Origin of the sequence: Leucobacter luti (assembly GCF_050310065.1) — a bacterium.
Lineage (GTDB): Bacteria > Actinomycetota > Actinomycetes > Actinomycetales > Microbacteriaceae > Leucobacter > Leucobacter luti_B.
In genome coordinates this window covers 1813816-1871486 of record NZ_CP190007.1, presented here as the reverse complement: position 1 = coordinate 1871486, position 57671 = coordinate 1813816, and the positions used below count along the sequence as shown (strand labels likewise).

48 protein-coding genes (2 of these 48 only partly in view) are annotated in these 57671 nt (G+C 69.7%); 14 read left to right on the top strand and 34 right to left on the bottom strand.

Annotated features, from left to right (window positions below; translation table 11 throughout):
- On the bottom strand, positions 1-443 hold the 5' portion of the coding sequence (gene rpsD / locus ACOPJ3_RS08575) for a 30S ribosomal protein S4 (protein WP_427868772.1). It extends 208 nt beyond the left edge of the window; only the first 443 of its 651 coding nucleotides appear in the window; the start codon lies at positions 441-443; its stop codon lies off the left edge, out of view.
- A gap of 221 nt (positions 444-664) precedes the next feature.
- Positions 665-2014, bottom strand: coding sequence for a replication-associated recombination protein A (locus ACOPJ3_RS08570; RefSeq protein WP_427871196.1), 1350 nt, complete (start codon positions 2012-2014; stop codon positions 665-667).
- A gap of 208 nt (positions 2015-2222) precedes the next feature.
- Here ACOPJ3_RS08570 and ACOPJ3_RS08565 point away from each other — a divergent pair, with 208 nt between their 5' ends.
- Positions 2223-3458, top strand: coding sequence for a DUF349 domain-containing protein (locus tag ACOPJ3_RS08565; RefSeq protein ID WP_427868771.1), 1236 nt, complete (start codon positions 2223-2225; stop codon positions 3456-3458).
- A 162-nt stretch (positions 3459-3620) separates the two neighbouring features.
- Positions 3621-4199 (top strand): hypothetical protein, encoded by a 579-nt coding sequence (locus tag ACOPJ3_RS08560; protein WP_427868770.1) that lies wholly within the window; start codon positions 3621-3623, stop codon positions 4197-4199.
- Positions 4200-4219: 20 nt separating this feature from the next.
- Here ACOPJ3_RS08560 and ACOPJ3_RS08555 read toward each other — a convergent pair whose 3' ends face one another.
- The 7 genes from ACOPJ3_RS08555 to leuA all read right to left on the bottom strand — a co-directional run bounded on the left by ACOPJ3_RS08555 (position 4220) and on the right by leuA (position 13585).
- Complete coding sequence (locus ACOPJ3_RS08555) at positions 4220-6469, bottom strand: RelA/SpoT family protein (protein ID WP_427868769.1); 2250 nt, start codon at positions 6467-6469, stop codon at positions 4220-4222.
- A gap of 85 nt (positions 6470-6554) precedes the next feature.
- Positions 6555-7607: a protein translocase subunit SecF gene (gene secF, locus ACOPJ3_RS08550; RefSeq protein ID WP_427868768.1), complete on the bottom strand. Its 1053-nt coding sequence runs from the start codon at positions 7605-7607 to the stop codon at positions 6555-6557.
- Positions 7608-7609: 2 nt separating this feature from the next.
- Entirely contained in the window at positions 7610-9430 is a 1821-nt protein-coding gene (secD, locus tag ACOPJ3_RS08545; RefSeq protein WP_427868767.1) for a protein translocase subunit SecD, read from the bottom strand.
- A 60-nt stretch (positions 9431-9490) separates the two neighbouring features.
- Entirely contained in the window at positions 9491-9919 is a 429-nt protein-coding gene (gene yajC / locus ACOPJ3_RS08540) for a preprotein translocase subunit YajC (RefSeq protein WP_427868766.1), read from the bottom strand.
- 116 nt (positions 9920-10035) lie between these two features.
- Entirely contained in the window at positions 10036-11055 is a 1020-nt protein-coding gene (ruvB, locus tag ACOPJ3_RS08535; RefSeq protein ID WP_427868765.1) for a Holliday junction branch migration DNA helicase RuvB, read from the bottom strand.
- Positions 11052-11684, bottom strand: coding sequence for a Holliday junction branch migration protein RuvA (gene ruvA, locus ACOPJ3_RS08530; RefSeq protein ID WP_427868764.1), 633 nt, complete (start codon positions 11682-11684; stop codon positions 11052-11054). Before ruvA ends, ruvB begins: the two co-directional genes overlap by 4 nt.
- A 131-nt stretch (positions 11685-11815) precedes the next feature.
- A complete protein-coding gene (gene leuA, locus ACOPJ3_RS08525; RefSeq protein WP_427868763.1) occupies positions 11816-13585 on the bottom strand; it encodes a 2-isopropylmalate synthase in 1770 nt (589 codons plus the stop codon).
- 212 nt (positions 13586-13797) lie between these two features.
- On the opposite strand from leuA, the gene ACOPJ3_RS08520 reads away from it, so the two are divergent.
- Positions 13798-15675 carry a DUF2207 domain-containing protein gene (locus ACOPJ3_RS08520; RefSeq protein ID WP_427868762.1) on the top strand — a complete coding sequence of 626 codons (1878 nt, stop codon included), beginning with the start codon at positions 13798-13800 and terminating at the stop codon, positions 15673-15675.
- A 171-nt stretch (positions 15676-15846) separates the two neighbouring features.
- Positions 15847-17232 carry a PAS domain-containing protein gene (locus ACOPJ3_RS08515; protein ID WP_427868761.1) on the top strand — a complete coding sequence of 462 codons (1386 nt, stop codon included), beginning with the start codon at positions 15847-15849 and terminating at the stop codon, positions 17230-17232.
- On the opposite strand, the gene ACOPJ3_RS08510 is transcribed toward ACOPJ3_RS08515, so the two are convergent.
- The 13 genes from ACOPJ3_RS08510 to lepA form a co-directional block, all read right to left on the bottom strand.
- Positions 17217-17588 (bottom strand): DUF5684 domain-containing protein, encoded by a 372-nt coding sequence (locus tag ACOPJ3_RS08510; RefSeq protein ID WP_427868760.1) that lies wholly within the window; start codon positions 17586-17588, stop codon positions 17217-17219. The genes ACOPJ3_RS08515 and ACOPJ3_RS08510 overlap by 16 nt on opposite strands.
- Positions 17589-17614: 26 nt before the next feature.
- On the bottom strand, positions 17615-18523 hold the full coding sequence (era, locus tag ACOPJ3_RS08505) for a GTPase Era (protein WP_427868759.1): 909 nt from the start codon (positions 18521-18523) through the stop codon (positions 17615-17617).
- Entirely contained in the window at positions 18520-19812 is a 1293-nt protein-coding gene (locus tag ACOPJ3_RS08500) for a hemolysin family protein (protein WP_427868758.1), read from the bottom strand. Before ACOPJ3_RS08500 ends, era begins: the two co-directional genes overlap by 4 nt.
- A complete protein-coding gene (gene ybeY, locus ACOPJ3_RS08495) occupies positions 19809-20270 on the bottom strand; it encodes an rRNA maturation RNase YbeY (RefSeq protein WP_427868757.1) in 462 nt (153 codons plus the stop codon). The genes ACOPJ3_RS08500 and ybeY overlap by 4 nt, the downstream gene beginning before the upstream one ends.
- Positions 20267-21271, bottom strand: a complete 1005-nt coding sequence (locus ACOPJ3_RS08490; RefSeq protein ID WP_427871195.1) for a PhoH family protein — start codon at positions 21269-21271, stop codon at positions 20267-20269. The genes ybeY and ACOPJ3_RS08490 overlap by 4 nt, the downstream gene beginning before the upstream one ends.
- A gap of 76 nt (positions 21272-21347) precedes the next feature.
- A complete protein-coding gene (locus ACOPJ3_RS08485; protein WP_427868756.1) occupies positions 21348-21698 on the bottom strand; it encodes an HIT domain-containing protein in 351 nt (116 codons plus the stop codon).
- Between the two features lie 28 nt (positions 21699-21726).
- Complete coding sequence (locus ACOPJ3_RS08480) at positions 21727-23403, bottom strand: glycosyltransferase (protein WP_427868755.1); 1677 nt, start codon at positions 23401-23403, stop codon at positions 21727-21729.
- Between the two features lie 178 nt (positions 23404-23581).
- The gene (locus tag ACOPJ3_RS08475) at positions 23582-24352 is read right to left on the bottom strand and encodes a 16S rRNA (uracil(1498)-N(3))-methyltransferase (protein ID WP_427868754.1); all 771 of its coding nucleotides are present in this window, start codon (positions 24350-24352) and stop codon (positions 23582-23584) included.
- Between the two features lie 5 nt (positions 24353-24357).
- Complete coding sequence (gene dnaJ, locus ACOPJ3_RS08470) at positions 24358-25458, bottom strand: molecular chaperone DnaJ (RefSeq protein ID WP_427871194.1); 1101 nt, start codon at positions 25456-25458, stop codon at positions 24358-24360.
- Between the two features lie 75 nt (positions 25459-25533).
- Positions 25534-26571, bottom strand: coding sequence for a heat-inducible transcriptional repressor HrcA (hrcA, locus tag ACOPJ3_RS08465; protein WP_427868753.1), 1038 nt, complete (start codon positions 26569-26571; stop codon positions 25534-25536).
- A gap of 177 nt (positions 26572-26748) precedes the next feature.
- Complete coding sequence (gene hemW, locus ACOPJ3_RS08460) at positions 26749-27972, bottom strand: radical SAM family heme chaperone HemW (protein WP_427868752.1); 1224 nt, start codon at positions 27970-27972, stop codon at positions 26749-26751.
- Between the two features lie 24 nt (positions 27973-27996).
- Positions 27997-29136: a DUF1990 family protein gene (locus ACOPJ3_RS08455; RefSeq protein ID WP_427868751.1), complete on the bottom strand. Its 1140-nt coding sequence runs from the start codon at positions 29134-29136 to the stop codon at positions 27997-27999.
- 38 nt (positions 29137-29174) lie between these two features.
- Positions 29175-31028 carry a translation elongation factor 4 gene (lepA, locus tag ACOPJ3_RS08450; RefSeq protein WP_427868750.1) on the bottom strand — a complete coding sequence of 618 codons (1854 nt, stop codon included), beginning with the start codon at positions 31026-31028 and terminating at the stop codon, positions 29175-29177.
- A gap of 101 nt (positions 31029-31129) precedes the next feature.
- Here lepA and ACOPJ3_RS08445 point away from each other — a divergent pair, with 101 nt between their 5' ends.
- Together ACOPJ3_RS08445 and rpsT are read left to right on the top strand one after the other, a co-directional pair.
- Positions 31130-31948 carry an MOSC domain-containing protein gene (locus ACOPJ3_RS08445; RefSeq protein ID WP_427868749.1) on the top strand — a complete coding sequence of 273 codons (819 nt, stop codon included), beginning with the start codon at positions 31130-31132 and terminating at the stop codon, positions 31946-31948.
- A 675-nt stretch (positions 31949-32623) separates the two neighbouring features.
- A complete protein-coding gene (gene rpsT / locus ACOPJ3_RS08440) occupies positions 32624-32884 on the top strand; it encodes a 30S ribosomal protein S20 (protein ID WP_427868748.1) in 261 nt (86 codons plus the stop codon).
- 93 nt (positions 32885-32977) lie between these two features.
- On the opposite strand, the gene holA is transcribed toward rpsT, so the two are convergent.
- The 6 genes from holA to ACOPJ3_RS08410 form a co-directional block, all read right to left on the bottom strand.
- Entirely contained in the window at positions 32978-33991 is a 1014-nt protein-coding gene (holA, locus tag ACOPJ3_RS08435; protein WP_427868747.1) for a DNA polymerase III subunit delta, read from the bottom strand.
- Positions 33992-34048: 57 nt separating this feature from the next.
- On the bottom strand, positions 34049-34672 hold the full coding sequence (locus tag ACOPJ3_RS08430) for a thermonuclease family protein (RefSeq protein ID WP_427868746.1): 624 nt from the start codon (positions 34670-34672) through the stop codon (positions 34049-34051).
- Complete coding sequence (locus ACOPJ3_RS08425) at positions 34669-37428, bottom strand: ComEC/Rec2 family competence protein (RefSeq protein ID WP_427868745.1); 2760 nt, start codon at positions 37426-37428, stop codon at positions 34669-34671. Before ACOPJ3_RS08425 ends, ACOPJ3_RS08430 begins: the two co-directional genes overlap by 4 nt.
- A complete protein-coding gene (locus tag ACOPJ3_RS08420) occupies positions 37425-38375 on the bottom strand; it encodes a helix-hairpin-helix domain-containing protein (RefSeq protein WP_427868744.1) in 951 nt (316 codons plus the stop codon). The genes ACOPJ3_RS08425 and ACOPJ3_RS08420 overlap by 4 nt, the downstream gene beginning before the upstream one ends.
- 190 nt (positions 38376-38565) lie before the next feature.
- The gene (gene leuS / locus ACOPJ3_RS08415; protein ID WP_427871193.1) at positions 38566-41091 is read right to left on the bottom strand and encodes a leucine--tRNA ligase; all 2526 of its coding nucleotides are present in this window, start codon (positions 41089-41091) and stop codon (positions 38566-38568) included.
- A 52-nt stretch (positions 41092-41143) separates the two neighbouring features.
- The gene (locus ACOPJ3_RS08410; protein WP_427868743.1) at positions 41144-42499 is read right to left on the bottom strand and encodes an anthranilate synthase component I family protein; all 1356 of its coding nucleotides are present in this window, start codon (positions 42497-42499) and stop codon (positions 41144-41146) included.
- An 82-nt stretch (positions 42500-42581) separates the two neighbouring features.
- Here ACOPJ3_RS08410 and ACOPJ3_RS08405 point away from each other — a divergent pair, with 82 nt between their 5' ends.
- Positions 42582-43433 (top strand): aminotransferase class IV, encoded by an 852-nt coding sequence (locus tag ACOPJ3_RS08405; protein ID WP_427868742.1) that lies wholly within the window; start codon positions 42582-42584, stop codon positions 43431-43433.
- A 37-nt stretch (positions 43434-43470) separates the two neighbouring features.
- Here the strand turns inward: ACOPJ3_RS08405 and cydC are convergent, their stop codons facing one another.
- The 4 genes from cydC to ACOPJ3_RS08385 all read right to left on the bottom strand — a co-directional run bounded on the left by cydC (position 43471) and on the right by ACOPJ3_RS08385 (position 49521).
- On the bottom strand, positions 43471-45177 hold the full coding sequence (gene cydC, locus ACOPJ3_RS08400) for a thiol reductant ABC exporter subunit CydC (RefSeq protein ID WP_427868741.1): 1707 nt from the start codon (positions 45175-45177) through the stop codon (positions 43471-43473).
- Complete coding sequence (cydD, locus tag ACOPJ3_RS08395; protein ID WP_427868740.1) at positions 45174-46853, bottom strand: thiol reductant ABC exporter subunit CydD; 1680 nt, start codon at positions 46851-46853, stop codon at positions 45174-45176. The genes cydC and cydD overlap by 4 nt, the downstream gene beginning before the upstream one ends.
- Positions 46854-47037: 184 nt before the next feature.
- Positions 47038-48066 (bottom strand): cytochrome d ubiquinol oxidase subunit II, encoded by a 1029-nt coding sequence (cydB, locus tag ACOPJ3_RS08390; protein WP_427868739.1) that lies wholly within the window; start codon positions 48064-48066, stop codon positions 47038-47040.
- A 12-nt stretch (positions 48067-48078) separates the two neighbouring features.
- Positions 48079-49521: a cytochrome ubiquinol oxidase subunit I gene (locus tag ACOPJ3_RS08385; RefSeq protein WP_427868738.1), complete on the bottom strand. Its 1443-nt coding sequence runs from the start codon at positions 49519-49521 to the stop codon at positions 48079-48081.
- 453 nt (positions 49522-49974) lie between these two features.
- Here ACOPJ3_RS08385 and ACOPJ3_RS08380 point away from each other — a divergent pair, with 453 nt between their 5' ends.
- The 7 genes from ACOPJ3_RS08380 to ACOPJ3_RS08350 all read left to right on the top strand — a co-directional run bounded on the left by ACOPJ3_RS08380 (position 49975) and on the right by ACOPJ3_RS08350 (position 56607).
- Positions 49975-50619, top strand: coding sequence for a DedA family protein (locus ACOPJ3_RS08380; protein ID WP_427868737.1), 645 nt, complete (start codon positions 49975-49977; stop codon positions 50617-50619).
- Between the two features lie 141 nt (positions 50620-50760).
- Complete coding sequence (locus tag ACOPJ3_RS08375; protein WP_427868736.1) at positions 50761-51708, top strand: ABC transporter ATP-binding protein; 948 nt, start codon at positions 50761-50763, stop codon at positions 51706-51708.
- Positions 51705-52547, top strand: a complete 843-nt coding sequence (locus ACOPJ3_RS08370) for an ABC transporter permease (protein WP_427868735.1) — start codon at positions 51705-51707, stop codon at positions 52545-52547. Before ACOPJ3_RS08375 ends, ACOPJ3_RS08370 begins: the two co-directional genes overlap by 4 nt.
- Positions 52544-53800: a sensor histidine kinase gene (locus tag ACOPJ3_RS08365; protein WP_427868734.1), complete on the top strand. Its 1257-nt coding sequence runs from the start codon at positions 52544-52546 to the stop codon at positions 53798-53800. Before ACOPJ3_RS08370 ends, ACOPJ3_RS08365 begins: the two co-directional genes overlap by 4 nt.
- Positions 53801-53802: 2 nt before the next feature.
- Positions 53803-54465, top strand: a complete 663-nt coding sequence (locus ACOPJ3_RS08360; RefSeq protein WP_427868733.1) for a response regulator transcription factor — start codon at positions 53803-53805, stop codon at positions 54463-54465.
- A 31-nt stretch (positions 54466-54496) separates the two neighbouring features.
- The gene (locus ACOPJ3_RS08355) at positions 54497-55546 is read left to right on the top strand and encodes an App1 family protein (RefSeq protein ID WP_427868732.1); all 1050 of its coding nucleotides are present in this window, start codon (positions 54497-54499) and stop codon (positions 55544-55546) included.
- Complete coding sequence (locus tag ACOPJ3_RS08350) at positions 55543-56607, top strand: FUSC family protein (RefSeq protein WP_427868731.1); 1065 nt, start codon at positions 55543-55545, stop codon at positions 56605-56607. The genes ACOPJ3_RS08355 and ACOPJ3_RS08350 overlap by 4 nt, the downstream gene beginning before the upstream one ends.
- A 188-nt stretch (positions 56608-56795) precedes the next feature.
- On the opposite strand, the gene ACOPJ3_RS08345 is transcribed toward ACOPJ3_RS08350, so the two are convergent.
- The gene (locus ACOPJ3_RS08345) at positions 56796-57353 is read right to left on the bottom strand and encodes a YceI family protein (RefSeq protein WP_427868730.1); all 558 of its coding nucleotides are present in this window, start codon (positions 57351-57353) and stop codon (positions 56796-56798) included.
- 114 nt (positions 57354-57467) lie between these two features.
- On the bottom strand, positions 57468-57671 hold the final stretch of the coding sequence (locus tag ACOPJ3_RS08340) for a type 1 glutamine amidotransferase (RefSeq protein WP_427868729.1). 588 nt of this gene lie beyond the right edge of the window; only the last 204 of its 792 coding nucleotides appear in the window; the start codon falls outside the window, past its right edge; the stop codon is at positions 57468-57470.

Genomic DNA, 57671 nt, shown 5'->3' with positions numbered 1-57671 from the left:
AGCTGGCCCGGCTTCACGCGGAAGGAGGGGCGGTCGACGATCTTGCCGTCGACGAGGATGTGGCGGTGCACGACGAGCTGGCGAGCCTGCGCGGTGGTGCGGGCGAAGCCGGCACGGAGCACGAGCGCGTCGAGACGCATCTCGAGGAGCTCGACCAGGTTCTCACCGGTCAGGCCGTCCTGGCGACGCGCCTCCTTGAAAGCGATCTGGAGCTGCTTCTCGCGGATGCCGTACTGGGCCCGGAGACGCTGCTTCTCGCGGAGACGGACGGCGTAGTCGCTGTCGCTCTTGCGCTTGGTGCGGCCGTGCTGGCCGGGGCCGTAGGGGCGCTTCTCGAGGTAGCGCGCGGCCTTCGGGGTGAGGGCGATCCCGAGCGAGCGGGACAGGCGGGTCTGTGAACGGGTACGCGACGTAGTCGACACGTGGTTCCTTTCGGGTTTCATGCACACGGCTCGGGTTCGAGCCGCACTGTTCTCTCGGCCACGCTGCGCCCGCATTCACGAGCCTGGGCACGCAATGCACGCGACGCAGCACACCGTCATCGGTGAGGGAACGACCAGTGCAGAAACCCGGCTACAGGGCGCCTGCCACCACCTCCCGCCTGCAGCCGGCGCACGGGAGCGATGTTGGCCAACGATCAGCTTAGCAGATCCGGGGCGCGGGCTCAGCGCTCGCCGCGCGTAATCCGGCGGATCTTCTCGAGCCGGTCGGATATCTCGCGCTCCGTGCCGTGGCGCGTCGGTGCGTAGTAGACCTTGCCCACGAGCTCGTCCGGGAGATACTGCTGCTCCGAGACGCCACGCGGGTCGCTGTGCGGGTACCGGTAGCCCTTGCCGTGCCCGAGCTTCTTCGCGCCCGGGTAGTGCGCGTCGCGCAGGTGCTTGGGGACGAGCCCGAAGCGGCCCGCCTTCACATCCGCGATCGCGCTGTCGATGGCCGTAATGACCGCGTTCGACTTCGGCGCCGTCGCAATGTAGATCGTGGCCTCAGCGAGCGGGATCCTGGCCTCGGGCAGCCCGATGAGCTGCGTCGCCTCGGCCGCGGCCACCGCGACCTGCAGCGCCTGCGGGTCGGCCATGCCGACGTCCTCCGCCGCGTGCACCATGAGCCGGCGCGCGATGAACCGCGGATCCTCCCCCGCCTCGATCATGCGGGCGAGATAGTGGATCGCCGCGTCCGGATCCGAGCCGCGCAGCGACTTGATGAACGCGCTCGTCACGTCGTAGTGCTGGTCGCCGTTGCGGTCGTAGCGGAGGAGCGCCCGGTCGACTGCGGTCGCGACCGTCTCTGCGGTTACGCTCGGCCGAGTTGCATCCGCTCCGGGATCCGGATCCGGGGTCCCCTCTTCGCCCGCGGGCTCCTCCGTGCCGGAAGACGGCTCGACGCGCGCCGCGAGCGCGGAGGCCGCTGCGGCCTCGAGCCCGGTGAGCGCGCGCCTCGCGTCGCCCGAGGCGAGCTGCACCAGGGCGTCGAGCGCATCCGGCTCGACGACCACGGCGTCGGCGATCCCGCGCGGATCCGCGATCGCGCGCTCGAGCAGGGCGCGCAGATCCTCGTCGGAGAGCGGCTCGAGCGTGAGCAGCAGCGAGCGGGACAGCAGCGGGCTGATCACGGAGAAGGACGGGTTCTCGGTCGTGGCGGCGACCAGGGTGACCCAGCCGTTCTCGACGCCAGGGAGCAGCGCATCCTGCTGCGCCTTGGTGAAGCGGTGGATCTCGTCGAGGAAGAGCACGGTCGCCGTGCCGTAGAGATCGCGGTCGTTGAGCGCGCGCTCCATGACCGTGCGCACGTCCTTGATACCCGCGGTGATCGCGGAGAGTTCGACGAAGCGGCGCCCGCTCGAGTGCGCAATCGCCTGGGCGAGCGTGGTCTTGCCCGTGCCGGGCGGGCCCCAGAGGATCACCGAGACGGCGTTCCCCGATCCGTCGCCGTCTGCCGCGAGCGTGCGCAGCGGCGAGCCCGGACGCAGCAGGTGCTGCTGCCCCACGACCTCATCGAGCGAACGGGGCCGCATGCGCACCGCGAGCGGCGCCGTTGGCCCTGGCACTCCGATTGATTCCACGCCCCAATGCTATCCAGGGCCACTGACATTCTCGCCGCCCGCAGAATCGCGCTCGATCCAGCGCGGAACGGTAATCGCTGAACAGAGCTCGTGTGGCATAGTGGAGGGGTCTATCCGTACGGCCGGCGAGCCGGCCCACACCCGACAAGTGAGCAGAACCGTGAGCGAAGCCAGCAACGAAACGCCCTGGGGCCGAGTCGACGACGACCGGACCGTGTACGTGCGCGAGGGTGATGGTGAACGCGTCGTCGGTTCCTTCCCCGACGGCACCCCCGAGGAGGCGCTCGCCTACTTCGAGCGCAAGTTCGCGGACCTTGAGGGGCAGGTCACGCTGCTCGAGGCCCGCGTGGCCCGCGGCACCGCTGACGCGTCGGCGGCAGACACCGTCGCGAAGCTCCGCGAGCAGCTCACCGAGCCGGCGGCAGTCGGCGACATCGCCGCACTCCGCGAGCGCGTCGAGAAGCTCGGTGGCCGCACCGCCGAGCTGAGCGAGAAGCAGCAGGCCGAGCGTGACGCCGCGAAGAAGGAGGCGCTCGAGCGCCGCGAGGCGATCGTCGCCGAGGCCGAGCGCCTCGCCGCCCAGCCCGAAGCCTCGATCCGGTGGAAGGACACGAGCCAGGCATTCGAGCAGCTCTTCACCGACTGGCAGTCGTCGCAGCGGAGCGGCCCGCAGATCCCGAAGGGTCAGGCCGACGCGCTGTGGAAGCGCTTCCGCACCGCCCGCCAGACCTTCGACTCTGCGCGCCGCTCGCACTTCGCGCAGATGGACGCGAACAATAAGGAAGTGAAGCACCGCAAGGAGCGGATCATTGCCGACGCCGAGGCCCTCGCGCCCCGGGGCACGGAGGGCATCCCCGCGTACCGCAACCTCCTCGAGGACTGGAAGGCGGCCGGGCGCGCGAGCCGGAAGCTCGACGACCAGCTGTGGGCCCGCTTCAAGGCGGCCGGCGACGTGCTTTACGAGGCGAAGGCCGCCGAGGCGGCCCAGACGAACGAGGAGTACTCGGCAAACCTCGTGGCGAAGCAGGCCGTGCTCGCCGAGGCTGAGCCGATCCTCAAGGAGCAGAAGCACGACGCGGCCCGCAAGGCGCTCACGGCGATCCAGCTGAAGTGGGATGAGATCGGCCGCGTGCCGCGCGAGGCCCTGCGCGACGTCGAGGGCAAGCTCCGCAAGATCGAGGATCACGTGAAGCACCTCGAGGATGAGCACTGGAAGAAGACGAACCCCGAGACGAAGGCGCGCAGCGAGGGCCTCAGGGGTCAGCTTGAGGCCTCCATCGCGGAGCTCACGGCTGAGGCAGAGGCTGCTCGCGCCGCCGGCGACGCCAAGGCCCAGGCTGCCGCCGAAGAGAAGCTCGCGACCCAGCAGTCGTGGCTCGCGGCGATCGGCGACTGATCGGCTGGGCTCTCCGCTCTCCGCTCTCCGCTCTCCGCTCTCCGCGCTTCGCTCTTCGCGAAGCTCGCTCACAGGCCGCGGCCCTTCGGGGTCGCGGCCTGATTCATCCACAGATCTGCCCTGAGCCACCACGGCGCCCCCGTGGGGGTTCAACATGGGTGCATGATCCCGTTTCGCACCCGCTGCCGCTCGTCACCCTGCCCCGTCGCCTACGAACGATGGCCCGTCGCCGTGCAATCCGCCGAGGCGCTGCGCGGAAGCCTGCTGCGTTGCGGGCCGGGGTATCGCCCCCTCGGCTGCCCCGAAACACCAGAGGCGCGAGCCGCGGCGCTCACGCAGTTCCTGAGATCAGTCGGGGTTCGCGAGCCGCTCATCGCCCACGCGCGCACCGCGGCGTGGGTGTGGGGCGCGTGCCGGGGTGCGCCGCCCAGACTGCAACTCGCAACCGGAACGGGCGTGCGGGCCAGGTCCCCGGCGTTCCACGAGTGCCTCGAGGTCAGGCAACTGAGTTTCGAGCCCGCCGACCTCGTGCGGATCGGCACGCTCCGGGTCACTGGGCCCCTGCGCACGGCGGCCGACCTCCTGCGCTCCCCCGCAGGCTTTCCTCGGGAGTCCCGGATCGCCTGCCGCATGCTCACCTGCGCGCTGCCGGGCGGCACGCGGCAACTCACCGCTGAGTTGCGGCAGGGGCCGCGCCACTTCCGCAGGCTCGCGCTCGCCCGGATCGGAGCGGCGAAATGAGGGTGGCTGCGCGACCGGCGCTAGTTGGTAATGCGGTACACGTCGTACACGCCGTCGATGCGCCGCACCGCGTTCAGCACGTGATCGAGGTGCGTCGCGTTTGCCATCTCGAAGACGAAGCGGCTGATCGCGAGCCGGGAGCTCGAGGTGTTCACCGAGGCAGAAAGGATATTGACGTGGTTGTCGGAGAGCGTGCGGGTCACGTCGGAGAGCAACGCCGAGCGGTCAAGAGCTTCGACCTGGATCTGTACGAGGAACACGCTCTTGGTCGTCGGCGCCCACTCGACGTCGACGATGCGATCCGGCTGCTGCTTGAGGTTCTGGAAGTTGTGGCAGTCCGTCCGGTGCACGGAGACGCCCTGGCCCTTTGTCACGAAGCCTCGGATCTCGTCGCCCGGAACCGGCGTGCAGCACTTGGCGAGCTTGGCGAGGATGTCGCTCGAGCCCTTGACCACGACGCCGCTCGAGTCCGTCGAGGTGGTCGTGCGCGGTGCCTCGATGATCGGCATCGTTGCGAGCGCCGGCTCGCTCGACGTCTGCTCGTCGAGGACCAGCGCCGTCACCTTTTCGACGACCGACTGCGCGGACACCTGATTCTCGCCCACCGCGGCATAGAGCGCCGTCACGTCCGCGTAGCGGAGCTGGAGGGCGACCTGCTGGAGCGTCTCGGAGTTCATCACGCGGTGGAGCGGGAGGCGCTGCTTGCGCAGCTCCTGCGTGATCTCCACCTTGCCGGTCTCCGCGGCCTCCTCGCGCCGCTCCTTCGTGAACCACTGCCGGATCTTGTTCTGCGCCCGCTTGCTCTTGACGAAACTGAGCCAGTCCTTGTTGGGGCCGGAGTTCGGGTCCTTCGAGGTGAACACCTCGACCACGTCGCCGTTCGTCAGCGGCGTCTCGAGCGGCACGAGTCGCCCGTTGACGCGCGCGCCCATCGTCCGGTGGCCGACCTCCGTGTGCACGGCGTAGGCGAAGTCGACGGTCGTGCCGCCCGCTGGCAGGCCGATCACCCGCCCCTTCGGCGTGAAGACGTAGACCTCCTTCGCGCCGATCTCGTAGCGCAGCGCATCGAGGAACTCACTCGGGTCCTCGGTTTCGGCCTGCCAATCCGAGATGTGGGCGAGCCAGGCCATGTCGTTCGAAGAGGGACCCTGCTGGCCCTGCTGCCGCTGCTTATACTTCCAGTGCGCCGCAACACCGTACTCGGCGCGCTGGTGCATCTCGACGGTGCGGATCTGGATCTCGACGGCGCGCCCGTCTGGCCCGATCACGGTCGTGTGCAGCGACTGATAGAGGTTGAACTTTGGGGTGGCGATGTAGTCCTTGAAGCGGCCAGGAATCGGGGTCCACCTGGCGTGGACCGCGCCGAGCACCGCATAGCAGTCGCGGATCGACTGGACGAGCACCCGGATGCCGACCAGGTCATAGATGTCGTCGAAGTCGCGGCCCCGCACGATCATCTTCTGATAGATCGAGTAGAGCTCCTTCGGGCGGCCCGTCACTTCGCCCTTGATCTTCGCGTCTCGCAGGTCGGTGTCGATGGACCGGATCACGTCGCCCACCAGCTCGTCGCGCTGCGGGTTGCGCTGCGTGACGAGGTTCTGGATCTCCGCGTACAGCTTCGGCTTCAACACCGCAAAGGAAAGGTCCTCGAGCTCCGACTTGATCGACTGGATGCCCAAGCGGTGCGCCAGCGGAGCGTAGATCTCGAGGGTCTCCTGCGCCTTCCGCTTCGCGGAGTCGCCCGAGACGAAGCCCCAGGTGCGGGCGTTGTGCAGCCGGTCCGCGAGCTTGATCACGAGCACCCGGATGTCCTTCGCCATCGCGACAACCATCTTGCGCACGGTCTCGGCCTGCGCCGAGTCGCCGTACTTCACCTTGTCGAGCTTGGTGACCCCGTCGACGAGCATGGCGATCTCCTCGCCAAACTCCGCCGTGAGCTGGTCAAGGGCGTACTCGGTGTCCTCAACCGTGTCGTGCAGGAGAGCGGCCGCGATCGCAACCGGCGCAATTCCAAGTTCGGCAAGAATCTGCGCCACCGCGATCGGATGGGTGATGTAGGGCTCACCGCTTCGACGCTTCTGCCCCCGGTGGGCGCGCTCCGCCACCGTGTAGGCGCGCTCGATCACCGATAGGTCGGCGCGGGGGTAGTTGCCGCGCACCGTCCGGACCAGTTGGTCGACGGCGCCCGGAGCACTGCCGCGGGAGAAAATGCGGGGCACGAGGCGGCGCAGAGCCGTTGATCCGGCATGCGCTACCTCGTTCGTGACCACCGTCGACCTCCCTCGAATGATTGAACGCTACACCACCGCCGGTCATTCCGACGAACCGGCGGCGGAGCAGTGGAAACCGATCAGATCACGCCCGAGACGAGGTCGCTTCGGAGGGCTCGTCGTTCGCCTCGCCCGCGGCGTCCGCACCCGTTTCCCGCGCGCGGATCCGCAGCACCTTCTCGTCGTGACGCTTGATCGCGGGCTCGCCCGCGCGGAGGTGTGCGTATGCGGGGGCCGCGATGAAGATCGTCGAGTAGGCACCAACGAGGATGCCGATGAAGAGCGCGAGCGAGATGTCGCGCAGCGTCCCTGCGCCGAGCACGAAGGCACCGATGAAGAGAATCGAGCCGACGGGCAGGAGCGCGACGATTGAGGTGTTGATCGAACGCACGAGCGTCTGGTTGACACCGAGGTTGACCGCCTCGGCGAAGGTCCGTCGCTCTGTGAGCTCGCCCGGGCTCGTGTTCTCACGAATCTTGTCGAACACCACGACCGTGTCGTAGAGCGAGTAGCCGAGGATCGTGAGGAAGCCGATCATCGCGGCCGGGGTGATCTCGAAGCCGGAAATGCCATAGACGCCGGCCGTGATGACCAGGTCGTGCAAGAGCGCAATGATCGCCGCAAGCGACATTTTCCAGGTGCGGAAGTAGATCGCCATCACGAGGGCCGCGAAGATCACGAAGACGACGAGCGCGATAATCGCCTGTTTCGTGATGTCCTGCCCCCAGGCCGGGCCGATATAGGAATAGGTGACGTCGTCCGGATTGACCCCGTAGGCCTTCGCGAGCGCGTCGGTCACCTCGCGGTTCTCCGACTCGGTCAGAGCCTCGGTCTGCACGCGAATATCGGTCGGGCCCAGCTCGGTGACGCGCGGTGCGCTCTCGGGGAGCACCTCGGCAACGGCACGCTCCGCCGGCTGCAGATCCCGCTCCTGACCCTGGGTGAGGTGCACCTGGAACTGGCTGCCACCGGTGAATTCGATGCCGAAGGTGAAGCCGCCTCGGACGATGGGACCGAGGATCGAGAGAATGATGAGGACGAGGGAAATCGCGTACCAGGTCTTGCGACGGCCGATAAAGTTGATCGACTTCTCGCCAGTGTAGAGAGCGTTACCGAACTCGGCGAATGAGCGAGCCATGATCAGCTCTCCTTTCCGGCGGCCGCCTCAGCGGCCTTCCGCTCTGCAATGGTCTGGCGGCGCTCCGCCTCGCGCTGGCTGCGCTGGTTCTTCTTCCCTGCGCTGCCCGCGGTCACCACCGGCGCCCGGAACTGCGCTCGGCCCCGGTAGACGGCGCCGAGGCCCTGCGGGTCGAGGCCAGAGAAACGGTGGCCGCTCTGGTAGAAGCGGGTGCGGGCGAGGAGGGTCATCATCGGGTGCGTGAAAAGGGCCACGACGAGGACGTCCACGAGGGTCGTGAGCCCGAGCGTGAACGCGAAGCCCTTGACGTTGCCGACCGCGAGGATGAACAGGATGAGTGCTGCGAGGAAGTTCACCCCGTCAGAGGCGAGCACGGTGCGGAACGCACGCTTCCATCCGTGTTCGACCGCGGATTCGATCCCGAACCCGTCTCGCAGCGCGTCCCTGATGCGCTCGAAGTACACGATGAACGAGTCGGCGGTGAAGCCGACCGCGACAATGATGCCGGCCACGCCGGCGAGAGACAATCGATAGCCCTGGCGCCACGAGAAGAACACCAGCAGCAGGTAGGTGAGCACTCCCGCGATCGCGAGCGAGGCAATCGTGAGTGAGCCGAGCGCTCGATACTGGAAGATGGAGTACACGACGACGAGCAACAGCCCGATGAGCCCGGCGAGGAGGCCAGCGCCGAGCTGGCTCGTGCCGAGCGTCGCAGAGATGTCCTCCTGGCTCTGCACGGTGAAGTCGATCGGCAGCGCGCCAAACTTCAGCTGGTCAGCGAGCGCCTGTGACGACTCCTGGGTGAACTGTCCCGAGATGGACGGCCTGCCATCCATGATCTGGCCCTGCATCTCAGGCGCAGAGAGCACGCGTCCGTCGAGCACGAATGCGAACTGGTTCTGGGGCGGCTGCGCCCCGAAGAGCCGGGTGCTGATCTTGCCGAACTCCTCAGCGCCCTTCTTGTTCATCGTGATCTGCACGACCCACTTGCCGGTCGTCGCACCGGTCTGCGTCGTCTCGGCCTGGCCCACGGCGTCGGTGATGACGGCGCCCGTAAGCTCAACCGGCCCGAGGATGTATTTCAGCATCCCATCCTCGTCGCAGGTGATGAGGGGGCGATCGGACTTCGAATCACGCGCGTCGAGCGCAGCGTCCGAGTCGCACGAGAAGGACTCGAACTTCGCCTGCAGCGCCGGCGTGATCCAGGCGAGGTCACCAGCGCTCTCGGGGATCTTCTCGGGATCGAGATTCTCTTCGGGAGCCTGCGTGGCGTCCTTCGAGGCGTCCTTCGACTCCGCATCCTTCCCTGCGGCGTCCTTCGACTCCGCATCCTTGGTCTTCGCGTTGGAGTCGGCACCGCCTGCGGCGCCTTCCTCCGTCACGGCAGTCCCGTCGGGATTGGTCTCCCCCTGCTGCGGCTGCTGCTCATTCATGCCGACCGCGAGCACCGGCCTGAAGTCGAGATTCGCGGAGGCCTCGATGCGCTTGATCGTCGCCTCGTCAGCCTTGCCGGGGATTGAGACCGAGATGTGCTGGTTGCCCTGCGTTGTGATCTCGGCCTCGGACACGCCTGCGGCGTCCACTCGCTGGCGGATGATGGAAACGGCCTGCTGCAGTTGTTCACCGGCGACGGCTTTGCCGTCGTTCTGTTCGGCCGCGAGTAGAATCTGCGTGCCGCCCTGCAGGTCGAGGGCCAGCTTTGGCGTCCAGGTCGCGTTGCTCCGGAGGACGCCAAGGGCGATGATCCCGGCGAGTCCAACGATGAAAACGAGGAGGAGGATGAGAGAGCGACGCGCTCTCCGAACAGCGGGTGTGGACGCCAAAACGGGCTGCTTTCTCTTGGTGCGTCAGGGGAGGGTGCCGCGCCAAGGCGCGGCGAGGCGCTATGCCTTGGGCGTGCCGCCCTGGTCTTCAGTCCCCCGGTCGTCAGAGTCGATGTCGTTCTGCACCTCGTCGACCTCGCTCGCAGCGTCAGCGGCGGGCGTCTCCCCCTCAGTCTTCGCGATGCGCTCCCCAAACTCGGGATCGTCGTCGGGCGCGAGGCCGACCATCGGCGCCTCCTCGACCGGAGCGTCGACCGGCGTGACGATCTGCGAAACCGCGTTGCGGTGCACGTCGAAGGTCGAGGTGCCGCTGCGCAGGGTCACCCGGTTCTCGGCCTCGTCAATCGCCTCGATCGTGCCGAAGATGCCGGACTGCAGCATCACCTCGGCGCCCGGGCGGAGGCCGTTCTGAAGCTCCTGCATCGCGGCCTGGCGCTTCTTCCCGTTTCGGAACATGAAGAAGATGAGCACCGCAATCAGTGCGAACATCAGAATGGTGATCGGGTCCAGAGCCACAATGGTCCTTTCGGTGGGCGTGCGCGTGCGAATGCGTTGGGCACAGTTCACAAAAGTCTACTGCCCTCTGACTGAGAGCCTGGTACAGACTACAACAGCGTCGGCGCGGCGGGATCCTGCCCGGGCGGCGCGATCCCGACGTGCTCGAAACCCAGCCGCGTGGCGACCCTGCCCCGCGGCGTTCGCGTGAGGAGGCCGGCCCGCACGAGGAAGGGTTCGACGACCGCCTCGATCGTCTCAGCCTCCTCGCCGACGGACACCGCAAGCGTCGACAACCCCACCGGTCCGCCGTTGAAGCGCTCGACCACGGCGCGCAGCACCTCGCGGTCGAGCCGGTCGAGACCGTGCGCGTCGACGTCGTAGAGCGCGAGCGCCGCGCGCACGCTCTCCGTGTCACCCGGGGTCTCGTGCACGAGGCTATAGTCACGCACCCGGCGCAGCAGCCGGTTCGCGATCCGGGGAGTGCCGCGCGAGCGCCCCGCGATCTCGTCGACGCCGCGCTCGGAGAGCTCGAAGTCGAGCAGTCTGGCCGCGCGCCGCACGACGCTTGCGAGCTCATCCTCTGCGTAGAACTCGAGGTGGGCGGTGAAGCCGAAGCGGTCGCGCAGCGGGTTCGGCAGGAGCCCCGCGCGGGTGGTTGCTCCCACCAGCGTGAACGGCGCGAGGTCGAGCGGCACCGAGGTCGCTCCGGCGCCCTTTCCGACCATGATGTCGACCTTGAAGTCCTCCATCGCGAGGTACAGCATCTCCTCGGCGCTTCGCGCCATGCGGTGGATCTCATCGACGAACAGGACCTCCCCCGGCGTGAGCGCCGAGAGCACCGCCGCGAGGTCGCCGGCGTGCTGGATCGCGGGGCCGGAGGTCTGGTGCAGAGGCTTGCCAAGCTCGGTCGCGACGATCATGGAGAGCGTCGTCTTGCCGAGACCGGGAGGGCCAGCCAGAAGGATGTGGTCGGGCGTGTGGTTGCGCATGGTGGCTGCGTCGAGCAGCAGCCCGAGCTGGCGGCGCACCTTCGACTGGCCGACGAACTCGGAGAGCGAGGACGGCCTCAGTGCGCCCTCGTATCCCTGCTCAGAAGGCGTGGCCTGCGGGGACAGCTCGCCGCTCACCTGCCGCTCCCCCGCGCCCCGCCGCGCGCGGCGTTGAGCAGCGCGAGCGTCGCCCGGAGCAGCCCGGCGTGATCCGCGGGCGCGCCCGCCTCACGCGCGTCGCGGACGGCCTCCTCGGCTTCGGACTCCCGCCAGCCGAGTCCCACGAGCCCGCTCGCGACCGCGGCGGCGACCGTGTCGGCGGGATCCTCGGGATCCTGAGCGGTGGCGGATCCGCCGGCCGATGCGAACTCGGCGAGCTTGCCCTGGAGCGAGACGGCGATGAGCTTCGCGGTCTTCGGGCCGATGCCCGAGACCTTGCGGAACGGCTTCTCGTCCTCTGCGTCGACCGCGGCCGCGATCTCGGCGGGCGAGAGCGCGGAGAGCACGCCGAGCGCGCTGCGCGGGCCGACGCCCGACACGGCGATGAGGTGGCCGAACACGGCGAGCTCCTCGGGGGTCTCGAAGCCGAACAGCGTGAGCGAGTCCTCGCGGACGATGAGCGAGGTGTGGAACGAGACCTCCTCGCCTGGCGTCTTCTGCGAGGTGCGCCCGCTCGGCAGCTCGACACGCATGCCGACCCCGCCGACCGCGACGACGGCCCAGCCTGCGCCAGAACTCAGCACTTCTCCACGAATAGCAGCGATCACACGCCCCACCCTAGGGCCTGCCACCGACACCGCGACGCCGCCACACCGATCCATTCGAACAAAACTACGAATAGCAGAGAGAGGGGCGCGCCAGCCGAAGCCCGCGCGCCCCTCCCAGGCGGCTTGAAGCGCTAGACCTCGACGGTCTCCCGGACCTCCTCGACCCGCGTGTTGCGGATCGCGCGATTCACGGAGCTCACGATCGCCTTGAGCGTGGCGCGGGAGGTGTCGGGATCGATCCCCACGCCCCACAGGCGCTGGCCGTCGACCTCGAGGTCGACGTAGGACGCGGCGACCGCGTCGCCGCCCGAGCTCATGGCGTGCTCGACGTAATCGAAGAGCGTGACCTCGTGCCCGCCCTCGTTCAGCGCGTTCAGGAACGCGTCGACCGGGCCGTTGCCGCGCGACGTGACCTGCTTGCGCTCGTCCTCAGTGCGGAAGTCGACCGTGAGCTCGGTCACCCCGTCGCCAGCGCTCGAGGTCGCGGTGCTGAACAGTTCGTAGCGCCCCCAGCGCTCGGCCTCGTCGCCGGCGCTCGGCAGGTATTCGTCCTGGAAGATTCGCCAGATCTCCTCGCTGGAGACCTCTCCCCCCTCGGTGTCGGTCACGCTCTGCACGACCGCGCTGAACTCGATCTGCAGCCTGCGCGGCAGATCCAGGTTGTGATCCGTCTTCAGCAGGTAGGCGACGCCGCCCTTACCCGACTGGGAGTTGACGCGAATGACCGCCTCGTAGGAGCGGCCCAGATCCTTCGGATCGACCGGCAGGTACGGCACGGCCCACTCGAGATCGTCGACTGCCAGGCCAGCGGCCTCCGCGTCGCGCGACATCCGCTCGAAGCCCTTCTTGATCGCATCCTGGTGGGAGCCGGAAAAGGCCGTGTAGACGAGGTCGCCCGCCCACGGGCTGCGCTCCGGCACCCGCAGCTGATTGCAGTACTCGGCGGTGCGGCGCACCTCGTCCAGGCGCGAGAAGTCGATCTGCGGATCGACCCCCTGCGTGAACAGGTTGATTCCCAGCGCGACAAGGTCGACGTTGCCCGTGCGCTCGCCGTTGCCGAAGAGGCAGCCCTCGATCCGGTCAGCGCCGGCCATGTAGCCGAGCTCGGCCGCGGCGACCGCGGTGCCACGGTCGTTGTGCGGGTGCAGCGACAGGATGATGTTCTCGCGCGGGATCAGGTGGCGGCCCATCCACTCGATCGAGTCGGCGTAGACGTTCGGGCTCGCCATCTCGACCGTCGCCGGCAGGTTGATGATCACCTTGCGCTCGGGCGTCGGCTCGAACACCTCGAGCACGGCGTTGCAGACCTCCACGGCGTAGTCGAGCTCGGTCCCCGTGTAGGACTCGGGCGAGTACTCGTAGTAGATGTCGGTGCCCTCGCAGATGTGCTCGCTCGCCTTGCACAGCTTCGCGCCCTCGACGGCGATCTCCTTGATCCCCTCGCGGTCCGAGCGGAACACGACGTCGCGCTGCAGGATGCTCGTCGAGTTGTAGAGGTGGACGATCGCCTGCTTCGCGCCGATCAGCGACTCGTAAGTGCGGGTGATCAGGTGCTCGCGCGCCTGCGTGAGGACCTGGATCGTGACGTCGTCCGGGATCGCGTTCTCTTCGATCAGCTGGCGCACGAAGTCGAAGTCGGTCTGGCTGGCCGACGGGAAGCCGACCTCGATCTCCTTGTAGCCCATCTTCACGAGCAGATCGAACATGATCCGCTTGCGCTCGGGGCTCATAGGATCGATGAGCGCCTGATTGCCGTCTCGCAGGTCGACCGCGCACCAGCGCGGGGCCTCGGTGATCTTCGCGTCGGGCCAGGTGCGATCCGGGAGATCCACGGCGATGATCTCGTGGAAGGGCCGGTAGCGATGGATCGGCATACCGGAGGGCTGTTGCATGTTCTTCATGGCTTCGTCTTTCTCATCTCGTGTTCATTGCCCAGCCAACACAAACGCCGCGACGAGGGAGGCCAGAGATTAGGACTCGTCGCGGCAGCTAAGAAGGAGCGAACCGAACAGCACGGGTTCACTATAGCACTGCACTGGCACTCCCCCCGCCGCACCCGCCTTCGCTTCGCCCATCAGGGCTTCCCGGGCCGGCTCCGTCTAGTGTGGAAGACATGACGGACACCGCCGCCGCTGCCCGGCCGACCTCGATCGCGCACGCGCGCCGCAGCGGCCGGAGGTTCGCGGCGCTCGCCGCGCTCGGGATCCTGCTTGCGCTCCTCACTGGCGCGGCTGGCGCGGTCGGCGCGGTCGGGTCACAGCCCGCCCACGCGAGCGTCGAGAACTTCACCTACGACTCCTGGCACGTCGACTATCGACTCGGGGTCGATGCCAACGGCCGCGCGACGGCGCGGGTGACCGAGACGATCGAGCCGCGCTTCCCCGACTTCGACCAGAACCGCGGGATCGTGCTCGGCAAGCCGATCGACTACCAGGGCTCCTCGACGGATCCCTCCGACTTCACCGTGACGGACGCCCAGGGCAACGACGTGCCGTTCGAGCTCGAGCGCAGAGAGGGCTTCATCGTCGTGCTCGTCGGCGACGACAGCTACGTGCACGGGCTCCAGCACTATGTGATCAGCTATACCCTCCGCGACGTCGTGCTCGCCCGCGACGACGGCACCGCCGACGAGTTCTACTGGGACCTGCTCGACTCCGAGCACCCGCAGACGATCGATCGCTTCAGCGCGTCGATCGCCTTCGACGAGCCCCTCGCCGCCCACCTCACGGGCGCCGTCACCTGCTACGGCGGAATCGCCGAGAGCACCGGGACCTGCGAGACGGGCGGCACGGGCACCGTGGCCGATCCCATCACGATCCCGAGCGGCGAGGTCGGCGCCTATCAGGGCGTCACCATCGCGATCGGGCTCGAGCCCGGCAGCGTCGCGCAGCCGGGCGCCAGGCTCCCGAACGTCGCCCTCGACGTCGTTCCAGGGATTGTCGGAGGGCTCGGGGCCGCGCTCGGCATCGGCGGCGCGATCGTCGCGATAGTGGACGTGACGCGGCGGCGGAAGCATCGGGGCACGATCATCGCACAGTACGACGTGCCGGCCTATCTTCCCCCGCTCATTGCCGGCCCGATCGCTGGAGCCGGAGGGAACTCCGCCGCCGCCGAAATCGTTCACCTCGCGGTCTCGGGAGCCCTCCGCATCGAGGAGGGCGAGAAGACCCAGGGGTTCTTCGGGATGAAGGAGGGACGCCCCGTGCTGCGCCTCCTCGACCGCGACCGCGCCGGCGACCCGCTCGACACGCAGATGCTGCACACGCTGTTCGCGAACTCGCCGCGGCTCGCCCCCTTCACGCTTCCCAAGTCGGACCAGAAGTTTAGCTCGAAGATGTCGAGTCTGCAGGCTGCCGGAACGAGCGCGGCCCAGGCCCGGGGATACTTCGAGAAGGTCAGAAGTCCGCGCGCGAGGCTGCTCGGCTTCATCGCGCTCGGCGTCGGCCTGCTTGCCCTCGTGCTCGGGATCCTGAGCATCGTTTTCCGCCACGGTGAGGGCGCGATACTCGCGCTGCCGCTCGGGATCATCTCGATCATGGCCGGATTCGTGTCGATCTCGCGCCACCGCGCACACACCCCGGCCGGGGCGGAGACGCGCGAGTATCTGCTCGGGGTGAAACTCTTCATCAGCGTCGCCGAGGCCGAGCGGCTGAAGGTGCTGCAGTCCTACAGCGGCGCAGAGCGCCGGGCCGACGGACCGGCGGACATCATCCATCTGTATGAGAGGCTGCTGCCCTACGCCGTGCTTTTCGGCCTCGAGAAAGAGTGGGCGCGCACCCTCGCGGTGAAGGTCGAGGAGTCGCCGGGCTACGCTCCCGCCTGGTACCCGGCCGCGGCTGGCGCGGGCCTCGCGAACTTCAGTAGCACCGTGAACGACTTCACGTCGACGCTCCGGTCATCCGTCTCCTACACGTCGAGCAGTTCGGGCGGTTCGAGCGGCGGCGGATCCGTCGGCGGGGGCGGAGGAGGCGGCTTCTCCGGTGGTCGCTGAACCGGTGCTGCACGGGCAAGGGACTCGCGGCATCCGGCTCCGCAGCCTCGTGTAGAGTCGGAAGCGCAGTCGAAGTACCAGAAGTGACAACTGAGCGGAGCCGCGGGGGGCGCGGCGAGGCAACTGGTTGGGGGACGGTTCTGAATCCGCTGAAGAAGCGAAGGATGTTCCATGCACGCCGTCCCGGCGCCTACCGGTTTAGAGCACTCGATCTCGGCGGAGGAGCTCTTCTTCTCAACCACGGATCTGCGCGGGGTGATCACAAGCGCCAACTCGGTGTTCGTCCGGATCTCCGGATACTCCGCCGGCGAGCTCGTCGGATCTCCCCACAGCATCGTGCGGCATCCCGACATGCCAGGCGGAATCTTCGCCGCAATGTGGGACACCCTTGAGCGGAATGAACCATTCTGCGGGTACATCAGCAATCTCGCCGCAGATGGCGGGAGATACGACGTGTTTGCGACCGTCACTCCCCTGCGGGAGGGCTATCTCTCGGTCCGCATCGCCCCCCGCGTCGAACGATTCCGTGAGCTCGGCGCGCGGATCGCCCGGTCGCTGACCCAGATCGAGCAGGAGGCGCGGGCCACGGGCGCGAACCGCCGGGAGGTGGCTCGAACCGCAGCCTCGCGGATCGACGAAGTCACGCTCGCCTCCTGCGGCCTGAGCCAACGCGAGTTTCAGCGACACGCCCTGCCGGAGGAGATTCAGCAGCACATCGCCAACAATTCACCGCTTCCCGTGCGCCAGGCGGGTGGCCGCCTCGGAGCAACGCTGTCGCGAACAGCCGAGCTTGCCGCCGCCCTCGACGAATGGCGGAATGAACAGGACGCGAAGCAGCGTATCGCGGGCGGCCTCCTCGACGTCGCCGGATCCCTCAGGGCCGAAACCGAGACGCTTCGCGACATCGGCGAGGAGATCCTCGCCGACCCGGAGGCCGGCGGCTCGCTCGGCGGCCTCGTGCAGCCCCTGCGGTTCTGGGCACTGATGCAGGGCATCGTCGAGCTCCACCTGATCGACCTCAGTGAACTCGTAGACGAGCTCATCGAGCTCGGCACCGACGCTCGCTTCGGGGTCGCGCTCGCCCAGCTGCACGCCCTGTCGCTGCACCGCTTCACCATTGCGCTCGTTGATGATGCCGGCGCGCAGGGTGAGCCCGTCGGAGCGATTCACGACCTCGTGTGGGCACTGAACGAGGGGGTGTCGGTCATGGTGTCGAGCGCAGACGACTACCGCGCGCAGATCGGATACGCCGCCCGCCGCACAGCGAGCGTGCGCGCCATAACCGATCTCCCGATCCGGCTGCTCCGACTCTGGAGCGACGACTTCAACTCGCACCGGATCACCCCGCGCGCCGCGCAGCTGGCGCGCCGGCTCGCGGCGTCGATCGAGGTCATCGAGGAGGCCCTGAAAGAACTCGCGTCGCTCACCTCCCACCTCGCGAGCCTCGTGAAGACCCCCGACGCCGACCGGCTGCGCGAGTTGCTCAGCCGGATCGACGCGGCGACAGCCCCGCGCTACGCCAGCGCCGCCAGCACGAGGCGCTACGCGCTCCGGTAACGCGCCGAACCGAACCCGATGATGAAGTATCCGATCACGGAGAACAGCCAGAGCAGGAAGAACGAGAATGCCCCGCCCTTGCCGAAGCGCTGACCGAGCCGGACCGCCACGAAGATCGAGAAGACGATGTTCACGATCGGAATCAGGTAGAGAAGCGTCATCCAGGCCGAATAGCCCGCGACCTTCACGAGGATGAACACGTTCACGATCGGGATGATCGCGAGGATTCCCGGGTAACCGGCCTTCGAGAATACGCGCCACAGCGCGATCGCGATGAGGATGTACAGGATGAGACCCGGCAGGCTGTAATCCTGCGCCAGGTTCGTGATCGACGCGTCGTCGGTGATGGAGTCCATGTCGCCGTTCCTTTCTCAGGTCGTGCCTAGAAGCCGAGCCGGCCGAGCGCCTTCGGGTCACGCTGCCACTCCTTCAGCACTTTGACGCGCATGGAGAGGTAGACGCGGCGCCCGAGGAGCGCCTCGATCTCGTGGCGCGCCCGCTCGCCGACGTCGCGGAGGCGCGAGCCACCCTTGCCGATCACGATGCCCTTTTGGCTGTCGCGCTCGACGTAGAGCGACGCGTAGATCTCGAGCAGCCCGTCCTCGCGTTCCTCGCGGTCGTCGACCGTCGCGGCGAGCGAGTGGGGTAGTTCGTCGCGCACGCCGTCGAGGGCGGCCTCGCGGATCAGCTCGGCGATCCGGTCGTCCTCGACCTCGTCGGTTGTCGCCTCATCGTCGTAGAGCGGCGGGGACAGCGGCATGAGCGCGAGCAGTTCGTCGGAGAGGATGTCGAGCTGGTCGCGGGTCACCGAGGAGACCGGGATGACCGCGTCCCACTCGCGGAGCGCGCCGAGGCGCGTGAGCTGCTCGAAGATCTCCTCCTTGGAGGCGCGGTCGGTCTTCGTCAGGATCGCGACCTTCTTCGCCCGCGGGAAGTCCTCGAGTCGCTCGCTGATGAAGCGGTCGCCCGGGCCGAGCTTTTCGTTCGCCGGAACGCAGAACCCGATCACGTCGACGTCGCCGAGCGTGGCCTCGACGAGCGCGTTGAGCCGCTCGCCGAGCAGGGTGCGCGGGCGATGGATGCCCGGCGTGTCCACGACGATGAGCTGCCCGTCTGGGCGATGGACGATGCCGCGGATCGCTCGCCGCGTCGTCTGCGGCTTGGGGCTCGTGATCGCGATCTTCTCCCCGACGAGCGCGTTCGTGAGCGTCGACTTGCCCGCGTTCGGGCGGCCGACGAACGAGACGAAACCTGCGCGGAAGCCGTCTTCGTTGTGCTGCTGCTCGGTCATTCCGTGTCCTCCTCGATCGGCAGGCCGACCCATCGTGCGCCGACCGTGATGAGGCGCTGCCTGCGCCGCTCGATCTCGACTGCTGTCAGTTCAATCCCTGCGACGTCGACCGTATCGCCCGTGTCGGGGAGACGGCCGAACTCCTTGGCCATCAGCCCGCCGACCGTGTCCACGTCGTCGTCGTCGAGCTCGATCTCGAAGAGCTCGCCGAGGCGCTCGACCGAGAGCCGCGCGCTCACGAGGAACGAACCGTCGAGGTGGGCGACGACCTCGGGGGCGTCGCGGTCGTGCTCGTCCGTGATCTCGCCGAGGAGCTCCTCGATCAGGTCCTCGAGCGTCACGAGCCCGGAGATCCCGCCGTACTCGTCCACGACGAGCGCGATGTGCGTCGACTCGCGCTGCATCTGCCTGAGCAGGTCGTCGGCGCGCTGCTGCTCGGGGGCGAAGAGCGCGGGCTTCATGATGCGCGCGACGTGGGCCGTCTCTGCCTCCTCGGCGCGGCGATGGGTGAACCCGCTCGCGTCGCGCAGGTGCACGATGCCGACGACGTTGTCGACCTCGCCGGCGATCACGGGCAGCCGCGAGTGGCGGGAGGCGAGCAACTGCTCGAGTGCCTCGCGCACGCTCGTCTCCGCGTCGGTCGTGATCATGTCGATCCGGGGCACCATGACCTCGCGCACGATCGTCTCGCCGAACTCGACGATCGAGTGGATGTACTCGCGGTCGTCCGCCTCGAGCAGCGACTGCTCAGTGGCCTGATCGACCATCGAGAGCAGTTGCTGCTCGTCGCGGATCCGGGCGCGGCCCGCGCCGCGGCCCGGGGTCACCCGGTCACCGAAGCGCATGAGGCCCGTCGCGATGGGCCCGAGGATCACGCGGATGGCCCGGATCGTGGGCGCCGCGAAGCGGATCATCGCCTCGGGGTGGTGCGCCCCGACCGTGCGCGGGCTCGACCCGACGAGCACGAACGAGGTCGCGGTCATCACGAGCGTCGCGATGAGGAGCACGAGCCAGAGCTGGTCGAGCGAGTAGGCCAGCACGAGCGTGATGAGCACGGCGGCGAGCGTCTCCGCGAAGACGCGCGCGAAGCCGAGCGCGTCCACGTGGCGCGGCTCGTCCTCGGCGATCGCGCGGATCGCCTTCCCGGTGCGCGGCGACTCGTCCGCGAGCGCGAGAAGCTCCGCCTTCGACGACACGCCGAGCGCTGCGTCCGCAGCGGCCAGCAGGCCGCCGATCGCGAGCAGTGCGATCGCCGCCGCCAGCAGGAGCAGTGCGAGGGGCAGGCTCATCGGCCGCGCTCGCGCACGCTGAACGACAGGATCAGGTCGCGCTGCAGGCCAAACATCTCGGCCTCCTCATCAGGGGTCGCGTGGTCGAAGCCGAGCAGGTGCAGCATGCCGTGCGTGAGCAGCACCGAGACCTCCTGCTGCAGATCGTGTCCGGCGGCCTCGGCCTGCGCCTCGGCGACCTGCGGGCAGATCACGACGTCGCCGAGGAGCCCCGCGGGGGTTTGCGAGTCGACCCGGCCGGGACGCAGCTCGTCCATCGGAAAGCTGAGCACGTCCGTGGGCCCAGGCTCGTCCATCCACTGCACGTGGAGCTGCTCGATGGCCGCCTCGTCGACGAGCATGATTCCGAGCTCGGTGTCGGGGTGCACGTGCAGCGACTCGAGCACGAAGGCCGCGAGCCGGAGCATGCGCGACTCGTCGACCTCGATCCCCGACTCGTTGTTGATCTCGACGCTCATCGCGCGTTCCCCTCTGTTCGTTCGTTCGTCGCCTGCCCGGATCCCGCCTCGCGGTTCGCGCGCTCGGCCTGCCGCCGCTCGTCGTACGACGCGTAGGCGTCGACGATGCGGCCGACGAGGGAGTGGCGCACGATGTCGTCTGCCGTGAGATCGGCGAAGTGGATGTCGTCGACGCCGCGCAGGATCCGGTTCACGACCCGCAGCCCACTCGTCGCGAGCGGCAGGTCGACCTGGGTGATGTCGCCCGTGACCACCATCTTCGAGCCGTAGCCGAGGCGGGTCAGAAACATCTTCATCTGCTCCGGTGTCGTGTTCTGCGCCTCGTCGAGGATCACGAACGACTCGTTGAGCGTGCGCCCGCGCATGTAGGCGAGGGGCGCGACCTCGATCGTGCCGTTCGCGAGCAGCTTCGGCACCAGATCCGGATCCATCATCGCGCCGACCGCGTCAAAGAGCGGCCGCAGGTACGGGTCGATCTTGTCCTCGAGCGTGCCGGGCAGGTAGCCGAGCCGCTCCCCCGCCTCGACGGCAGGCCTGGTCAGGATGATCTTCGCGACCTCGCGACGCTGCAGGGCCTGCACGGCCTTCGCCATCGCGAGGTACGTCTTGCCCGTGCCTGCCGGCCCGATCCCGAACACGATCGTGTGGTTGTCGATCGCGTCGACGTACTGCCGCTGGCCCTGGGTCTGCGGCCGCACCGCGTGGCCCCTGACCGAGAGGATCGGCTCGCTCAGCATCTGCGCCGCGCTCGGGCCGTTGCCCTCCAACACCATCCTGGTGACCTCTTTCACATCGTGGCGCGATACCGCGCCGCTGCGTCTCGCGAGCTCGAGCACCTCGAGCACGACCGCCTCCGCAGCGCGCACCTCGCGCGCTGGCCCCCTGAGCGTCAGGATCTGGTCCCTGGAGTGGAACACCACCTCGGGGTGCTGCTGCTCCAGGTCTGAGATGAGCTGGTCCCTGTGGCCCAGGAACGAGGCGATGTCGACGCCCGAGAGCATGAGCGTGCGCTGCAACTGCGGTTCGGCGTTCGCATCGGCGCCCGGTTCGGCAGCGGCCACCGTCGCGCCGTCTGGTTCAGGATCCAACGAGCGACCGCTCCTCAAGCCCGCCCGCGAGCACGTGCGCGTGGACGTGGAACACCGTCTGTCCGGCGCTCTCGCCCGAGTTGAAGATGAGACGGAACTCCCCGTTCGCGTGCTCCTCGGCGAGCTGCTTCGCGACCGTGACCATCTCGGCGAGGGTCTCCGGATCGCCCGCGGCGAGCTCCACGACATTCGCGTACTCCGTCGACTTCGGAATCACGAGGAAATGGATCGGGGCCTGCGGGTGCATGTCGCGGAACGCGATCACGCGGTCGGTCTCAGCGAGGAGGTCGACCGGGATCTCGCCCGACACAATCTTTCCGAACACCGTCTCTTCTGCCATGCTCCCAGTCTACGGCAGACCGGGGACACTACGGAGTGGGAGAGCTCTTCGCGGCCGCGGCCTTCTCGGTCACGACGAAGCGCTCCCGGTAGGCGCCGACGAGCAGCCTCAGCTGCGAGGAGATCGCGCTCATCGAGGTGTAGCAGAAGAGCGTGATCGGGAGGAGGACCCACTGCAGCAGCATCCCGACCCAGCGCCGCGCCCGCACCCCGGCGGGGCGTTCCGGGGTGAGCAGGATCGTGAGCAGCACGGTCGCGACGAGCGCGACGAGCGCGACCCGCTGGCTCGTCGTCGCGACGTCGGGGAGCGCCTCGATGAAGCGGCGGGTCTCGAACGCACCGATCCCCCGCGGAACGATGAACTGCGCGGCGATCACGGGCAGCCAGACCCCGAAGGCGAGCATCGGCGCGAGGATCGCGAGCGTGACGTGCGATTCGAGCAGCGCGAAGAACCGGACCGCCGTGGGGAAGAACGGTGCCGGGCGGTGCCCGGAGAAGAGGCGGACCCCGACGTAGGGCACATCGGAGGCGCCGTACGCCCAGCGGCAGAGCTGCCGGAACTGCGCGCGCAGGGTTTTCGGCAGCGTGTCGGCGAGTACAGCGTCCTGCGAGATCGCGAGGTGGATTGGGACCACACCGTACCGCCCGCGGAAGTGGAAGTAGCTGCGCCAGTACTGGTGGCCATCCTCGACGATCGTGCGCCGGCTCCAGAAGCCCATCTCGGCGAGCGCCGCGAGGGGCTGCGTGTGCGAGGCGAAGTTCCGCAGCGACAGCGGCCGCACGGTTGCGATGAGGTTCCACACGGAGTTGCCTGCCGCGATCACCCGCGTGGGGGCCGGCGCGTGCCAGATGTTGTTGATGAAGAGGGAGATCGGCTGGAACGAGACCCGCTGCGGATCCTCGGCGCGGACGAACTCGAAGGTCACGGCGTCGAAGTAGTGGGGGTCGACCCGGTTGTCGCAGTCGAGTGAGGTGACGAGCACGCGCTCGGGGTCGAGCCCGTGCGCCACGACCCAGTCGAGCAGCAGTCTGCCCGCGTAGCTGATGTTCCCGCCCTTGCCCTGGATCTCGTCGGAGAGCCCGGCAGGGTGCTCCACGGGGATGAAGGCCCGGAAGTGGCGGCCGAAGTCCCGTTCGAGCCTGGCCGTCGTCTCGCGCATCGCGTCGCCGCCGCGCTCCTCGTGCGCGAAGACGACGACGAGCCGCTCGGCGCCGTGGTGAGACGCGATCAGGGAGCGCAGGCTCGGTGCGATGACGTCATACGGCTCGTTGTAGGCGGCCACGATCACCGCGTGGACGGTCTCCGAGGGCAGCGTGAAGAGCCAGGGCCCGCGCGAGACGCGCTCCCTGAGCCGGTCGAGCCGCGGCCCGTAGATGCCGGGGAGACGCGAGCGGCCGAACTCGGGAACGGTGCCGGCGCGCGCGCCCAGGATCAGCTCCTCGAGGTGCTCGTTGACCCGCGCCCAGTCGACCGTTTCGGCGGTGCGCAGCCTCCGGTAGCCGCGCACGGAGTCGACGCCGCCGCGGAACGCGCGAAAGAGCCCGAGCGCGAGGAAGCTGAGCACGAAGTAGGCGCCCCAGTTGAGGTTCACGAGCGACAGCACGATCGCGGTGACGGGGACCCCAATCGTGATGAGCGCAGGAATCATCTCGAGCGCACGGTACAGCGGTGTGCGCTGCCCGAGGGGAATTTCAATGTTGTGCACGCCCAGTTCCCAGTTCTCTGCCGAGGCCGGTACGGCGAGAAGGTCATCCGCCGCGCATTCGTCACAACGCTATGGTTGCGAAACGACGAGTCGGTGAACGCAGGGTGTCGGCTGGCTGTGAATGGGGTGCCCTCGGAGCCGACTCACAACGAAGTCGAGGCGAGTCCCGAGCTTCGTGTCACCAGCGACCGAGCGCCGCGTTGAGCACGGCGATGCCGGCGGGGCCGGCCGACGACGTCCGCAGCACCGTGTCCCCGAGCAGGAGTATTACCGCTCCGGCCGCGGAGAGCCGCTCGAGTTCGGGATCCGAGAGGCCGCCCTCCGGCCCCACGACCAGGGTCACGTCGCTCACTTCGGTGGCGCGCAGGCCCGCCGCCCACTCCGACAGGCGGCGCTCCCCCCGCGGGTGCAGCACGACGACCGCGTGATCGCTGTTCGCCGCGAACTCGCAGAGCTCGGCGAGGTCCACGGGCGTGCCGACCTCGGGCACCCGGGCGCGGAGCGACTGTTTGGAGGCCTCGCGCGCGATCCGGCGCCACTTCTCGACGCCCTTCTCGGCCTTCTCGGGCCCGGATCCCCTGCCACTCCAGCGCGAGACGGAGCGCTCCGCCTCCCACGGCAGGATGCGGTCGATGCCAAACTCGGTCGCCTGCTCGACCGCCCGCTCGTCGCGGTCGCCCTTCGCGAGCGCCTGCACGAGCGTCAGCGTGAGCGCGGGCGCGGTCGCGTGCGTCGCCCCGTCGAGGCGCACGGCGAAGCGATCCTTCGCCGCGGATTCGACCACGCCCTCGCCGAGCGCCCCCTCGCCGTTTCCCACGAGGATCCGCTCGCCCGCGCGCAGCCGCGCGACTCTGAGCGCGTGCCGCGCCTCCTCCCCGGCGATCTCCACCAGGGCGCCCGGCGCGAAGGCCTCGGGGGCAAGCCCCTCGCCGTAGTAGAGATTCGCCACGGCGGTTAGCCCTGCCGGAAGAAGCGGTCGCGGATCTTGCCGAAGAAGCCCTGATGGAACTCACCGAGGTGCGGCGGATCGTCCTTCCGCAGCGCCGCGAGCTGGCGCACGAGATCCTTCTCGCGGCCGGAGAGCTTCGTGGGCGTCGTCACCTGCACGGCGATCTTCAGGTCGCCGCGCATGGTGCTGCGGAGCCCCTGGATCCCGCGCCCGCGGAGCGTCACGATGTCGCCGGACTGGGTGCCGGGCTCGACCTGCACCGTGATGTCGCCGTCGAGCACCGTGAGGCGCGTCTCGGCCCCCAGGATCGCGTCGGCCATCGACACCTGCATCGTCGCGAGCAGGTCGTTGCCGTCGCGGCTGAAAGTGTCGTGGTGCATGACCCGGAACTCGATGAAGAGGTCTCCGTTCGGTCCGCCGCCCGGGCCGACCTCGCCGCCGCCGCGCATCTGCAGGCGCGTGCCCGTGTCGATGCCGGAGGGGATGTCGATGTTGATCGTGCGGCGCTCGCGCACGCGCCCCTTGCCCGCGCACTCGACGCAGGGGTGCTCGATGATCGTGCCGTACCCCTGGCAGCTGCCGCACGGGTGCATCGTGACGACGTTGCCGAAGAGCGAGCGCACCTGGCGCTGCACCTGGCCCTGGCCGTGGCAGACGTCGCAGGTCACGGGGTGCGTCCCCGGCTGGCAGCAGCTGCCCTCGCAGACGGAGCACAGCACGGCCGTGTTGACCGTGATCTCGCGCTGCACGCCGAAGATGACCTCCTTGAGCTCGACGTCGACGTGGATCATCGCGTCGTCGCCCCGCTCGGTGCGCGAGCGCGGGCCGCGCTGCCCGCCGCCGCCGAAGCCGCCGCCGAAGAAGGTCTCGAAGATGTCGCCGAAGCCCTGGGCGCCGCCCTGGCCGCCGCCCATGTCGTAGCGCTGGCGCTGCTCGGGGTCGCTCAGCACGTCGTAGGCGTGCGTCACGTTCTTGAAGCGCTCGGCGGCCTCCTCGCTCGGGTTCACGTCGGGATGCAGCTGACGCGCGAGGCGTCGATACGCCTTCTTGATCTCCTCCGGCGACGCTTCGCGCGATACTCCAAGGGTGTCGTAGTGATCGGCCACCTGGCTGCTCCTCATGTGCTTACTCGTGAATTCGTGTGTGATGCGCCGGATCCGGATCCGCGCGGGCCCGGCGGCCTAGCGCGACTCTTCGAGAATCCGGCTGAGGTAACGCGCTACCGCGCGCACCGATGCGATGTTGCCCGCGTAGTCCATGCGGATCGGGCCGAGCACGCCGACCTTCGCCGCGATCCCCGCGTCCTCCTCGTAACTCGACGCGAGCACCGTGGCGGTGGACAGGCCGTACGGAGCGTTCTCCCGACCGATCGACGCTGCGACCTCGCGGCCGTCCTGCACGAGCTCGTCAAAGAGGCGAAGCAGCGTGACCTGCTCCTCGATGGCCTCGAGAACCACCGGGAGGGAACCGGCGAACTCCCCCGGGCGTGAGAGGTTCGCTGCGCCAGCGACCGCAATGCGATCCGTTCGATTTGCCTGCAGCTGGTCGCGCACGATCTCGAGCACCCGGCTCACGAGGTCGCCCTCGTCGGCGGTCGTCCAGTCGGCGAGGGAGTCGCGGAGCTCGCCGATCGCCGTCACGGCCGCCTCGACGTCGATCCCGATCGTGGCGTCGGCGATCCGCTGCTTGAGCCCGTGCACCCACGCCTCGGTGACCCGGGCCGACGGCAGCTGGGCGATCTGCTGCTCGACGACCCCGTTGCCGAGGATCAGCACGCAGAGCACCCGCTCCTCGGAGATCGGCACGAGCTCGATGCTCCGCACGATCGTGCGCCTGAGCGAGGGGTACTGCGCCACGGCGACCTGGTTCGTGAGCTGCGAGAGCAGCCGGACCGTGCGCGCCATGACGTCGTCAAGATCGCTCGACTCGCCGAGGAAGCGCTCGATGGCCGTGCGCTGCGCCGAGGTGAGCGGTCGGATCTTCGCGAGCGTGTCGACATACAGGCGGTAGCCCTTGTCGGTCGGCACGCGCCCCGAGGAGGTGTGCGGCTGAGCGATCAGCTCGTCCTCCTCGAGGAGGGCCATGTCGTTGCGGATCGTCGCCGCGGACACGCCGAAGCTGTGGCGATCGACGATCGCCTTCGAACCGACCGGCTCGTTCGAGGAGACGTAGTCGCTGACGATCGCGTGCAGCACCGCAAGGCTGCGCTCGGAGACCATCGCTCCTCCTCTCTCTCGCACGAACGGGCGATCGCTGCCGCGCCGGACGCCAGCGACCTGACCGGCCATTGGCACTCAAAGTGGACGACTGCTAAGTCTAGCGCAGGCCGCGCCCCCGAGTAACAGAAACGGGCGGCTCGCTCACAGGGTGGTTCGGCCGGCAGCGAACAGGGGGCGCTAGGAAAGCAAGCGGTGCACGACCGTGTCCGCGAGGAGGCGCCCGCGGCGCGTCGGCACGATCCTGCCGCCGATCGCGGCGCGCCCGTCGACGAGCCCGTCCGCGATGAGCTGCGGAACACCCCGTCGCTGCTCCGGCGAGAGCACGTCGGCGGGCAGGCCGTCCGCGATCCGCGTCTCGAGCAGGATCCGCTCCTCTCGTCGCGTCTCGGCGCCGAGGGTCTCCCGCGCGTGGGCCGGCGAGACGCCAGCCGCCATGCGCTGGGCGTAGGCCCCGGGATGCTTCACGTTCCACCAGCGCACGCCGCCGACATGGCTGTGTGCGCCCGGGCCTGCGCCCCACCAGTCCTCGCCCGTCCAATAGGACAGGTTGTGCCGCGAGCGGGTCTCGCGGGACCTCGACCAGTTGCTGATCTCGTACCACTCGTAGCCCGCTGCGGCGAGCCGGTCGTCGACGAGCTCGTACATCTCCGCGTGCAGGTCCTCGTCCGGCTCCGCGACCTCGCCCCGCCTGATCTGGGCGGCGAGCTTCGTTCCCGTCTCGACGATGAGCGCGTACGCCGAGACGTGATCCGGCGCGTTCTCCAGCACGGCGTCGACCGAGCGCTCCCAGTCGGCGAGCGACTCCCCCGGTGTGCCGTAGATCAGGTCGAGGCTCACCTGCAGGCCCGCGTCGCGGGCCCACTCGACGACGAGCGGCACGCGCTCGGGCGCGTGAGTGCGGTCGAGCGTGCGCAGCACGTGCGGCACGGCCGACTGCATGCCGAAGCTCACTCTGGTGAAGCCGGCGTCCGCGAGCACGCGGAGGTCGTAGGCGTCGACCGAGTCGGGGTTCGCCTCCGTGGTGACCTCGGCGCCCTCGGCGATGCCCCAGTTCTCGCGGATCCCCGCGAGCATCGACGCGAGATCGCTCGCCGGCAGCAGCGTGGGCGTACCGCCGCCGAAGAACACCGTGCTGACCGGGCGCTCAGGTAGCCCAGCCGCGCGCATGACCCCGGCGCCGAGCGCGAGCTCCCGCCGCACCTGGCCGGCGAAGTCCTCCCGGCGCGTTCCGCCGAGCTCGCTCGCCGTGTAGGTGTTGAAGTCGCAGTAGCCGCAGCGGACGCGGCAGTACGGCACGTGCACGTAGACGCCGAAGGCGCGGTCCTCCGCGCCCGCAAGCACGCTCTCGGGGAGCGCGCCGTCCTCCGGGGCCGGGTCGCCGTCAGGCAGGACGCTCGGCACGCGGCACCCCCCTCGATCCGGCGCTCACTGCTGCGGCTTCGATGGGCGGCGCTTATGGGCCTTCGGGGCCGCGGGGGCTTCCTCAGCGGGGGTTTCGGGCTCGGGATCGGGCTCGGGTTCTGCGGCGGGCTCGGGATCCGGCTCCGGTTCTGGTTCTGGTTCTGGGGCGGGCTCGGACTCGGGCTCGGGCTCCTCAGTTTCCGGCTCCGGATCCTGATCGGATTCCGGCTCGGGCTGCGCGGTGTGCTCGAGCTCAGGCTCAGGCTCGTCAGCGGGCTCGGACTCCTCCGCGGCGGGCTCGTCAGCGGGCTCAGACTCCCCCGCGATTGGCTCCTCCGCGGGCTCCTCGGCAGCGGGCTCGGCGTCCGTTTCCTCCGCGAGGGTCGCGGTCTCGATGTCCTCGGCGGGCTCCGGCTGCGGGGCGGCGGCCTCGGCGGCCTCCTCCTGCGAAACCCCAACCCGCACGGTCGGCTCGGCGGCGGGCTGCGGGGCCTCGACGGCGGGCGCGGCGTCAACCGGCTCCGCCGCGACGGCCTCGGCCTGATCCTGCGCCTGACCCGTGAGCACGCCGGGAGCGAGCGCAGCGACCTGCTGCTTCACGGCCTCGAGCGCCGTGCGCAGATCCGAGCGCCCGCGCAGGCCGAGGAGGCCGCTCTTCGGCGCGCTCAGGAAGCCGCGGGCGATCGCCCACACCGTGTCGTCCTCGCGGTGCTCGACCGTGAAGAGCTGCTCGCCGACGGCGCCCTCCTCATCTGAGGTGCCCCACGCGAAGCCCACGCGGCGCTCCTCGTCGATCGTGTAGATGACGAGAATCCCGCGATCCGGGTCGCCGTTGTAGCGGAGCACGGCGGTCGTGCCGGCCGTGACGTAGGGCTCGCCGTCCGGCCCGAAGTGATCCTCGACGGGGGCGGCGGACTGCGCCTGGCCGTCGTCGTCGAACTCGAGCCCCGCGTAGCGCGCGCCCGATCCGCGCACGATGTCGACGACCTCGGCGCCGCCGCCGCGCTGCGCACCCCAGGTCATGAGCAAGCTCGACGCCAGCAGAAAGCGATCCGAGCCGCTGCCGAGACGCAGGGTCTCTTCGTAGGGCGTCGTGCCCTCCGGCGGGTACTTAAGCAGGTCGAACGCGCGCGATGCGCCGACCGCGGCATACGAAACCGGCATCTCCACGTGACTGCTGCGTCGCACTGCGGGGCCCTCGCTCACTTCTTGCCCGATTCCTTGCCCTCGACGTCGCCGGAGAGCGCCGCGATGAACGCCTCCTGCGGGACCTCGACCCGGCCGACCATCTTCATGCGCTTCTTGCCCTCCTTCTGCTTCTCGAGGAGCTTGCGCTTGCGGCTGATGTCGCCGCCGTAGCACTTGGCGAGCACGTCCTTGCGGATCGCGCGGATCGTCTCGCGGGCGATGACGCGCGCGCCGATCGCTGCCTGGATCGGGACCTCGAACTGCTGGCGCGGGATCAGCTTGCGCAGGCGCTCGGCCATCATCGTGCCGTAGTGGTACGCGTTGTCGCGGTGAACGATCGCGCTGAACGCGTCGACCTTGTCGCCCTGCAGCAGGATGTCGACCTTCACGAGGTCGGCCTCCTGATCCCCCATCGGCTCGTAGTCGAGGCTCGCGTAGCCCTGCGTGCGGCTCTTCAGGTGGTCGAAGAAGTCGAAGACGATCTCGCCAAGCGGCATGCTGTAGCGGAGCTCGACGCGCTCGCCGAGGTACTCCATGCCGAGCAGGCTGCCGCGGCGGCTCTGGCAGAGCTCCATGATCGCACCCACGTAGTCCTTGGGCGCGAGGATCGCCGTCTTCACGACGGGCTCGCGCACGCTCGCGATCTTGCCGTCGGGGTACTCGGACGGGTTCGTGACCGTGACCTCCTTGCCGTCGTCGGTCGTGACCTCGTAGATCACGCTCGGCGCGGTGGCGATGAGGTCGAGGTCGAACTCGCGGCGCAGGCGCTCCGAGATGATCTCGAGGTGGAGGAGCCCGAGGAAGCCGCAGCGGAAGCCGAAGCCGAGCGCGACGGAGGTCTCTGGCTCGTACTGCAGGGCTGCGTCCGAGAGCTTCAGCTTGTCGAGCGCCTCACGCAGGATCGGGTAGTCGCTGCCGTCGAGCGGGTACAGGCCCGAGAACACCATGGGCTTCGGATCCGTGTAGCCGGGGAGCGCCTCGCTCGCCGCGTTCATCTTGCCCGTGACGGTGTCGCCGACCTTCGACTGGCGCACGTCCTTCACGCCCGTGATCAGGTAGCCGACCTCGCCGACCGCGAGCCCCTTCGTGGGCACCGGCTCGGGCGAGGAGACGCCGATCTCGAGTGCCTCGTGCTCGGCGCCCGTCGACATCATCTTGATCTTCTCGCGCGGGGTGAGCTTGCCGTCGACCATGCGAACGTAGGTGACGACGCCCCGGTACGAGTCGTAGACCGAGTCGAAGATCATGGCGCGGGCCGGTGCGTTCGCGTCGCCCACCGGTGCTGGGATCCGGGCGACGACGCGATCGAGGAGCTCCTCAACGCCGGCGCCCGTCTTGCCCGACACCTTCAGGATGTCGTCCGGATCCCCGCCGATGAGGTCGGCGATCTCGCGGCTCACGCGCTCCGGATCCGCCGCGGGCAGATCGATCTTGTTCAGGACCGGGATAATCTCCAGGTCGTTCTCCATCGCGAGGTACAGGTTCGCGAGCGTCTGCGCCTCGATGCCCTGCGCCGCGTCGACGAGCAGGATCGCGCCCTCGCACGCGGCGAGCGAGCGAGACACCTCGTAGCTGAAGTCGACGTGACCGGGGGTGTCGATCATGTTGAGCGCGAAGGACTCGCCGTCGACGTCCCACGGCATGCGCACGGCCTGCGACTTGATCGTGATCCCGCGCTCGCGCTCGATGTCCATGCGGTCGAGATACTGGGCCCGCATCTCGCGGTCGGGCACGGTCCCCGTGACCTGCAGCATGCGGTCGGCGAGGGTCGACTTACCGTGGTCGATGTGCGCGATGATGCAGAAGTTGCGGATCTTCGCGGGGTCGGTCGACGCCGGTACGGGTGGGTTCACGCTGCGTGGAGACATTGCCAGCCATTATTCCATAGCGCGGGCGCTCGGAAGACCTTACTGGTCGACCGTCTCGTGCCACCCTCGCCCCGGGTTGACGGGCGTGCAAGTATTGACGAATGGCACAGGTCGTCGCGCTCTACCGCTTCCCCGTCAAAGGTTTCACGCAGGAGTCCGTCTCCGAGCTGCGGGTGCAGCCCGACGGACGCATCGAGGGTGACCGGGCCTTCTCCTTCCGCTATGCGAGCGGCGTCGCTCCGCGCGAGCGCGCCGGCATGCAGCTGTGGTCGAAGTCGAAGGGCCTCACGCGCATGGAGTTCCCGAGCCTCGCGGCGCTCCGGCTCACCCTGTTGCCCGACGGCGGCGGGATCCGGATCCTGCGCGGCGACGACGGTCCCGAGCTCGTCTCCGGCCCGCTCGACGAGGCGGGCCGCCGCGCGATCGCGGACGCCGTGACGGAATACCTGCTCGCGGGGCCAGAGGCCGCGCACCTTTCGGCGCCGGGGCGGCTGCCGCTCACCCTCATGGGGACGACGGGCGAGTCCCGCTTCCAGGACAACCCCGAGGGCTTCATCTCCATGCACTCCCGCGAGAGCTTGGCCGCGCTCGGCGACGCGCTCGGGCAGGAGATCTCGGACGACCGCTTCCGCTCGAACATCGCAATCTCGGGGGTCTCGGCCTGGGAAGAGATCTCCGAGCTCTCCGCCGTGCGCATCGGCGACGTGCACTTCGCCCCGCAGGAGCCCATCGGCCGCTGCCTCAACACCCACGCGAACCCCGAAACCGGCGTGCGCGACGCCGAGGTGCTCACGACACTCACCCGCGTGATCGGGCAATCTCAGCCGACGTTCGGCCGCTTCCTCCTCCCCGTCGGCCTCGGCGCCCCGGACGCCGGCGGCGTGATCCGCGTCGGCGACGAGGTCGAGCTGGTTTCGTAGGGGGTTCGGGGGTCCGGGGGTTCTGGGGGTTCTGGGGTTCTGGAGTTCCCGGGGCGTGGTGGACCCCGCACCACCTCGAGTCGGCCGAAAGGCCCCATTCCCGCGCCCGAGTCGGCCGTAAAGCCCCTTTCAACCCCGCGAAAGGGGCTTTACGGCCCACTCGACGAGCGCGCAGCGCACCGCACCCCCGCGGAGGCGCACCCGCGCGGAGGCGCACCCGCGCGCCCGTTCGCACCGCGCGTGCCGCGCCCCGCGCCCCGCACCCCCCACTCGCCATCCGCGCCCCGCACGCCCACTCACTATCCGCGGGCCTCACCCCCACCCCCCGGCGCGCCGCACCTGGAGACTGCGACTGTCCACCCGCGCCACCTCGAGTCGGCCGAAAGGCCCCATTCCCGCGCCCGAGTGGGCCGTAAAGCCCCTTTCAACCCCGCGAATGGGGCTTTACGGCCGACTCGGCTGCGGAACCGGGGGCAAACGGGCCTACGGGGCCGAGCCGGCCCGACTAGGCCGAGTCGCGCGACGCGCCTCGCGGCGCTCGGGTTCCGGGGCGCGAAGTCTGCTATTCTTGATTCTTGGCTTGCGTGTGGATCACACCACACACCCGCGGGGTGCCCTCTCTCGCCGCGCGGAACACCACCGTCAAACCTTTTACGTCGTTAGGAACAACCACACGTGGCAAACATCAAGTCGCAGATCAAGCGCATCAAGACCAACGCGAAGGCGACCGAGCGCAACCGCGCGTACAAGAGCGAGCTCCGCACCGCCGTGCGTGCGACCCGCCGCGCCATCGCCGCTGGCGACAAGGACACCGCCCTCACCACGCTGAAGACCGCGAGCCGCAAGCTCGACAAGGCCGTGTCGAAGGGTGTCATCCACAAGAACCAGGCCGCGAACCGCAAGTCGAAGCTTGCCGTTCAGGTCGCGGCGCTCTAAGCGTTCCGCAGCAGTACTCGAGGCCCCGCTCCGGCGGGGCCTCAGTCGTTTCTGGGTCCGGATCAGGATCCAGACCCGGATCCGCCTCGCCTGCTAGCGACTCCGGCCGCGCCTCGCCACGAAGAGCAGGTACTTCTCGAGCGCGTACTCGGGTGCGCGCGAGCCGCCCTTGAGCAGCCACTCGGTTTCGGCGCCGAGGTCGATGCAGCGGGCGAGGTCTTCCTCGCGCCAGGCCGTGACCTCCTTGCGCGCCCGGTCGACCTGCCAGGGGGCCATGCCGAGCTCACCGGCGAGCTTGCCACTCGGGCCCGTCGCGCCGTAGACGCGGGCCATGCCGCGCACCTTCATGTTGATGGCGGCGAGGAGCGGGATCGGATCCGTGCCCGTGGAGAGCGCCTGGCGCAGGAGCACGAGCGCCTCGGCGGCCCTGCCAGCGGTTGCGGCATCGGCCACGCGGAACGCGTTGGTCTCGACGCGGCCCTCGGTCGCCCGGGTGACCTCGTCCTCGGTAATGCGGTTGCCCACGTCTGAGACCAGCTGGTTGACCGCGCCCGCGACCTCGCCGATGCCGCCCGAGTAGGCCGCCGCGAGCATGCGGACCGCCCCGGGCGTCGCCTGCGCGCCCAGCCGCCGGAACTCGGCCTGCAGGAAGGCGAGGCGATCCTGGTCCTTCTTCATTTCGGGGCAGACGACCTCGATCGCTCCCCCGGCACCCGAGCGCACGAGGTCGAGCAGGGCCTTGCCGCGGTTGCCGCCTGCGTGGCGCAGCACGAGCGTGGTGTCTTCGGCGGGCTCCGTGGCGTAGCGCTTCGCATCCTCCAGGAACGCGTCGGAACATTTCTCGACCGCCGTCACGCGAATCAGCCTCGGCTCTGCGAAGAGCGACGGGCTCGCGATCGTGAAGAGCTCGCCCGCCGTGTAGGAGGCGGCGTCGACGTCATGGATCTCGAGCTCGGGGCTCGCCTCGAGGAGCGCGGCGCGCACCGACTGTATCGCGCGATCCGCCAAGAAGTCTTCGGGCCCGCTCACGAGCACGACCGGGGCGGGCTGCGCCTGCGTCCAGTCGAGCTGCGGGATTTTGGTCTTCGAACCTCGTGCTGCTGCCACGCATCAAGACTACTGGGGACCACCGACACGGACGGACCGGGCCTGCGGCTGCGGCAGCTACTCGCAGGCGAGCCCGTCGCCGTCGCCGTCGCCTCGATGCCCCGTGCCGAACTGGAACCACTGATAGGCCGCTGCCTCGTCCGGCGCGTCGCGGTTGAACGGCCCGACCGGATGTCCGACCGTGTTCCGCTTGAGCGCCGCGCACGACGGATACTGCCGCCACCAGTCATCGCCAGAAGTGCCCGGCGCGGTCGGCGGTTCGGCAGGCGGCGCGGTCGGCACCGCCGCAGCGGCCGCCTCTGCGGCGGCCGCGCACGCCGGTGTCAGCACGCGCCCTTCGGCGTCGAGCGACGCAATCTGGGCGGAATGGTAGGCGTCCTCGAGCGGGTGCCGGGGGTAGCCGTCACGCGAGTCGTATCGCGCGACCGCGTGACCGGCCTCGAGCTGCGCGAGCCCGAGGTCGGCGATCCCACCGCCCGCGACGGAACGGAGTAGACGGCCGTGACGATCCTGCGCGTTCTGCCCGGCGGGCAGCGCAAGCGTCAACGTCTCCCCCGGCGCGAGCGCAGCGCTCAGCGCGCCCGCCGCCTCACCGCTCCCGCACTCGCCCCGCTCGGGACTGTCGATGCCGATGATCCGGACGGTTCCGGCGGACGTCGCGAGGGTGTCTCCGTCGATCACGCTGCGCAGCGTCGCGCTCGTCGTCCCGGGGGCGGCCGGCTCAGCGTCGCTCGATGGCGTCGTGCCCGTACGTTCCGACTGCTCGACCAGCTGCGCGGACAACTCATCCGTCTCACCCGAGCCAGCCCCGCCGATAGCCGATAGGACGCCGCCGATGAGGACGACCCCCGCGATCGCAATTCCCGCCGTGGCGAGGCACCCGATCCCCTTCCGGGAACGGCTCTTGAGCTGGGGTTTTCTGGGCCGTTGCTGCACTCGCTCAGCCTATCGTCGGCGCAGACCTGCGACGGTCGCTCAGCCCACACAGTGAGGTGTCCGGGTGCGCCCGAGATCGCGATCGATCCGAGAAGGTCCGTGCGTAGCGCCGCGGTTCCGGCTGCGGCGACCGAGCGCAGCGTCTCGGGCGCCGGATGACCATAGCTGTTGCCTGCTCCGGCCGAGATAAGTCCGAGCTCCGCGGCGGCGAGCTGCAGCAGCTCCGGATCGTGATCTTTCGAGCCGTGGTGCGCGACCTTCACCACGTCGACGTCGAGCGAGCCCGGTGCTGCGCTCGATTGCCAGCGCAGCGAACGCTGTTGCTCGGATCCACTGTCGCCGAGCATGAGCGCGCTGATGCCGCCCGCGTCGACGATCATGATGACGCTGGCGCTGTTGGTGTCCTGCGGGCGAGCGCCATCACGGGGCGCGAGCACCCTCCAGGAGAGTTCGCCGTGCTCCTCATGCATCCCTTCGGCCCCGATTCGGTACGGGATCCCGAGCCCCTCAAGCCGCCGCAGGAGCGGCCGGCCCTCCCCCTGGTCGGCAGAGGGCGGGGCGATGAGCGCCTCGTCAACCATGCCTGCGACGGCGCCGACGGCGCCGACATGGTCCTTATCGTCGTGGCTGAGCGCGAGAAGGGCGATGCGGTCGACCGAAAACAGACGGAGGCAGGCGGTCAGCAGTTCTTCGTCGTCTCCCGTGTCGACGAGCATCACGGGCGAAGCGCCCCCGCCCGTGCTCGATCCGCGCAGCAACAGGGCGTCTCCCTGCCCGATGTCGCACGCCACAATCCGCCAGTCCGCCGGTACGGCGCCGAGCCGCACGGCCGGCGCCACAAGAGTCGGGCCAGCCGCGATCCCGCACGCGGCCGCAGTGCACGCGGCAACCACGGCCCCGCGCCGGACGCCGAGGCGCACCCGTCCACCCCACGGCACCCACCGCGCGCCGCCTCTCGCGACTGCCCAGCCAGCGACGAACAGGGCCTCGCAGAACGCCAGCAGCAGCGCCCCTCCCCAGCCGTCCGGCCACGGCGCGCGCCCGAACGGGAGCCCCGCGCACACCGCCGCCGTCGCGGCGATCCACCGTGCGGGCAGACTCGCGAGCCACACCGCCAGCTCGCAGAGCCAGGTCATCGCGCCGGCATCGAGGGGCGCGAGCAGCAGCGCGATGAGTCCGAGCGCCGTGCCGACCGGCGCCGCGGGCGCGGCGAGCACGTTTGCAACGACGCCGACGACCGGCACGCCGGGCTCGAGCAGCAGCAGGAGCGGGCCGCAGGCGAGCTGCGCCGAGATCGCTACAGCGAAGGAGAGCGCGAGCCACCGCGGCAGCGGAAGCGCGCGAAGCACGGCCGACTGCAACGGAGTCGCGAGCAGCAGGATCCCCGCCGTTGCCGCGACCGAGAGACCGAACCCGGCCTCGCGGGACTGCCAGGGATCAACGAGGAGCATGCCGAGCATCGCCAGCGCGAGTGCTGGCAGCGCGTGCGAACGCTTGCCGCCGAAGCCGGAGACCAGCACCACTCCGGCCATGATGGCGGCGCGCTGCACGCTCGCGTCGGGCCCGACGACGAGCACGAAGCCAGCGAGAGCCACTGCGCCGAGCAGGATCCGGAGGCGCCGGCCTGCGCCCAGTCGGGCGGTCGCAGCAATGATCGCCCCCGTGATGAGCGCGCAGTTCGAACCGGAGACCGCGACGAGGTGCGTGAGCGAGCTCTCACGCATCGCTTGTGCGAGCTCCGGCGTCAGGAGCGACGTATCCCCCACCGCGAGGCCCGGGACCAGCTCGGCTCCCGGCACGCGCGACGACGCGTCGACAAGGGCACGTCGGAGCTCGACGACCGGCGCCAGTGCCCCCGGCGTCGCGCTCCCTTCACGCACTCCGAGGCCGAAGGCGGCCGAGGAACCAGGTTCGAGTAGCACCGGCTCGGCCCTGATTCGGACCGAGGTGCCGGGGCCCCAGCCGTGCGCGTCCACGGTGGCGCCGTCGAGCCAGAGTACGAGCGGCACCCCCTTAATCTCGGCCAGGCCACTCGCCCGGACCCAGAGGCGTTCCGGCTGCTGAGGCCCCGATACCGGCCCGGTCGCCGCATCCGACGCCGCATCCGACGCCGCATCCGACGCCACAGCCGTGATCCGACGTGGAAAGCCCTCGAGCTCGGCGCCCAGCTCGACGGTCGTACCAGCCGCTGCCGCCTGCTCGAGCACGGGCGCGTCCCGCGCCTGCTCCGCCGGCAGAATCCGCGCCCCGAGGAGCAGCACGACCGCGACAGGCAGCGCCGCGAGCGCGAGGGCGGCTTCGGGGAGGGTGGTGCGTGATGAAAACCGGACATGCAGGATCGCGAGCACCAGCAGCACCGCCGTTCCCGCACCGCCAGCGACAACGAGCCAGACCCCGCTTCCTGGCACGCCCACCGCGACGGCGGCGACGGCCCAGGCGATCCCCGCCGGCAGGAGCAGACGGGTCGACCCGGGCGGCGCCGCCTGCCGCGATCCGCTCACACGCCCACCAGCGGGAGCAGCCGTTCGAGGAGTTTCGGTCCGATTCCCGACACCTCATCGAGTTGCTCGGCGCTCAGAAATTTCCCGTTGGCGGTGCGCCACTCCACGATTCGGCTCGCGAGTGCGGGGCCGATGCCGGGGAGCGCGTCGAGCTCCGCCTCGGTCGCGGCGTTGAGGTTGAGGGGACCTCCGGGCGAACCATTCGCGATACCGCCCGTCGATGCGCCAGGCACGGACGGCGCGGCCCCGGGCGGCGGCGGCTCGCCGATCGCCGGAATCCGGAGCTGTTCCCCGTCGACGACGGCCCGGGCGAGGTTCACCCCCGAGAGGTCAGCCGAATCGCTCGCGCCCCCGGCCCGGGCGACCGCTTCCTCGACCCGCGAGCCGCTCGGCAACGCCACGACCCCCGGCGTAGCGACGGCGCCGACGACGTGCACGAAGACCTCTTGCGATTGGGGCGCCGCGGCCGCTCCGCCGGACGCAGTCTGACCCTGCGCCCCGGAGACTCCGGCCTCCCCGTGGCCGGACTCGCCGTGGCCGGAGGCGCTCTGACTGGCGTCGCCGTGACTGGCCTCGCCCGTCACCGCCACAGCGCCGCCGCTCGAGAACGCCACGACCGCGATCGTCACCCCTGCCGCGAGCAGCAGCACGACCACCGCGACGGCAAGCGGCACCCCCGCAGAGCCGCGCAGCCGCTCCCACAGAGACCCGGGGGCAACCGGTTCGAGCGTGCGGGGCCCCGCGCGCGAGCCCGCGGGACGCCCGCACTCGGGCGTTACCGGTCCACGCTCCCGCCGCCCGTGCCGGTGCGCATCGGGCGCACGGCTCCGCCATTCCACGCCCGAGAGCAGCGCCTCGCTGCTCCACGGTGCATGCGAGGAAGGACGTGAGGCCTCCGATGGGAGCGCCGCGGAGAGAGGAGCGGGGGTGCGTGTCTGCTCAGTCATGCCCCGAGGCTAGGGGCGGAAGCGCGTCCGCGATCCGGCGCCGGGAGATCTGTGGAGAACGGGCCGGAGAACGGCCCAAACGCACGCCTGTGAGCGAACTTCCTCATACAGCGCGAAACCGCCAACAACCCCAGAAACGCCAACGGCCCGCCAGCGCGCAAATCCACGCTGACGGGCCGGAAGCGACGCGCTAGGAGGCGGGCTTCGTCGCGATGCTCACGATCTTCGGCACGCGCACGACCACGTTCACGACCTGGCGATCCCCGATCGCGCGCTGCACGCCCGCCGAGGCGCGCGCCGCGGCCTCGGCCTCGGCCTCGCTCACGGAGGCGGGCAGGGTGAGGCGATCCCGCACCTTGCCGTCGACCTGCACGACCATCGTCACCTCGTCCTCGACGAGCAGGGCGGGATCGGCCGCGGGCCACTCGACGAGCGCGACCGTCGGCTCGTGGCCGAGCTTCGCCCACATGTCCTCGGCCGCGTAGGGCGCGAAGAGCGAGAGGATCACCGCGATCGCCTCGGCCGACTCGCGCACCGCGGGATCCGCGACGCCGCAGCCGGAATCGATCGCCTTGCGCGTCACGTTGACCTGCTCCATGAGGCGGGCGACGACGACGTTGAACTTGTACGCCTCGACGAGCCCCGGCGCCTCCGCGAGCAGGTGGTGCGTCGCGCGGCGGAGGCCGGCGTCGCCGCCGTCGAACGAGGCGCCGACGGGCGCCCCGCCCCGCTCCACGTCGTCCGCCACGCGCCAGGCGCGGGCCAGGAACTTCGCCGAGCCCTGCACCGAAACGTCGGCCCAGTCGATGTCGTCCTCGGGCGGGCCGGCGAACGCGAGCGTCACGCGCAGCGCGTCCGCGCCGTGCTCGGAAAGCTCGCTCGCGAACTCGACGAGGTTGCCCTTCGACTTCGACATCTTCGCGCCGTCCTGCAGCACCATGCCCTGGTTGAGCAGCGCCGTGAACGGCTCGTCGAAGTCGAGATACCCCAGATCGTGCAGCACCTTCGTGATGAAGCGCGAGTAGAGCAGGTGCAGGATCGCGTGCTCAACGCCGCCCGCGTACTGGTCGACGGGGCCCCACGCGTTGATGAGCTCGGGATCGAACGCCTGCGTGTCATCCTGCGACGAGACGTAGCGGAGGAAGTACCAGGAGCTGTCCACGAAGGTGTCCATCGTGTCCGGATCCCGCGTCCAGGTTTCGCCCGTCTCGGGATCCTGCACCGTCGCCCACTCCGTCGCCGCGCCGAGCGGCGAGGAGCCCTTCGGCTTCAGATCGAGGCCCTCGGAGGCCGGCAGCTCGACCGGGAGCTGCGCCTGGTCGACCGGCTTCATCTCGCCGTTCTCGCCGTGCAGGATCGGGATCGGGGTGCCCCAGTAGCGCTGGCGGGAGATCAGCCAGTCGCGCAGACGGTAGGTCGTGGCGGCGCGGCCGGTGCCGCGCGCCTCGAGCACCTCGATGGCCTTCGCGATGGCGTCGGCCTTCGCGAGCCCGTCGAGCTCGCCCGAGTTGACGAGCACGCCGTCGCCAGCCGTCGCGACGCCGCTCTCGAGCGGGTCGGGCAGCGAGTTGCCGTCCTCGTCGCGCACGTCGACGACCACCCGCACGGGCAGCTCGAACTTGCGCGCGAAGTCGAGGTCACGCTGGTCGTGCGCGGGGACCGCCATGATCGCGCCGTGACCGTAGTCCGCGAGCACGTAGTCGGATGCCCAGACGGGAATACGCTCACCGTTGGCGGGGTTCACGGCGAAGTGGTCGAGGAAGACGCCGGTCTTCTCCCGCTCGGTGCTCTGCCGCTCGATTTCCGTCTGCTTCTGGGTTTCTTCAAGGTATGCCTGGAAGCGCATGCGGACCTCAGAAGAGGCGCCGGCTGCGAGCTCAGCGGCGAGATCCGAGTCCGGGGCGACGACCATGAAGGTCGCGCCGTGCAGCGTGTCGGGCCGGGTCGTGAAGACCGGCACTCTCTCCTCGCGGCCCTCGATCTCGAACTCGACCTCGGCGCCGCGCGAGCGGCCGATCCAGTTCCGCTGCATGTTGAGTACCTTCGACGGCCAGGCGCCCTCGAGCTTGTCGAGGTCGTCGAGCAGGCGATCCGCGTAGTCCGTGATCCGGAAGTACCACTGCGTCAGCTTCTTCTTCACGACGAGCGCGCCCGAGCGCTCCGAGGTGCCGTCGGCGAGCACCTGCTCGTTCGCGAGCACCGTCTGATCCACCGGATCCCAGTTCACCCAGCTCGCCTTGCGATAGGCGAGGCCCTTCTCGTAGAACTTGAGGAAGAGCCACTGGTTCCAGCGGTAGTACTCGGGGTCGCTCGTGTGCAGCACGCGGCTCCAGTCGAACGACGGCGCGTACTGACGGAAGCTCGTCTTCTGCTGCGCGATGTTCGCGTAGGTCCACTCGCGCGGGTCGACGCCGCGCTTGATCGCCGCGTTCTCCGCGGGCAGGCCGAAGGAGTCCCAGCCGATCGGGTGCAGCACCTCGTAGCCGCGGCCGCGCCAGTAGCGCGCGAGCACGTCGCCGAAGCAGAACGCCTCGGCGTGGCCCATGTGCAGATCGCCCGAGGGATACGGGAACATGTCGAGCACGTACTTGCGGGGCTTGCCGCTGCCGGCCCCTTCGACCTCGAACGGCTTCAGCTCGTCCCACACCGGGAGCCACCGCTCCTGAATGGCGCGGAAGTCGTAGCCCTCTGCGTCACGCCCCTGCTGCTCGGTCACACACACCTCGATCTCGTTCCGGATCGCCCGCAGCGAGTGCGGGCACACCCGACTAGTTTACCGGGTCGCAGGCTGCGGCGATGAGCGCCGCAGCCTTGAGATCCCGCTCGGCCAGTTCCCGCTCCGGATCCGAATCCGCGGTGATCCCGCCGCCGGCCCCGATGAGCATGTGCGCGGGATCGCAGGAGGCGCTCGCGCCCCGGAACTCGACGCCGCGAATACTCATTGCGAGCTCGAGGTCGCCGCCGTCGTCGACCCAGCCGAAGCAGCCCGAGTAGAGCCCGCGCGGGCCACCCTCGAGCGACGCCAGGATCTCGACGGCGCTCCGCTTCGGCGCGCCCGTCATCGACCCGCCGGGAAAGCACGAGATCAGCGCATCGATTCCGGACAGTCCGGGGGCGAGTGTGCCGCGCACCGTGCTCACGAGCTGGTGCACGTGCGGGTGGCTCTCGACCCGCAGGAAGCCCTCGACGCCGACCGTGCCCGGCACGCAGACCCGGCTCAGGTCGTTGCGCATGAGGTCGACGATCATGAGGTTCTCCGCGCGCTCCTTGGGGTCGCCCGCGAGCCGGTCGGCAAGGTCTCGCTCCCTGGCGGGATCAGGATCCCTTCGCCGCGTCCCCTTGATCGGGTCGGTGCGCACCCCGCGCCCGCGGACCGAGAGGAAGCGCTCTGGGCTCGCAGAGACGAGGGCGCGGCCGCCCGCGACGATCACAGCGCCGCGCGCGCCGGCCCCCGCGGCGCGGAGCCTGGCATACACGTCGATCGGATCAGGGGATCCGTCGATCCGCGCCGTGTCGGTGAGGCAGAGCACGTAGGCGTCGCCCTCCCGGATCGACTCGACGCTGGCCTCGACGTGCGCGCGGTAGCGCTCGTCGCTCGTGCGCCAGGCGTGCGTTGGCCGCTCGCGGTGTCCACTTGCCTCAGTGACTTGCGTCGCAAGTCTGCGAGCGATTCTCGCGAGCGAAGCCTCGCTACGACCCGTGAGCTCGGCCTCGCCCGTCTCGTGGTCGAGCGTGAGCACGGTCTCCGCGCGGAGCGCGAAGCCGGGCGGCTGCTCGTCTGCGGCGGGCCGCACGCCGAGGAGTGCCACCCCGAACTCGTAGGACAGGGCGACGACCCACCCGCACCGGAGCGATCCGCCGACCGCGCCGCCTGCGCCGCCGCGCGGGTGTAGCTCGGGCCGAAGCTGCTCGAGAAACTCCCGTTCGCGACCCCGCTCGGCCGTAATCACCGCGCTCGCGATGACGAAGGTGCTCACGCGCGGCTCGCCCGCGGGCGCGCCCTCGCCGTCGAGCCAGGCCCAGGCGCCCCCGAGGGCGGCGACGCGGCGCGCGATCGCGAGCGGATCGCGCCCGAGCCGGATCGGCAGGCGCGCGGCCGCGCGCTCTCGTCTCGGCTCTACCACGCACTCAGCGTAGCGCTCGCAAGGGGGTGGGCGGGTGCAGGGGTGCGCGGGTGCAGGGCTGCGCGGGTGCTAGCCTCCTGGCATGGTGGAAGACGCCGAGTCGGCCCAAGAGCCCCAATCAGCCGCGGGAAAGGGGCCTTTCGGCCGACTCGACGGCGACGCGGGGGCGCCTGCGCTCCTCGTGGCGGACTCCTTCAGGGTGCGGGTGCGGGTGCGGGGCGGGATCGCCGAGGCGCGCGCGCCCGAGGCGCACCTTCGGCGATTCGCGCGGGGCGTGCGCGCCGCCACGGCCCACCGCGGCGCCGCGCAGCGGCCCGGCGAACTGGACGCTTTCCTCGCGGACGCAATGCGGCGGATCGCCGACTTCGGCGCGGGCTTCCCCCGCCTCGAGTTGTGGGCGGCCAGCAAGACGAGCACAGGAGCGGCCCAAGACCCCGCGCGGCTCGCGCTATCCCTGCGCCCGCTCCCCCAGCTGGGCACGGAGATCCGCCTCCGCACGACGACGCTCGCGGCCCCCGAGCACGCCGACGTCAAGGGACCGAACATCGCGGAGTACGCCGCGCTCAACCGCGAGCTCGGCGCGGAGACCCTGCTCCTCGATCCGCGCACCGCGCGCGTGCGCGAGGGTGCGACCACGAGCATCATCCTCTGGGAGGGCGACCGCGCGTTCGTCTCCGACGCGCCGGATCGCGTGGCCTCCGTCACCGAGGCGCTCCTCGCTCAGGCCGAGAACGAGCCACCACCGCCCGCCCAGCTCACCCGCGAGCGCCTCACGGCGCCAGGCGCGGAGGTCTGGGCAGTCAACGCCCTGCACGGGATTCGCCCGGTCACGAGCATCGACGGCGTGCCGACCGCGGCCCCGGATCCGGCGCGCCTCGCGGCGTTCCGTGCCATTCTCGACGGGGCCTGGCGGCCCATCGCACCCCAGCACTAGCGACGCAAGCGGCACAGGAAAGTCTGGGATCAGGCTCCTACCGCACCACGGGCGCCGGCAGTTCCAGCGAGCTGGCCCGCACCCCCGCCGGGAGCTCCGTGTGGGTGATGAGGAGCACGGCGCGGTCCTCGGGGACCGCCGCGAGCAGGTCGCTGAGCAGCGAGTCCGCGCGGGCGCGGTCGACGCCGGCGGTCGGCTCGTCGAGCACCAGGATCGGGAAGTCCGCGAGCAGCACGCGCGCGAGGCCGATGCGCTGCGCCTGCCCGCCCGAGACGAGGGCGCCGTGCTCGCCGACCGGGGCGTCGAGCCCGCCCCGCTCGGCCGCCCACTCGGCGAGGCCGACGCGGGCGAGCGCGGCGAGCAGTTCATCGTCGCTCGCGGTATCGCGGGCGAACTTCAGGTTCTGCCTGAGGTCCGCGTCGAAGAGGTGCGGCGTCTGCTCGCAGAGGCCCACCGTCTCGCGCACGGTGCGGATCGGGAGTTCCGACACCTCGCGCCCGCCGAGTTCGTAGCTACCCCCGTAGTCGAGGAAGCGCACGAGCGCGAGCGCGAGCGTGCTCTTGCCCGCGCCACTCTCGCCCGTGATCACGAGGGTCTCGCCCGGTGCCACCTCGAAGTCGAGGCCGGTCACGGCGTCGCGCGCCGCTCCCGGATGCCGCACCGAGAGCCCGCGGACACGCAGCAGCGGGGCGCCAGGCACAGGTGCAGGAACCTCCGAGGAACCGGTCGCCGGATCTGGATCTTCGACGGGGATTTCCGCGGGAAGCGGCGTCTCAGTGAGCGCCGCGACGCGGTCGGCGCTCGCCTGCACGGCGCGCCGGGCCGCAAGCGCGGCCGGCACCTGGGCAAAGATCTCGAACACCGCGGCGGGCACGATCACGGCGGCCGAGAAGAGGGGCGCGGAGATGCCAGTACCGAGCGCCGGCAGCAGCACGACGAGCGTGCCGAGCGAGGCGATCCCGGCCGCGAGCGTCAGGATCGCGCCCGTGAGTCCAGCGGAGCGCGCCCGGCGCAGCTGGACCTCGGCGAGCCGCGCCTCGGCGCGGTCGATGCGGGACCGTTGCATCCCGACGGCGCCGAAGGCGGCGAGCACCTCGGCCGAGGCGAAGCGCTCGAGCAGCGCGTCGATGAGTCCGGCCCGCGCCGCGCTCAGCTCCCGGTCGTACCTCCCGGCCATGCGGGCGGACAGCCACACCGCGAGCGCACCCGAGGCGAGCAGCGCGACGAGCAGCACGAGCGCGGCGAGCGGCGAGATCAGGGTGATCGTGATGAGGCTCAGGATCACGACGGCGCCGCTCACGATCAGGGGCTGGCGCACTCGCAGGGGCTCGTCCTGGAGCTGGTCGACGTCGTCGACGAAGGCGGCGAGCACCTCGCCGCGGCGGTGCGACTCGATGGCCCCGGGGATCCGGGGCACGAGCGCCTCGAACGTTGAGGCGCGGAGCACGGCGAGCTGCGCGAGGGCCGCGTCGTGGCTCGAGATGCGCTCGACGTAGCGGAACGCGGCGCGCCCGATCGCGAGCGCGCGCACGCCCACGATCGCGAACGTCAGGTGCAGGATCGGGGGCTGCTCGCCCGCGCGCACGATGAGCCACATGCTGAGCCCGAGCAGGCCGACGACGCAACCGTCGGCGAGGATCCCGAGCAGCGCTCCGGGCAGGGCACGGCGGCGCGCGGGCAGCGCGCGAGCGAGCACGCGGCCGCGCGCGGCGAGCCTCGCCTCGCGGGCATCCAGCGCGCTCATGCCGCCTCCCCGATCGTCACGACGCGGTCGGCGGCCGCGAGCACGGCCTCCCGGTGACTCACGACGAGCACCGCCCGCCCGCTCGTGGCCTCGCGGCGCATCGCCGCGCACACGGCGGCCTCGCTCGCGGCGTCGAGCGCCGAGGTCGGCTCGTCGAGGAGGAGCGCAGCCCCCTCGTGCCGCCAGGCGCGGTAGAGGGCCCGCGCGACCGCGATGCGCTGCGCCTGGCCGCCGGAGACGCCGGCGCCCGAGGCGCCGAGTTCGAGGTCGGAGCGGAGATCCGGGAGCCCGGCACGGTCGAGCGCGAGCGACACGAGCTCGGGATCCGGGGCCGGATCGCCGAGCGCGACGTTCTCCGCAACGGTGCCCTGCAGGAGCCCGGGGCGCTGACCCGCCCACGCGAGCTCGGGCGTGCGCTCGAGCGACCCGGCCGAGACGCCGATGAAGCCGAGCAGCGCGGCGAGGAGCGTCGACTTGCCCGCCCCCGATGGCCCCGCGAGGGCCACGACCTCCCCCGGCGAGACCGTGAGCGACACGGGGCCGACGACCTCGCGGCCGCCCCGCTCGACGCGGACGCCGTCGAGCGCGATCCCGGTGCCGGGCGCGGCCGCGACCGAGGCAGCGACCGAGGCAGCGGCTGAGGCAGCGACGCCGGATCCGGATCCGTCCCCCTCGATGAGCTCGAAGACCTCGTTCGAGGCGGAGAGACCCTCGGTCGAGGCGTGGAACGCGGCCCCGACCTGGCGGATCGGGATGAAGACCTCGGGCAGGAGCAGCAGCACGAAGAGCCCCAGCCCGAGCGGGAATTCGCCCGCGACGAGCCGGGTGCCGACCGTCACCGCGACGAGCGCGATCGAGAAGGTGCCCGCGAGGTCGAGCACGAAGCCAGAGAGGAACGTGACGCGCAGCACCTTCATGGTGCGTGAGCGATACTCGTCGGTCTCGCGCGCGATCCGCGCGGACTGGCGCTCCTCGCGCCCGAAGATCTTGAGCGTCGCAAGCCCCGAAACCGCGTCGAGGAACGATGAGGAGAGCCGCTGCAGCTGGTCCCACTGGCGGTCCTGCACCGCCTGGGTGGCGAGCCCGATCAGGATCATGAACACCGGGATGATCGGGAAGACGACGAGCACGGTGATCCCGCTCACGGGGTCCGCCAGCAGCACGGCGATGAGCAGGATGGGGGTCGCGACGGCCGTGAGGATGAGCTGCGGGACGTAGCCGGAGAAGTAGCCGTCGAGCGCGTCGAGCCCCCGCCCGAGCACGGTCGTGAACTCCGCGTCTGAGCGGGCCGCGGCCTCGCCCTCGAGCCTGGCTGGCGAGCGCTGGTCGAGCGCGTCGAGCGCCGCCCCCCGCAGCTGGCTCTTGACCTTGATCGCGCCGCGGGCAGCGACCGTATCCATGCCCCACGTCGCGGCGGAACGCACGATGAGTGCGAGTGCGGCCATACCGACGAGGAACGGGATCTCCGCAGGCTCGTGTGCTCCCTCCGCGACGCGGCCGGAGGCGCCGCCAGCACCCCCGAGCACGGGGATCGCCACCGCCGTGATCGCCTGCGCGACGAACCAGCTCCAGGCGATGATCGCGAGCGTGCGGGCGAGGCCGAGGAGGCCCCCGAGGGACAGTACTCCGCGGGCCGCTCGCGCAGTGCGGAGCAGTCTCGGATCGAAGGGTTTCACGGCATTCCAGGGTGTTCGACGGCGGTCACGGATTCGGACCACCGAATTCTATGGGAACTCGAAGGTTCAGATCTGATGAAGTCCGGGGAGCCCGGATCAGGTCGAGCCTCCGGCGGGGAAACGACGGGGCCCCGCCGCGCGCCGCAGCGCATCGTCGAGGCCCCATCGTGTGTTTCCCAGCGGATCAGTGCGCCGCGACAGCGATGGCGTCCCGGGTGAGCCGCCTGCGGAACACCCAGTACGTCCACGCCTGGTAGGCGATCACGAGCGGCATCACGATGATGGCCACCCACGACATGAGCTCGAGCGTCATCTGGGAGCTGGCAGCACCCTTGATCGACATCGAGTAGGCCGGATCGATGCTCGAGTGCATGAGGTTCGGGAAGAGCGACATGAACACGGCGAGCAGCGCGAACACGATCGCGATCGCGTTCGCCGTGAACGCCCAGCCCTCGCGGCCGGCGAGGTTCGCCACCCAGCCGCCGATGAGAGCGACCGCGGCGAGTGCCGAGCACAGGATGATCGCCCACAGCATCTCGCTGTCGAGGTGCTGGAAGATCGTCCAGACGAGGAACGCGGCCCCCGCGACGATCGCCGCGATCCCGACCTTCGTCGCGAGCGCCCGCGCCCGATCCCGCATCTCACCCGCGGTCTTGAGCGACACGAACACGAGCCCGTGCGTGAAGCTGATGAGCAGCAGCGTGAGCCCGCCCAGGAGCCCGTACGGGTTCAGGAGCGTGAGGAGCGTGCCCTCGTACATCCAGCCGCCGTTCTCCATCGGGACGATGGGCAGCCCCTGCGCGAGGTTCGCGAACGCGACGCCCCAGAGCAGCGGGGGCAGCACGGAGCCCCAGAAGATGAACTGGTCGAACCAGCGCGTCCACTTCTGCCCCTTGCCCTGGTGCCGGTACTCGAAGGAGACACCGCGCAGAATCAGGGCGACGAGGATGAGCAGCAGCGCGAGGTAGAAGCCGGAGAACATCGTCGCGTACCACTCGGGGAACGCCGCGAAGAGGCAGGCGCCCGCGACGATGAGCCAGGTCTCATTGAGATCCCAGACCGGGCCGATCGTGTTGATGAGCAGCCGCCGGTCGGTGTTATCGCGGCCGAGGAACGGGAGGGCCATGCCCACGCCGAAGTCGAACCCGTCGAGCACGAAGTACCCGATGAGGAAGACGCCGACGATCAAGAACCAGAGTATTGAGAGTTCCATTGCGTGATCCTCCTAGTAGACAGCCGTCAGGTGCTGCTGGTCGGGTTCGCCGGTCTCGCTGTGTTCCTCGATCTCGGGCGGCCCCTCCTTGGCGGCCTTCGTGATGAGCTTGAACTCGACCACGGCGAGGGCGCCGTACACGATCGTGAAGACCGCAAGCGAGACCGCGACGGCCCAGCCAGGCACGCCGGGCGAGACGCCCTGCTCGGTCGTCATCACGCCGAACACGATCCAGGGCTGGCGGCCCATCTCGGTGAAGACCCAGCCGACAAGCGAGGCGAGCATCGGGATCGGGGCCGTCCAGATCGCGACCTTCCAGACCCACTTGGGCAGCTCCTGGTTCTTGCGCGTGATCCAGAGGCCGACCGCGGAGACGAGCGCCGCGAACGCGCCGAGGCCGATCATCCAGCGGAACGACCAGTAGGTCACCCAGATGATGGGGGCGAACGCACCGTCGCTCGGGCAGGTCAGGAGCGCGTCTGCGCCGCAGTACTGCGCCGTGTATTCGGCCTGCAGGTCGCGGATGCCCTCGACGGTGCCGTCGAAGGTGCCGTTCGACAGGAAGTTCAGCAGATACGGGATCCGGATCGAGAAGATCTCGTGCGCCCCGTCCGGCGTGCCGAGGCTGAACACCGAGAACGAGGCGTCCGCTCCGCTCGCCGTGTTGTAGAGGGCCTCGGCTGCGGCCATCTTCATGGGCTGCGTCTCGGTCATGACCATGCCGAGCGAGTGGCCGGTCAGGCCGACGCCCAGGAAGGACAGGATGTTCGTCCAGGCGCCGAAGCGCAGCGTCGTGCGCATCTCGTCGACGAACTGCCCCCGCTGCAGGTGCCAGGCCGCGACCGCGACCATGACGACGCCGGCAAACATGATCGAGGCGAAGATCGTGTGCGGGAACTGGGTGATCGCAACCGGGTTCGTGAGCACCGCCATGATGTCGGTGAGCTCGGCGCGGCCGCGCTCCGCGTTCAGTTCGTAGCCGACCGGGTTCTGCATGAAGGCGTTCGCGGCGAGGATGAAGTACGCCGAGAGCACGGTGCCGATCCAGGTGAACCAGATCGTGAGCAGGTGGATCTTCTTGGGGAGCTTGTCCCAGCCGAAGATCCAGAGCCCGATGAACGTGGCCTCGAAGAAGAAGGCGATGAGCCCCTCCATCGCGAGCGGCGCGCCAAAGATGTCACCGACGAAGCGGGAGTAGTTCGACCAGTTCATGCCGAACTGGAACTCCTGCACGATTCCGGTGACGACGCCCATCGCGAAGTTGATGAGGAACATCTTGCCGAAGAGCCTCGTCAGGCGCAGGTACTTGACCTTGCCCGTGCGCACCCACACCGTCTGCAGGATCGCGACGAGCAGGCTCAGTCCGATCGTCAGCGGCACGAAAATGAAGTGGTACAGCGTGGTCAGCCCGAATTGCCACCGAGCCAACGCGAGTGGATCGAAAAACTCGTTCATGTATCGCTCCTGAACGAAGGAGCTGCACCCCACAACTAAGGGGCTGCACTCCCTTAGTGAGGTCCGTATACGAGATGTCATTCTCGCCGAAGCTACCGGTCGGCGACCGGCTGTTTCAATTCTAACGATTCTGGGAGTTGCCTGCGAATACAGTTCGATATCGAACGATATTTCTCTCGGCGTCAAAGCAACACCTGTCGGCTCTCGCCCACGATCCGGCGGCCGCGCGCGTGCTGCGCCCGCCGAGAGTTCTGCGTTCACCTGCACTGGAAGCCGAAAATCTTGCACGTGGGTGCAGATTCCTGGCTGAGCGCCGCGCGCCCCGGGCACGGGCTGCGCCGCCCTGCGGCTCCACCCCGCAAGCCGGGCTCGAGTCACCGATGCTCAATGCGCCGTGTGAATTTTGGGCGAGCTCGAATCCGAACCCTGCGAGGTCTCGCATAAAATCGGCACGTGACCGAGCTGCTCCAGAGCCTCATCGATGCGATTCGCGAGCTCGATCCTGCCCTCCGCACCGTCATCGCCGGGATCGGCATGATGCTCGAGACCTCGGTCTTCGTCGGCCTCATCGTGCCGGGCGACACGGTGGCGCTCGTCGCCGCGGTCGGCGTCGCGAGCGGCCCCGAGTTCGCCTGGCTCGTCGCCGCCCTCGTCACCGGCGCGCTGTGCGGCGAGAGTATCGGTTTCTTCCTCGGCCACTGGATCGGCCCCAAACTGCGTGCCAGCCGGGCCGGGCGGCGACTCGGCGAACGCAACTGGCGGATCGCCGAGCACTACCTGGGCGAGCGCGGCGGCGCCGCGGTCTTCCTGTCCAGGTTTCTGCCCGTCCTGCACTCCCTGATCCCGTTGACCGCAGGCATGGCGGGCATGCGGTATCGCCGCTTCATCGCCTGGACCGCGCCGGCGAGCCTCATCTGGGCCCTCATCGTCGTTTCGCTCGGCGCTGGCACCGCTGCGGGCTTCGAGCACCTTGCGAGCCGCGTGAAGGGCGCCGGCTTCATCGTGGTCGGTATCTTCGCCGTGGTCTTGCTCGGCCTCTGGCTCCTCAAGCGCGCGTTCCTGCGGCGCGAGCAGCGTCACCTCGGCGAGCACAGCTAGCCCGCCGCTCACCGCCCCTGCTGCCGGCGCACTCGTCCGATGTGTACCTGAGTACTGGGTGCCCGTCCGGATCCCGACCTGCGTCCGATGCGCAAGGCGCACCCCCCTCCCTACCGTCGAATGCAGACGAAAGGGGAACACATGATCCAGGCGCACTCTCTCACCAAGCGCTACGGCGACAAGATCGCCGTCGACGGGCTCGACTTCACGGTCGAGCCGGGCCGGGTCACGGGCTTCCTCGGGCCGAACGGCGCGGGCAAGTCGACGACCATGCGGATGATCACGGGGCTCGACCGGCCGAGCTCCGGGATCGCGACCGTCAACGGCCGCAGGTATCGCGACATCGCGGCCCCGCTGCACGAGGTCGGCGTGCTCCTCGACGCCCGCTCGGCCCACCCGCGACGCACCGCAGTCAAGCACTTGCTCGCGATCGCCGCGACCCATCGGATCGGCCGCGACCGGGTCGAGGAGGTCATGGGCCTCACCGGCCTCGAGAGCGTCGCGAACAAGCGGGTCGGCAGCTTCTCCCTCGGCATGGGCCAGCGGCTCGGGATCGCCTCCGCGCTGCTCGGCGACCCGGAGACGATCATCCTCGACGAACCCGTCAACGGGCTCGACCCTGAGGGCATCCTCTGGATCCGGAACCTCATGCGACGCCTCGCCGCGGAGGGCCGCACCGTCCTCCTCTCCTCGCACCTCATGGGCGAGATGGCGCAGACGGCGGATCACCTCATCGTGCTCGGGCGTGGCGCGATCCTCGCGGATGGCCCCATCGAGGACGTCATGCGGGGCGTCACCCGCACCGCGGTGCGGGTGCGCACCCGCGAGCCGGAGCGCCTCGCGCGGGCAATCGCCGCCCCCGAGGTGACGGTCGCCTCGCTCCCCGATGGCGCGATGGAGATCACCGGCCCGAGCGCAGAGCACGTCGCCGAGGCGGCGGCCGCCGCGGGCATCGTCCTCACCGAGGTGTCCACCATCGCCGGCTCGCTCGAGGACGCCTACCTGGCGCTCACCGAGGGCGCCGTCGAGTACCGCTCGTCGGGCGCACCGACCCCCGCACACACGATTCAGAACGGAGCACGCTCATGACCACGATGACCGCGCACAAGCGCCGCACCACCCACAGCGCGATGCCGCGCTTCGTCGACCTGCTCCGCTCGGAGTGGATCAAGCTCCAGAGCCTGCCGAGCACCTGGCTGAGCCTCGGCGGGATCGTCGCCTTCGGCCTCGGCGGCGCGCTCTTCCTCGGCCTCACGCTGGAGTCCTCCGGGGTGCCGTCCGAGCCAGACATCGCGCGCACGCTCGGCGAGGTCACGATGAGTCTCGTCATCATGGGCCAGATCATCGCGGGTATCCTGGGCGTCATGTGCATGGGGGCGGAGTATTCTTCTGGCACGATTCAGTCGACGTTCCTCGCGGTGCCGACGCGCCTGCGTCCGCTCCTCGCGAAGGCGACCGTACTCTTCGCCGTCGTCACGGCGACCTCGCTCCTCACGGTGTTCGCCGCGTGGGCGACGACCAGGCCGATGTACGCGAAGTACGGCCTCGAGGCCCCACTCGGCGCCCACGGGGTGCTCGGCGCGCTCGTCGGCTCGGCCGTGTACCTGGGGCTCTGCGCCGTCTTCGGGCTCGGCATCGGGGCCATCGTCAAGTCGACGACGGCCGGCGCCATCCTCGTCTTCTTCGCGACGCTGCTCGGCCCGATCCTGAGCTCGCTCCTCCCCTACGGCCTGCTGTCCCGCGTCCTGCGGCTCATGCTGATCGGGAACGCCGGCGACGCGATGAGCAGGCCTACGATCCCGGGCGAGCCGTTCATCACGCTGTGGGGCGGGCACATCAGCCCGGGCGCCGGCGCCCTGCTCGTCACGGGCTGGGCCGTACTCGCGCTCGTCGCGGGGGCGATCGCCCTGCTCAGGAGGGACGCGTGAACGCGAATTCCGCCGCCGCCGGCGCCGCGGGCGTCGAGGGGGCCGCCGGCCGGCGGCTCCTCCTCGACGTCTGCGTCATCGGCGGCTACCTGGCGCTCGCGCTGTTCCTCGCGCTGCTCTCCCTCGAGCCCCCGCACACGACGCCGCCCGGGTATCTGCTCGCGCTCACCGTCGCGGGGACCGCCGTGCTCGCGCTACGCCGCGCAGTCCCCTGGGCCGCCTTCATCGGGGCGCTCGCGCTGTTGCCGCTCACCTTCCTCGTCGGTTCGGGCGCGGAGGTCGTGATCCTGATCCCGCTTCTGTATCGCGCGGGCCTCGACGGCCCGGCGATGACCACCTGGCTGCGCTTCGGCCTTGCGGTCTTCGCGAGCCTGCCTGCCGGCTTTGCGTTCGTCGCGAGGATGCGCGGCGACATTCCGTTCCTCGGACTCGCCCGCGAGGGCACGAGCGACTGGTTCTGGGACTGGATGAACCCGGTCATCATGATCGCCGCGGGCGCCCTCATCGCGACGCTGATCGGCGTCGTCGTCGGGAACCGGCGGCGGCTCGTCGCGGCGCTCGTCGAGCGCGCGGATCAGCTCCGGCGCGAGCGCGACCAGCAGGCGAGCATCGCCCGGGCCGCGGAGCGCGAGCGGATCGCGCGCGAGATGCACGACGTCATCGCGCACAGCCTCGCCGTGATCATCGCGCTCGCCGACGGCGCGCAGGCGGCCGCACCCCGCAGGCCCGAGGAGGCGGAGCGCGCCGTCGCACGCATCGGCGAGACGGGACGCCGCACGCTCGGCGAGGTGCAGCGTCTGCTCGCGGGCGTGCGCGCCGACGATTCGAGCGGCGCGGATGCCGCCGCGCAGCAGCCCGGCCACCCGCAGCCCGGCTTCCCCGAGCTCCCCGCGCTCGTCGAGGAGTTCAGGGCGGCGGGCCTCCCCGTCCGCCTCGAGCTCGCGGGCGAGCCCGTCACCGACCGCGTGCTCGGCTTCACGGTGTATCGCATCGCGCAGGAGTCGCTGACGAACGTGCTGCGGCACAGCACCGGGGTGCGCGACGTGCTCGTCCGCATCGCCAGCACTGCCGACGGGATCCGGATCCTCGTCGAGGATGCGTCCGAGCCCGCTGCCGAGCCCGAGGATCCCGGCCGCGGCCTCACCGGCATCCGCGAGCGCGCGGCCTTCTACGATGGAGCGGTGGAGGCCGGTCCCCGCCCGGGCGGCGGCTGGCGCGTGAGCGTCGACCTGCCCTCGCAGGCGGAGGGGTGACCATGGCGGAGAAGACGCGAGTGCTGCTCGTCGACGATCAAGAACTCGTGCGCTACGGGTTCCGGCTCGTGCTCGAGGCCGAGGATGACATGCTCGTCGTCGGCGACGCGAGCGACGGCGAGGAGGCGGTGCACGCCGCTCGGCGACTGCGCCCGGATGTCGTGCTCATGGACGTCCGGATGCCGGGGACCGACGGCATCGAGGCGACACGGCAGATCATCTCCGAGCTGCCACAGACCCGCGTCCTCGTGCTCACGACCTACGACCAGGACGAGTTCGCATTCGGCGCCCTGCAGGCCGGCGCCGCGGGCTTCCTCCTCAAGAACACCCGACCGGCCGAGCTCGTCGCCGCGGTGCGCACCGTGCAGTCGGGTGAGTCCATCGTGTCGCCGCGGATCACCGCGAAGCTCATCGAATTCGCTGTCCCCCACCTGCCTGGCGGCGGGGCGGATCGCGATCCGGGCGCGCTCGCCGAGCTAACTGAGCGCGAACGCGAAGTCTTCCTCCTGGTGGGGCGTGGCCTCTCCAACGGTGAGATCGCGAACACTTTGTTCCTCAGCGAATCCACGGTCAAGGCGCACTTCGGTCGGATCCTCGGCAAACTCGGGCTGAACAGTCGGGTACAGGCCGTGATCCTCGCCTACGAGCTGGGTGTCGTCGGATGAACCGCGGAACGCAACCGCCTAGACTGGTTGGGTGAGCTTGCAGCCCCCACCCGACAGTCGTCCGCGCCTCGCCGCACGCATCGAGGACTGGGTGCACCGGAGACGGTCGAGGCGGGCGATCAAGCACGGCAAGTCGCCCTCGGTGATCCCGTACATCGGATACGGTACGACCGAGCGCGTGCGCGTGCTCGGCCGAGTGCTGTACCTGAAGCCGCAGTCCCGCGAGCACACGCGCTTCCGGCCCGACGTCGCCGCGCTCTCCCGGGTGCGCGGCTGGCGCACCTTCACGAGCCTGTACGTGCCGCACCAGCAGGTGCGCGTCTCCATCGACGGCGTGCACGTGACCGAGGTCACGGCGGACCGGGGCGGCGTCATCGACGCCATGGTGCCCGTCTCCCTCACGCCCGGCTGGCACACGGTCACGTTGCAGGCCGGCGACAGCGAGGCGGCCGACGCACCCGTGAACGTGGTCGATCCCGCCGCGCGACTCGGTGTCGTGTCCGACGTCGACGACACCATTCTCATTACCGCGCTCCCCAAGCCGTTCGTTGCGGCCTGGAATAGCTTCGTGCTCGACGAGCACGCACGCTCGGCCACGCCGGGCATGGCCGTGATGCTCGACCACCTGATGGCGAAGCACCCCGGCTCCCCCGTGATTTACCTCTCCACGGGCGCCTGGAACGCGGCCCCGGCGCTCAGCCGCTTCCTCGCGAGGAATCTGTACCCGATGGGCCCGCTCCTCCTCACCGACTGGGGGCCCACCCACGACCGCTGGTTCCGCAGCGGTCAGGAACACAAGCGCACCGAACTGCGCCGGATCGCCCACGATTTCCCCGACGTGAAGTGGCTGCTCATCGGGGACGACGGCCAGCATGACGAGGATCTCTATCGGGAGTTTGCGACCGCGCACCCCGAGAACGTCGCCGCGGTCGCGATCCGGCAGCTCTCGGTCGGCGAGGCCGTGCTCGCGGGCGGCCGCTCGAAGGCTCGCCTGAACCGCAGCACGAGCGGCGTGCCCTGGGTGTACGGGCCGGACGGCGCGACACTTCGCGAGGAACTGCGCAAGCTGGGGCTGCTGTGACGAGTCCCGTGACCCGCCCCTGGCGCCGCTTCGAGCGGGACCTGACCGGGCGCTTCACGGTTTCGGTTCGGCCGTCCTGGCTGCAACTCGCGAAGGCCGCGGTCGCGGCAATCGCCACCTGGTTCGTGTGCGCCGCGATCTTCCCCGAACAGCTCCCGATCTTCGGCGCCATCGCCGCCCTGCTCGTGATGCAGGACAACGTCGACCAGTCGCTCACCCGCGGGCTCGAGCGCGTGGTCGGCGTGTTCGTCGGCGTCTCCGTCGCGATCGGGGCCGGCGCTCTCTTCGGGCAGCAGTCCTGGTTGTTCATCGCGGCGATCGTGGTGGCGATGGCGGTCGGCTGGCTGCTCCGGATGACGCCGTCCTCGGCGAACCAGGTTGCGATCAGCGCGCTCCTCATGATCGCGCTCGGCGGGCTCGACATCCACTACGGGGTCGAGCGGCTCATCGAGACCGCCATCGGCGCGCTCATCGGGGTGCTCATCAACGCGCTCATCGTGGCACCCGTGCGCACCTCCTCCGTGCACGCGGCAATCGTGGAGTTGACACAGCACTCGGCCGCGGCGCTCACGACCGTCGCCGACGCCCTCGCCGAGCCACGCGACGCGCCCTGGCTCGCGGTGATGTACACCGACGCGCGCAAGCTCCAGGACGATCGCTCCCGCGTGCACAAGCTGCTCCGCCAAGCGCGCGAGAGCCTGCGCTTCAACCCGCGCAGCAGGCGCTACCGCGAGGGCCTCGCCGACGACGACGAGCTCTTCCAGCGCCTCCAGCGCATCGTCACGCAGATCATCGGCATGTCGCGGGCGCTGCACGACAACTACGACCCCTCGCTGGTGAGCGATCCCTCCGTCATCGGCATGGTGGAGGAGATGCGTCGCGCCGCCCACGATCTGGAACGGCTCGTAACCGACGGGGAGGCCCCCGAGGAGCGCGCGGTGCCGGCGCTCACGACGCCGTACACGATCCCGAGCCCGCACCCGGAGCACTGGGTGCTCATCGGCTCCCTCATGGAGGACCTCCGCCGCCTCCGCGGCCGGATCACGGGCGAGCTCGACTAGCTGGAGCTCAGTGGGGTGTGGGGCGCGTCCCCACGTTTCTGGCCCGCGCTCACCGAGATTTCTGCGCTCAGCGGCACTGGATGCCCAAAATCCTGAAATTGTGCGCAGATCCCTGGCTGAGCGCTGCGGCCCCGAGACACAGAAACGGGGCCGGGATCGCAGTGATCCCGGCCCCGTTGTCAGCTGAGTTAGGCCTGGAGCGAAGCCTGCACGTCGAGCGTGATCGTCACGTCGGAGCCGAGCAGCACGCCGCCCTTCTCGAGCGGGGCGTTCCAGGTGAGCCCGAAGTCCTCGCGCTTCACGACGGTCTTCGCGGTGAAGCCAGCCTTGTAGTTGCCGTACGCGTCCTCGCCAAAGCCACCGAACTCGAAGTCAAAGGTGACGGGCTTCGTAACGCCGCGCATCGTGAGGTCGCCGTCGACCTTGAACTCGCCGTCGACCTCGCGGACGCCCGTGGAGACGAAGGTGAGCTGCGGGAACTCCTCTGCCGCGAAGAAGTCGCCGGTGCGCAGGTGCGCGTCGCGGTTCTTCTCATTCGTGGTGACCGATGCGACGTCGGCGCTCGCGGTCACCGTCGAGTCGAGGGGGTTCTCGGCGGTGACGAACGTCGCCTCGAAGGTCTCGAACTTGCCCTTGACCTTGCTGATCGCGAGGTGGCGGACCGAGAAGCCAACCTCACTGTGCGTGGGGTCGAGCACCCAGGTGCCAACGCGGTAGCCGGGGATCTGATCTGCGGTGATGGTCATGCGGAGCCTTTCTTCGAGTTTCGCTTGCAGAAAAGGAGAACCGATATATGCAAACGAATATTCCCGGATGGCCGGAAAAAACTTACGCGACGGCTGTAGTGGGGGCTCGAGCGCCTAGCGCGGGCGCCGCTTTGCGCTCGCCCGCGCGCGGGCCACAGTCTCAGGGATCTCCTCGGCCGCGCCAAGCTCGGAGCGGAACGAGCCGTAGCGCCGCTCGGCGGCCGTCTTGATCAGGAAGTCGCTGATCGCCGGGTTCTTCGGCAGCAGCGAGCCGTGGAGGTAGCTGCCGAGCACGTTGCCCGTGCGCGCACCCTCAAC

Bases quoted from the DNA above. Each gene is read 5' to 3' on its own strand.
- ACOPJ3_RS08570 (WP_427871196.1), bottom strand. From the start codon at position 2,014: ATGCGGCCCCGTTCGCTCGATGAGGTCGTGGGGCAGCAGCACCTGCTG.
- ACOPJ3_RS08560 (WP_427868770.1), top strand. From the start codon at position 3,621: ATGATCCCGTTTCGCACCCGCTGCCGCTCGTCACCCTGCCCCGTCGCC.
- secF (WP_427868768.1), bottom strand. From the start codon at position 7,607: ATGGCTCGCTCATTCGCCGAGTTCGGTAACGCTCTCTACACTGGCGAG.
- yajC (WP_427868766.1), bottom strand. From the start codon at position 9,919: ATGTTCGCACTGATTGCGGTGCTCATCTTCTTCATGTTCCGAAACGGG.
- leuA (WP_427868763.1), bottom strand. From the start codon at position 13,585: ATGAAGAACATGCAACAGCCCTCCGGTATGCCGATCCATCGCTACCGG.
- ACOPJ3_RS08520 (WP_427868762.1), top strand. From the start codon at position 13,798: ATGACGGACACCGCCGCCGCTGCCCGGCCGACCTCGATCGCGCACGCG.
- ACOPJ3_RS08515 (WP_427868761.1), top strand. From the start codon at position 15,847: ATGCACGCCGTCCCGGCGCCTACCGGTTTAGAGCACTCGATCTCGGCG.
- ACOPJ3_RS08510 (WP_427868760.1), bottom strand. From the start codon at position 17,588: ATGGACTCCATCACCGACGACGCGTCGATCACGAACCTGGCGCAGGAT.
- era (WP_427868759.1), bottom strand. From the start codon at position 18,523: ATGACCGAGCAGCAGCACAACGAAGACGGCTTCCGCGCAGGTTTCGTC.
- ACOPJ3_RS08500 (WP_427868758.1), bottom strand. From the start codon at position 19,812: ATGAGCCTGCCCCTCGCACTGCTCCTGCTGGCGGCGGCGATCGCACTG.
- ybeY (WP_427868757.1), bottom strand. From the start codon at position 20,270: ATGAGCGTCGAGATCAACAACGAGTCGGGGATCGAGGTCGACGAGTCG.
- ACOPJ3_RS08490 (WP_427871195.1), bottom strand. From the start codon at position 21,271: ATGCTCTCGGGCGTCGACATCGCCTCGTTCCTGGGCCACAGGGACCAG.
- ACOPJ3_RS08485 (WP_427868756.1), bottom strand. From the start codon at position 21,698: ATGGCAGAAGAGACGGTGTTCGGAAAGATTGTGTCGGGCGAGATCCCG.
- hrcA (WP_427868753.1), bottom strand. From the start codon at position 26,571: ATGGTCTCCGAGCGCAGCCTTGCGGTGCTGCACGCGATCGTCAGCGAC.
- ACOPJ3_RS08455 (WP_427868751.1), bottom strand. From the start codon at position 29,136: ATGCCGGTTTCGTATGCCGCGGTCGGCGCATCGCGCGCGTTCGACCTG.
- lepA (WP_427868750.1), bottom strand. From the start codon at position 31,028: ATGTCTCCACGCAGCGTGAACCCACCCGTACCGGCGTCGACCGACCCC.
- ACOPJ3_RS08445 (WP_427868749.1), top strand. From the start codon at position 31,130: ATGGCACAGGTCGTCGCGCTCTACCGCTTCCCCGTCAAAGGTTTCACG.
- ACOPJ3_RS08420 (WP_427868744.1), bottom strand. From the start codon at position 38,375: ATGACTGAGCAGACACGCACCCCCGCTCCTCTCTCCGCGGCGCTCCCA.
- ACOPJ3_RS08405 (WP_427868742.1), top strand. From the start codon at position 42,582: ATGGTGGAAGACGCCGAGTCGGCCCAAGAGCCCCAATCAGCCGCGGGA.
- cydC (WP_427868741.1), bottom strand. From the start codon at position 45,177: ATGAGCGCGCTGGATGCCCGCGAGGCGAGGCTCGCCGCGCGCGGCCGC.
- cydB (WP_427868739.1), bottom strand. From the start codon at position 48,066: ATGGAACTCTCAATACTCTGGTTCTTGATCGTCGGCGTCTTCCTCATC.
- ACOPJ3_RS08385 (WP_427868738.1), bottom strand. From the start codon at position 49,521: ATGAACGAGTTTTTCGATCCACTCGCGTTGGCTCGGTGGCAATTCGGG.
- ACOPJ3_RS08375 (WP_427868736.1), top strand. From the start codon at position 50,761: ATGATCCAGGCGCACTCTCTCACCAAGCGCTACGGCGACAAGATCGCC.
- ACOPJ3_RS08370 (WP_427868735.1), top strand. From the start codon at position 51,705: ATGACCACGATGACCGCGCACAAGCGCCGCACCACCCACAGCGCGATG.
- ACOPJ3_RS08360 (WP_427868733.1), top strand. From the start codon at position 53,803: ATGGCGGAGAAGACGCGAGTGCTGCTCGTCGACGATCAAGAACTCGTG.
- ACOPJ3_RS08345 (WP_427868730.1), bottom strand. From the start codon at position 57,353: ATGACCATCACCGCAGATCAGATCCCCGGCTACCGCGTTGGCACCTGG.